The organism is Nostoc sp. (assembly GCF_036917465.1).
Lineage (GTDB): Bacteria > Cyanobacteriota > Cyanobacteriia > Cyanobacteriales > Nostocaceae > Nostoc.
This window is the reverse complement of sequence record NZ_JBALDL010000073.1, coordinates 1-57671: the sequence shown is the minus strand read 5'-3', so window position 1 is coordinate 57671 and position 57671 is coordinate 1. Positions and strand designations below refer to the sequence as shown.

Sequence of the window (57671 nt, the reverse complement as noted above, 5' to 3'; positions counted from 1 at the left end):
CGAGTCCAGCAACGTCTTAATTCTGACTCGTGAATTCTTTTTTAAGTTCGCTTGTTGAGCAAATACTCATAAACAGATTGGTTAGATGCCAGAGCAAAATTCCCAAACGACAAGTGCCAATAAAATCCGCATAATTACGCAGGTACTCACAAAAGCCCTTAAGCTCTGGTTGAGAGCGCAAGTGAGCCAAATATCTAAATTAGAAGTGGAGATTAAAGCCAGCGATCGCCAACTTCTCTCTGGACGTATCCCTTTGGTATCTATTTTTGCTACTCATGCAGTTTATCAAGGTCTCCTGATTACACAACTTCAATTAACGGCAGAAAATATTCAGATAAACATTGGTTCCATACTTAAAGGTAAGACTTTAAAGCTGTTAGAAACAGTACCCGTGGTTGGCGATTTGATCGTAGATGAGAAGGATCTGAATGCTTCTCTCTCATCTGACTTATTATCGACTGCTTTGAGCGATTTGCTGGTTAAGGTTTTACCCACATATTTCCCAAAGTCACAACCAATTAATTGGCAAGAAATTATCCTTGACAACAATCAAATTATACTGCGAGGTACGAAAGTAACCAACAGTGAAATAACACCTTTAGAGATTCGTCTGAGCTTAAATTTACTCAGTGGGCATGAGTTGCAAGTAGCACATATAGAAATTAAACCCGAACAAGGAGATATATTAGAGGGCGATCGCCAGTACAATCTGGATCTTGGCTCAGATGTCGATATCCAAGAACTAACGCTGATCCCAGGTAAGCTAGTGTGTCGGGGGCGGATTAACGTTAATCCTTGATGATGAAAAATAAAAAAATATCCTATCCTAATGTGAGTTCCACAGGATGAATTGACTGTGATAGGTGGTTAAGATGCTACACGTTTCTATAGTAGCGGCAACAGTAGTGTCACAAAATAATAAACCAAAGGTGCTGTGAAAATATAACTATCAGTCCGGTCTAAAATACCACCATGACCGGGAATTAATTGTCCAGAATCTTTGACTCCAGCATCGCGCTTGAGCATAGACTCGGTAAGATCCCCTAAAAGACTAGCAATGCCAATCAGCAAACCCAATGCTAAACCAGTAAACAGGGATCTGGGCAAGTGGAGATAATAGGCTCCTGCTATGGCTACAGCAACACTGGAAGTAATGCCAAAAACAGCACCTTCTACAGTTTTTTTCGGGCTAATCTCAGACAGACGGGTTTTACCAAAGAATTTGCCAATGGTGTAAGCGCCAATATCGGCTGCCCAAATACACAAAAAAGTCAGCATTGTTGCTGTAAAACCTTGTGGTAAGGAAGCAGAACTTGCTTTTTCCCAGAAGTCTACCCAGGTTGTAGGCCAGTAACCTCCTAAAGGGAGATTGCTAAAAACGGCACTATCAATTGCTCGTAATCGCACCCAGTAACTCGGCAAATAACCTACGTAAAATAGCCCCATTATAGAAGCGGAAACATCAGCGATCGTGGCAAATTTGGGCTGAAATAATAGGTAAAAACAGATAAGCGTGCCAGCTAAGGGCATTACAGCGTCAGCTAAACTGCCATCAATGGTAGAAATTACTAGCAAAACTAGGCTGACAGCCATAGTGGTTTTGGCGGCGGGAGCGATACCTCTGGCTCGCACCAAATTAAAATATTCCTGTTGACCCAAAAAGATGATAACCGCAAACATGATGGTAAAATACCAACCACCCAAAAGGCTAACAGATAGAGCAAGAGCGATCGCAACAATTCCACTAATAATCCGAGACCAAGGCATAGAAGTATTGGGTACTGGGGACTGGGTATTGGGGACTGGGTACTGGGTATTGGGCATTGGGTATTGGGTATTGGGTATTGGGTATTAGGTATTGGGTATTGAGTATTTGGAAAACTTTTTCCCAGTCCCTAGTCCCTAGTCCCTAGTCCCTAGTCCCCAGTCCCTAGTCCCCAGTCCCCAGTCCCTACTCCCCAGTTCCTAATCCAGTTTCTCACCACTGAGGATAAAAATTGGATCAACGGCGGTAAAGGTTTGAGAAAAGCCGCGCGTCTCTAAGCGGTTAACCGCAGACTGCACTACTTCGATATTTCTAGCCCTTAACAGAGAAAAGCTCTGAGAAATAGCATACAGACTCTCTAGATTAGCAGCTGTAGCTACAACCCGACCGGATGGTGGCAAATAATGCCATGCTGCTTGTAGAATTTCTTGGATGAGTCTTCCTCCCTCAATACAAACACGGTGAGGAGCAACCTTAAGGTTATGTAGACACTCTGGGGCGCTACCTTCAATTACTTCGACGTTTTTCACTTCAAAGCGATCGCAGTTACGCTTGATCAGATTAGCTACTTCTTCATCCCTTTCTATAGCGATAATCTGACCCTTTGGACACAATAGCCCCACCTCTACAGGAATTGTACCTGTCCCTGCACCAATATCCCACAACACAGAATCAGATTTTAGTCGTAGTTGGGCAATTAACAATAGTCTAACTTCTCGCTGACTCAGGGGAATTCCTGGCAAATGCTCGAATAATTCATCAGGAATACCAGGAGTAATATAAGGCCAAAGTTGGGAGGGCATAGAATTACGCAATTATACTAAAGATATCGATTTGCCGAAATTGAAAAGTCATAAGCTATTAAAACTTTTCAAACGTAGCATTATTAAGAAACCATAATGATTGGCGAAATATTAGCCGAACGCTATGAAGTTCAGCAGCTATTAGGAAAAAAAGCAGGACGGCGGACACTTGTAGCTCGTGATTTGAATACTCAGCAATTAGTCATCATCAAGTTACTCTCTTTTGGTGGTGACTTTGAATGGGATTCGCTCAAGCTGTTTGAGCGAGAAGCTGAAACTCTAAAATCTTTGTCACATCCCTTAATACCTCGCTATTTAGACTATTTTGAGGTAAATTCACCAACCATCAAAGGATTTGCCCTAGTACAAACTTATATCCCAGCTCCAACTCTAGAGCAATACTTAAAAACTGGGCGGACTTTTACGGAAGCCGAAATCAAACAGATAGCCAAGGCTCTTTTAGAGATTCTGATTTACTTACATGGGTTGCATCCACCTGTAATCCATCGTGATATTAAGCCTAGTAATATTTTATTGGGCGATCGCTCTGGTAATCGTGTCGGTGAAGTTTATCTGGTAGATTTTGGTTCGGTGCAAACTGTCCTAGCCACAGAAAGCGGAACTAGGACTGTGGTGGGAAGCTACGGCTATATGCCACAGGAGCAATTTGGCGGACGCACGGTTCCAGCTTCTGATCTTTATAGCTTAGGTGCAACTTTAATTTATTTAGTTACGGGTACTCATCCAGCCGATTTACCCCAAAAGGATTTTCGGATTCAGTTTGAACAAGCGGCTAATGTGAGTCCTGGATTGACTCGCTGGTTGAAGTCAATGACTGAACCGAGTTTAGAACGGCGTTTCAATTCTGCTATCGAAGCAATCGCAGCTTTAGATAAACCAGCAACGACAAACTTACCTGCTTTGGTTGGAAGCAAACCAGACGGCAGTAAGATTCAACTAACCAAAAATGGGGATTCTCTAGAAATTATTGTCCCACCGCCTGGTTTGAATTCATCAATATTATTTACAGGTGTATTTGCGATCGCCTGGAATTCATTTATCCTGGTTTGGACAATTGGCGCTCTTTCGGCCCCTTTTCCTGCCAATATCCCCTTTGCTTTGTTCTCACTTCCTTTTTGGAGTGCTGGCTGTCTGATGGTGTATACATTTATCTTTAGTTTGTTTGGACGCATCTGTTTACGCCTAAATGCAGAACAAATTGCCCTAAGCAGGGAGTTGTTTAGTTGGAAATTTGAGCGTCCCCGCCCATCCCCAAGGAAAAGTGTTAATAAGTTGGTTTACATTCCCAAATACTTTACTAAAGACTCTGAAGGCAATAGAGTTGATGTTTCAGCACAATTATATATTTGCTCAGGAGTACAAAAATATCAGATTAGTGGAAACGATGTCGGTATTAAATCCGAAGTAGAACTTGAATGGTTAGCTCACGAATTAAGTGAGTGGTTAGGTTTGCCAATTACCAATCCAATGGGAAGTTAGTTGAGCTAGCGATCGCTTTCTTTGCTCAACGTGTCCAGTTCTGTATCAATCAGACTCGATATACATCGTATGTAATACTGTGGCTGATACTTGGTAGATTTCTCTATTCATACAGCAAAGTGAGCAAAAAAATAGCTCCAGTTGGAAAACTTATGCTTTTATGGATGATACTGTCTTCATCGACCGTACAATTGTACTAAGCAAGTTTAGATGAAACTTAACTGTAACCCCTACTACGAAACAAAATTTGGTGCTGCTTATTTGGGAAACAGCCTAGATTTAATGAGACATATTCCCGACGAAAGTATCGACCTAATTTGTACTTCTCCACCATTTGCACTGGTTCGTAAAAAAGAATACGGAAATGTTGATGCTGATGAATATGTTGAATGGTTTAAAGATTATGCGGCACATTTTTACCGTATTCTTAAACCAACAGGCTCACTAGTTATTGATATTGGTGGCAGTTGGATTAAAGGAATGCCAGTTCGTTCTCTTTATCATTTTGAACTGGTTATTGCTTTGTGCAAAGCAAAAGAAAAAGGTGGACTGGGATTTTATCTGGCACAAGAATTATATTGGTATAATCCAGCAAAACTACCCACCCCTGCCGAATGGGTAACAGTCCGTAGGGAAAGAGTTAAAGATTCGGTAAATACAATTTGGTGGCTGTCAAAAGAACCGCATCCTAAAGCTAATAATAGAAGAGTTTTAAAGCCTTATAGTGATGCAATGAAAAACCTTTTGAAGAATGGCTATAAACCCAAAATTAGGCCATCAGGTCATGATATTTCTGATAAATTTGGCAAGGACAGAGGGGGAGCTATTCCCCCAAATATTATTGATGGACGTTGTAGTACAGACAAAGAAGAAATAGGGCAACAGACTCTTATAAAAGAAACTTTATTTGAAGATTTAGTCCAGCCCGTAAATTTGATTTCTGCCTCAAATACTGCTTCCAACGATTATTACCAAAGGCGTTGCAAACAAAAAGGTTTTAAGCCACACCCGGCAAGATTCCCTCAAGCTTTACCAGAGTTTGTTATCAATCTTTGTACAGAACCAGGTGATATTATCTTAGAACCTTTTGCTGGTTCTAATATGACAGGTCGAGTTGCAGAAACTTTACAAAGACGCTGGTTAGCTTTTGAGATTGATGAAAACTACATCAAAAGCTCAAAACTGAGATTTGAAGAAAATTCACCTTTGGTTGTTGAACCTCCAGCAGATTTACCAGCAATAGCCATAGAAAATGCTGATAATAACCAGTCAGTACAGTTAGGACTATTTTAAATAAGTCGCTCTAACTAATCATTTTAAGGAAATTGCAAAATGGAGTCTAATAAATTAAAAAGGTTTACTTATGGACATCAGTTTGAACCAGCAAAATTCTCTTTAGTTGAAATTCTGGAATTATGTAAAGAGTGTCAACCAAGTCGGGACACACTAGAAGCCAATATTGCCCTTTCGACAGAAAGGCTAGGCGAGTCTTTGCGAAGAAAGAACTTGATGTGTCTGACGAAGAGTTAAATGAAATTGAACAGCAAGAAGATTTGATGGCTGAAGCTATCGAAGATGAAATAGATGATAAAAGTTGAGATATTTATTTGGCGATATTAGTATTGCTATATGTAAAAATGCGGTACGCATTCATTTTATTTATACCCTGATTATACAAGAGGGTCGAGTGCTTATCAATGGCCAACTCATCGGATTTGAGCCATCAATGTTTATATTTAATTACAGATGCGTTAGAGGAAATGTCTATGTTTGGACTAGGATGGCCAGAAATCGCTGTAATTACCACAGTCGCTATTCTAATTTTTGGCCCTAAAAAAATTCCCGAACTCGGCACTGCACTGGGCAAAACCCTACGAGGTTTTAAGGAGGAAATGAAAACCCCCAGTGATGAAACTAATCCAGAAGACGAAAAACAATAGTCAAGAGTCGTAAGAATTCGTAATTCGTAATTGAGAGCGCACAAGCTCCCACTCATTGCAATTACGAATTAGTGATTATTGGGTTATTTTTATTTTTGACTCTTGACTTTTGACTACAGTAGTGTATTGACTACAGAAGAAGGTGCGATCCCATTTTGGGAATCGATCGCAGTTGTGCCAGTATTTTGTTGATGTGTCTCTTCTTTCGCTAAACCACGCAGCTTAATTAACTTAATAGCCCTAGTCACACTTTCTGGTAAAATAACCACCAGACTGTTATCAGGAGCCATATCTAAGCCTTTATTAATCGCTTGGGTTTCATCCAAAATTGATTCATAGCGGCTATCAGGCTTCACCTGGGTGATGCCTTGAATAATCAACTGGGCGGCTGAACCTCGTAAACGTCCCCGTGTGTCATCATCTTCTTTAACAATGATGTAATCAAAAATTTGTGCTGCTAATTTGCCCAAAGTAACAAAGTCTTCGTCGCGGCGATCGCCAGGGCCACCAATTACACCAATTCGTTGTCCTGTAGTCCAGTTCTGTACAAAGGAACCTACAGCTTCGTAACTGGCTGCGTTGTGGGCATAATCTACTAAAGCGTGGTAGTTGCCTAAATTAAATAAATTCATTCGTCCCGGCGTTTGACTAACTGAAGCCCGGAAAGTCTTCAAACCAGCACGAATCTGCTCAATTGTGACGTTCTGCACGAATGCAGCCAAACTTGCAGCTAAAGCGTTGGCAATCATAAACGGCGCACGTCCGCCCATTGTTAAAGGTATATTTTCCGCTCTTTCTATCCGATGTGTCCAATCACCTTTAACAATTGACAAATAGCCACTTTCATATACTGCGGCCACTCCACCCTTTTGGATATGCTTTCGCACCAATTCCGAGTCGGGGTTCATTGTGAAGTAAGCAATATTAGCCTTAGTTTTTTCTGACATAGCGGCGACGCGGCGATCGTCGGCGTTAAGTACGGCGTAGCCATCAGGGAATACGGCTTCCGCTACTACACTTTTGAGGTTAGCTAACTGGTCAATAGTCTCTATATCGCCTATTCCTAAGTGATCTGCGGCTACATTTAAAACCACTCCGACATTTGCGGCTTCAAAGCCCAATCCAGAGCGGAGAATACCACCGCGAGCCGTTTCTAGTACCGCTACTTCCACTGTGGGATCTTGGAGAATAACATGGGCGCTTTGGGGGCCTGTGTTGTCGCCAGCTTCCACTAAGTACTCACCGATGTATGTTCCATCGGTTGTAGTATATCCAACTACCTTCCCAGTCTGTTTATAAATATGTGCTAGTAGTCGTGTAGTAGTGGTTTTCCCGTTAGTACCAGTAATACTGAGGATGGGAATTTGGTTAGATTGCTCGTTGGGAAACAGCATATCCATCACCGCACCGGCGACGTTGCGGGGAATACCCACGCTTGGGGCGACGTGCATCCGAAAGCCAGGAGCAGCGTTAACTTCGACAATTACGCCATCCACTTCCCGCAGAGGACGACCAATATCTGTGGTAACAATATCTAGTCCGGCGATATCCAAACCGATAATCTTGACTACCCGTTGTGCTAACCACAGATTTTCTGGGTGAATTTCATCAGTACGGTCTACGGCACTACCTCCGGTGCTTAAGTTTGCCGTTGCTCTGAGATAACAAAGGGTTCCTTTGGGTGGCACACTGTTGAGGGTATAACCTTGTCTTTCTAAAAGTTGGTAGCTGGTGCGGTCTAGTTCAATCTTGGTCAGGACGTTATCATGTCCTTCACCGCGATTCGGGTCGAGGTTTGTTTCCTCAATCAGTTCGGAGATGGTGGATCTGCCATTGCCAATGACGTGAGCCGGGACACGTTCAGCTACTGCGACTACTTTGCCATTTACTACCAACACCCTGTGGTCGCGCCCAAGGTAATATCTTTCGACGATAATTGACCGGGAAACCTGTCTAGCAGCTTCATATCCGGCTTCCGCTTCTTCCCAAGTTCTGATGTCAATCGTGATCCCGCGTCCATGATTACCATCGACTGGCTTAAGGACGATGGGATAGCCGCCAACGTATTCAATAGCTTGTTCTAAATCGTCTAAGAAGTTGATTACCGTACCTCTGGGTACTGGCGCACCAGCCGCAGCCAGGATACGTTTCGTGGCTTCTTTGTCGCAAGCTAGTTCTACGCCTAGAATGCTGGTGTTGTCAGTCATTGTGGCTTGCATCCGCTTCTGGTTCACGCCGTAGCCTAGCTGAATCAAAAAGCGGGCTTCCAGAGACATCCAGGGAATACCTCTTTTTTCTGCTTCTTTGATAATTGCTTCAGTGGAAGGGCCTAATGAAGCATCACGGGTGAAGTCTTTCAGGTCTTGGATATCTTGCTCTAATTCTGCCTTGGGATAACGGCCTCGATCGACGATACTCTGGCATAGCCTGACTGCGGCTCGTCCAGCGTAGCGTCCCGCTTCCTCATTCTGGTACTCGATTACTACTTGATAAATTCCGGGTGTGGCAGTTTCGCGGGTGCGACCAAAGCCAACATGCATACCAGCTAATTCCTGGAGTTCTAGGGCTACGTGTTCTACGATGTGGCCAATCATAGTGCCTTCTTTGACTCGCATCAGAAAACCACCACGACAGCCGGGCGAACAATAATGACCCTCCAGACTCGGCAGCGCCTCAACTAGTCCTTCATAAAAGCCAGGGATTTCATTCGAGGGCGACTCGGCAAGGGTTTCTAAATCGAGGCGCATGACGATCAGCTTGTGGCGTCGAATGCTCCAATAGTTTGGGCCGCGTAAGGTCTGGATCTTGAGGATTCTCATGGGAATAGGTAGATGGAGATTCGGAACTAAAATTCTAGTTTCTTACTGAAATTGACCGCTAAACTGTTCGTTGCAAACAGTTTTTTCTTTTTACATAGTATTCTCATCATTTTTCTACAACAAGAAATAAATGTGCGGTCAACCGATTTTAGATTTATGATTTTGGATTAAAAGAGACAATTAGGGTACTTAGCTCTGGTAATTTTAGATTTACGATAGCGTAGCGTCAACGAGTCATCGAGGGTTTTTTAGATTTGTTTCGCCCACTTTCTGGCAGCATCTGCCGAAAATCTCTTCTTTTTCTAAAATCCAAAATCCAAAATCTAAAATTTGTGGTCAACGTCAGTGTAACCTCAGATACTCCATCCCGTCAGCTGGATATCCGGTGTACGGCAGGCAATACGGTGCGCTGGTACAGGTGAAAGCGATCGCCGTAGCTGAGGATATGGAGACGTAAATTATGTACGGTTAATGGTTCATTAGCACCAACATGGGGTTCGTTGGTGTGGGTGGCTTCAGTGGGATCGACAATGGTGACACTGCCTTTACCCATAACTTGTAACCAACCATCCCGTTCAAATACTGCACAAGTATCTTCGTCAATGCCAATACCTAAACGATCGGGGTGAGCTGCGATCGCACTTATCAGCCGCCCCATCCGATTCCGATTGTGAAAATGTTGGTCAACGATTACTTCAGGAATAAATCCCAAACCCGTTGCCATATCGACTAGGGAACGATTTGGCGATTCTCCACTCCCGCCACCAGCAATCATGTGATGCCCCATTACTGCCGCTCCTGCACTTGTGCCTGCTAACGTCAGTTGCCCTGCCCTTACTCTCTGCCGAATAATTTCCATTGCTGGCGTATCTGCTAATACGCCACAGAGACGCAGCTGATCCCCTCCTGTCAAAAATACTCCACTACAGGCTTCTAAGGATGCTTTGATTTGAGAGGCTTCACACTGTTCGCGTTCGCGGATGTCTAAAATCTCTACCTTTTGGGCACCCATTTCTTCAAAAATGCGAATGTACCGACCACCAATGATGGCTGGTTCACGAGAGGCAGATGGAATAATTGTAATATAAGCCTTACTAGCACCGGCACGTCCAAAAAAAGTTCGTAGGATTTCGCGCCCATGAACTTTGTCTTCTGCGCCTCCGATAACCAGAACGGCGGTTTTAGTTGCTTGGGGTGTCCTCATTTCTAGCGATTTAGCTTGTAATTGCGGCATTTTGTTTCTCCTGTCAACAACTTCAGGTGAATTTAACAAGGTTTAGAAGCCTGGTGATTTTTGCGTTTTACTTCTTCGAGAGGACACTTTTTGGAAGTTTTGAAACTGGGCAGCCACTCTCGAAATTCTCGCTTAACGCTCACGTTGCCTCAGTTTAAACGTGTTTGTTCCCATTCCTCAAAGCCAGGTACTTGTTTTTCACCTGTCCACTTGCAGCAGGGCAAAATAGTCTTTTTGGGGCTAGATTCCCCTTCTGGGGCTGGGGGCGAGCAGTTAAGACTACGCTTGTTTCTGAGGCTGGCTCGATGCATCCTGGAAGTTGTTAACTTGATATGATTATTAATTTAAATGTACTTGTGACAACATTTAAACATAAATTAAGTAATTAGAAAAACTTTTGATCCCATCTAAAATCCAAGAGGTCTGGTAGTTTTAGATACTATTGATAAAGTTTAACTGGAGTTTGACTCGACCTTGGCTTGGCGATGTTTGCTAAACATCCAAATTTAAGATTAGTGTCCTTGAATACGAATAACTGTGCGCTTTGATATAGTTACACTTTTTCCTGACTGTTTTAACTCTGTTCTCAATTCGGGATTACTGGGTAAAGCTTTAGCTAAACAGATTGCCGAAGTGCATCTGGTTAATCCACGGGACTTTACCACTGACAAGCACCGGAAGGTCGATGATGAACCCTACGGCGGCGGCGTTGGGATGTTAATGAAGCCAGAGCCGATTTTTAATGCTGTGGAGTCGCTGCCGATTCTGCCCCGAAGAGAAATAATTTTGATGAGTCCACAGGGGCAAACAATTAATCAACCTCTTTTGAAAGAATTGGTGACAAATTATGACCAGTTAGTAGTTATTTGCGGACATTACGAAGGAGTGGATGAGAGGGTGCTGCATTTGGTAACTAGGGAAGTATCTTTAGGCGATTTTATTCTGACTGGTGGGGAAATTCCAGCAATGGCTTTGATTAATGGTGTAGTCCGACTAATACCAGGAACCGTTGCCAAAACAGAGTCTCTCACCGCAGAAAGTTTTGAGGAAGGGTTATTGGATTATCCCCAATATACTCGTCCTGCCAATTTTCGCGGTTTGAAAGTGCCTGATGTTTTGCTCAGTGGCAATCATGCCGCGATCGCCAAGTGGCGTTACGAGCAACAAATTCAAAAAACCCGCGATCGCCGCCCCGATCTCCTAGACGAATGGGAGCAGGGGGCAGGGGGAGCAGGGGAATGAATAATCATTTCTAACTCCTGACAAATGACAAATGACAAATGACAAATGACAAAAATTCGTATTGGTAACGGCTACGATATTCATCAACTGGTGAGCGATCGCGCTTTGATTTTAGGTGGAATTGAAATTCCCCATGAACTGGGTTTATTGGGACATAGTGACGCTGATGTATTAACGCACGCGATTATGGATGCCATGCTTGGGGCATTATCTTTGGGGGATATTGGTCATTATTTTCCGCCTAGCGATGCTAAATGGGCGGGGGCAGATAGTTTAGTACTATTAACTCAAGTACATCAACTAATTCGGGATCAAGGTTGGGAGATAGGAAATATTGACTCGGTGGTAGTAGCAGAACGTCCCAAATTAAAGCCGCATATTAACAACATGCGCGACAAACTAGCCGCAGTTTTAGAATTAGAACCAAATCAAATTGGCATCAAAGCTACTACCAACGAAAAATTAGGCCCCGTTGGACGTGAAGAAGGGATATGTGCTTATGCTGTTGTCTTGCTGGTTGCTTCAGAATGACTTTGGTTTTAGCCTTTGATAAAGATATTCAAGACTGATTAGAATGGAAATAAATTTGAAATTATGAAAATTTTTAGAAAAATATTTCTGGAAATTAAACGTTTTTGGTTGCCAATAATTTTGATTTCAGCAACAGCACTTACACTTACTGCATGTAACCCCACTAACTTCAAAAGTGCATCCGCTAAAGTGCCGCAATTGGTAAACGCCATTCTCAGCGATCCCAAAACTTTTAATTATCCTCTTAGTCAAGAGTCTCCAAATGTTTTTCCTCTAATTTACGAGGGGCTAATTACCCAAAACCCGATAACTGCTAAAGTTGAGCCAGCCTTAGCGGAATCCTGGCAAATTTCCGATGATAAATTAAAGATTGTTTTTACCCTACGCCAAGGGTTGAAATGGTCTGATGGTCAGCCGCTAACAGTAGATGATGTGGTGTTTACCTACAACGATATCTACTTTAACGAAGCCATTCCTACAGATGTGAGAGACGGCTTGAGGGTTGGTGAAAGTCGGAAGCTACCCACTGTGCAAAAAGTGGATGAACGTCGAGTTGAGTTTAGCGTACCAGAACCTTTTAGACCTTTCCTGCTGAGTACAAGTTATCCAATTTTGCCCGCTCATGTGTTGCAAAAATCGGTAAAAACGAAAGACCAAGATGGGAAGCCGATTTTTCTGACACAATGGGGCGTTGATACTCCTCCCGACCAAATTATTGTCAACGGCCCTTACAAAATAGAGCGCTACGACACGAGTCAGCGTGTATCCTTCCGGCGCAACCCTTACTACTGGCGTAAGGATGCTCAAGGCAATTCCCAACCTTATATTGAACGGGTAATTTGGCAAATTGTAGAATCTACAGATACTTCCTTGCTGCAATTTCGTTCTGGTGGATTAGATACTGTGGCAGTATCGCCAGATTACTTTTCTTTGCTCAAGGTGCAAGAAAAGCAGAGTAATTTCACCATTTATAATGGTGGGCCAACATCCGCTACATCATTTGTTTGGTTCAATCTCAACAAAGGTAAAAGGGATGGAAAACCACTAGTCGATCCGGTTAAGTCTCGGTGGTTCAATAACGTGCAATTTCGGCAGGCTGTAGCTTATGGAATTGACCGCCAAACAATGATTAATAACACTTTTCGCGGCTTAGGTGTAGCACAAGATTCACCCATTTCCGTGCAAAGCCCTTATTACCTTTCCCCTAAAGAAGGGTTAAAAGTTTACGATTATAATCAGCAAAAAGCGAAGGAATTACTACTAAAAGCAGGATTTAACTACAACAACAATCAGTTAGTAGATGCTCAGGGAAATCGTGTCCGTTTCTCTTTGCTTACCAATGCTGGAAATAAAATCCGTGAGGCAATGGGATCGCAGATTAAACAAGACTTGAGCAAAATCGGCATTCAAGTTGATTTCACCCCATTGGCATGGAATACTTTTACTGATAAAGTTTCTAACTCCTTAGATTGGGAAGGATCTTTGATGGGTCTTACTGGCGGATTAGAACCGAATGATGGTGCTAATGTATGGGCACCTGAAGGTGGATTACACATGTTTAATCAGAAACCACAAGCAGGACAAAAGCCGATTCAGGGTTGGGAGGTTGCTCCTTGGGAAGCGAAAATTGGAAATCTTTATATTCAAGCTGCGCGAGAATTAGACGAAGCTAAAGTTAAAGCAATTTATGCCGAAACACAGAGAATTACTCAAGAAAATTTACCTTTTATTTTCCTGGTTAATCCTTATGCAATGTCAGCCGTGCGTAATCGTTTTGAAGGCATCAAATTCTCTGCCCTCGGTGGTGCATTCTGGAATATTGAACAAATCAAAGTAACGGATTAGGCATGGGGCGGGGCATGGGGCATAGGGCATAGGGCATTGGTTATTTACACAGGAAGAAAGACAAATGACAAAGGACAAAAACCAATGACCGATGAAAAAACTTTGCGATCGCTACTCGTTGCGGTTGCCAATGGTAAAGTTACGCCAGATACGGCATTAGACTCACTCAAAGACTTAACTTATGAGTCTGTGGGTGAGTTTGCCAAAATTGACCATCATCGCCAGCTAAGAACTGGTTTCCCAGAGGTGATTTGGGGGCCTGGTAAAACTCCCGAACAAATTGCTCAAATTATGGAGGTGATGCGCCTCCGCAATCCGGTGGTAATGGCGACTCGCATTGAACCAGCAGTTTATACCGCACTGGAATTAAAAGTTAGCGGTTTGCGATATTACGAATCGGCGCGAATTTGTGCGATCGCTCCCCCTACCATCGAACCACAATTTCAGGGTGAAATTGCCATTCTTTCTGCTGGTACTGCCGATTTAGCCGTTGCTGAAGAAGCGGCTGTCACTGCTGAACTTTCTGCTTTTCGGGTACAACGCCTCTGGGATGTTGGTGTTGCGGGGATTCACCGTTTACTGAGTAACCGCCACCTGATAGAGTCCGCATCGGTGTTAATTGTCGTAGCGGGGATGGAAGGCGCTTTACCCAGCGTTGTTGCGGGTTTAGCGAGTTGTCCTGTAATTGCCGTACCCACCAGCATCGGTTATGGCGCAAGTTTTGGTGGTTTAGCCCCTTTATTGACAATGCTCAACTCTTGTGCTGCGGGAGTAGGCGTAGTAAATATCGATAATGGTTTTGGTGCCGCAGTGTTGGCGGGGCAAATTTTGCGAACTGCCGAGAAATTGCGGTTGGCATCGGCTGGATCTTGAGTTAAGACATTAAAGTTATACCCAAGATTTCAGGACATTATCAGTAATTTTTCTGAAAAATAAACCGATCCTGAAATTTGCCACCCCAACCTCTTAATCACCAAATATGACCCATTACAGCGATTTTATATCTCAGTTATATTGGCACTTGCCTGTAAATATGACGGCATTAGCACAAACAATTACCGATCCAAACGTCATGGGTCAGATGCAAAAAGCTTGGAGCCATTTTATACAGACAGGTCAAGTGTGGGCATTGTTGATTGGTGTAATCATTGGCTATATGATTCGGAATTTAACTAGCTACGGTTAAAGTAATTTTAGATTTTGGATTTTAGATTGATGATTAATCTAAAATCCAAAATTAATGCCCACTCCCTTGATATTTATGACCAAAGAACAAACTTGGAGCCAGAGGTTTGAATCGGCATTGCATCCAGCGATCGCTCGTTTTAATGCCAGTATAGGTTTTGATATTGAATTAATAGAATACGATCTGACTGGTTCTCAAGCTCATGCCAAAATGCTAGCTCACACCGGCATTATCTCCTCAGAGGAAGGTGAGCAACTGGTTACAGGTTTAGAACAAATTCGCCAAGAGTACCACCAGGGGAAATTTCAGCCTGGTATCGATGCTGAAGATGTGCATTTTGCAGTTGAAAAACGACTGACAGAAATTGTCGGCGATGTGGGTAAAAAACTGCATACGGCGCGATCGCGTAATGACCAAGTTGGTACTGATACTAGACTCTACCTCCGTGACCAAATCCAGCAAATCAAAAGTGAATTGCGAGAATTCCAAGGAGTTTTACTGGATATAGCCGAAAAACACGTTGAAACCCTAATTCCTGGCTATACACACCTACAACGCGCCCAACCAGTGAGTTTAGCTCACCATCTCTTGGCATACTTCCAAATGGCGCAACGTGACTGGGAACGCTTAGGAGATGTTTCTCGCCGCGTCAATATCTCACCTTTGGGGTGCGGTGCTTTGGCAGGAACGACTTTTCCCATCGATCGCCACTACACAGCCAAACTATTGGATTTTGACGATATTTATGCTAACAGCCTCGATGGAGTGAGCGATCGCGATTTTGCGATCGAATTCTTGTGTGCTGCTAGCTTGATTATGGTTCACCTCAGCCGCCTTGCAGAAGAAATCATTCTTTGGTCATCTGAAGAATTCCGCTTTGTCACCCTTAAAGATAGCTGTGCCACAGGTTCCAGTATCATGCCCCAAAAGAAGAACCCGGATGTACCAGAACTCGTGCGAGGTAAAACGGGACGTGTATTTGGTCATCTCCAGGCAATGCTAGTAATTATGAAGGGTCTACCCTTGGCATATAACAAAGACCTGCAAGAAGACAAAGAAGGTCTATTTGATAGCGTTAAGACAGTCAAAGCCTCTCTAGAAGCAATGACGATTTTGCTCAACGAAGGTTTAGAATTTCGTACCCAGCGTTTAGCAGAAGCCGTAACCGAAGATTTTTCCAACGCTACCGATGTAGCAGATTATCTTGCAGCGCGGGGTGTTCCTTTCCGGGAAGCCTACAACCTTGTGGGTAAGGTAGTAAAGACTAGTATTGCCGCAGGTAAACTCCTGAAAGATTTGAAATTAGAAGAATGGCAACAACTACATCCGGCATTTGCAGCAGATATTTACGAGGCAATATCCCCACGTCAAGTTGTTGCAGCCCGCAACAGTCACGGTGGTACTGGCTTTTTACAGGTTAGTAAAGCACTCATCGCCGCCCGCGCTCAAATCGATCGATAGAGGGAGTGGGGATTAGGGGCATGGGGAGGATGAGCGAGAATAACCCAATGCCCAATGCCCAATGCCCAATGCCCAATGCCCAATGCCCAATGCCCAAAAATAAATAAAGGCGTACATTTGTACGCCCTAAAAGATAAATAATCTAAATAAAAAGGATTTAAGCAGTCAGCTTAGTCAGTGTCTGCTGCTGTTGCTGCGCCTTCTTCTTCTTCACTCTTCGGTGGTCTTTGTTGGAACCTTCTCTGCATTCTTCCTGTCGTAGTTCGTTTACGAAACTTTCTGGCATACGCCTGGTTCCGTAGCGCCTTTTCTTTTTTCGGGTTACGGCGCTTGGCCATGTTCACCTCATTAATAAACAACAAAAGAGTAGCAACTAGGCATCACGTAGGCAATATTAGCTACCAATATTATTGATATACTTGTAGCCTAGTGCAGCAATCAATACACTTTAAACAGTGTACTAGTCTACCGCATTTTACCTTACTTTGTCAATAAAAATTTTAAATAGTCCCCACTGGCTAGATGAAAAGTACCTTTTCTGAGATTCAAATACATCAAAGAATTGATGGTTTTAGGAAACTTTTTCAAGCTTCTTCTCAGTTAACTTGGATTGCTTATTACATTTGAGTGCTGAAGGGACACCCAGAGTGGCGAGGGCAAGTAAGCTAAGGATAGATGTGGGTTCAGGGACAGTGATTATGGTTGCAGAAAAACTAATCGGTAACTCACTATCTTCCGTGCCAAAATTTTCAGAACCTGGTGTCAGTGGTGGCGCGGAAAAAACCTCTAAATAACTTGGTATTGACAAGAAACTAGCGAAAAAGGGACTGGAATAGTTTCCCCCCGATGTAGAATAACCAAAACCATCACCTGTTAACTGCTGAGTATTCAGACTAATTAAATTGTCAACATCAAAAGGTTCGTTTCCTGGTATTGGAGTCCCTACAGCTTGCAGACTAGTAATTGTTTCACCATTTCGTGTACCAGTAATTCCCAAAATCTGATAAAAACCCAAATCGTCAGGGGTATTATCAGTGGTAAAAGTACCAATCGCCTCTATACCAGTAGCAGAATAATTCCAATTCCAAGTTAAGGCGGAGGCGGCTTCCATTGTACCAAAAACCAATCCAGATGTGGTAGTAAGGGCTATGGCAGATATTAGAGCTAGATTTTTCATAGGGTTTGTTTGTGCGATCGCGGTTTTTGCCAAGGATTTTTGTATATTAAGCTTAATTATCAAGAATTTGTTGGCAATCTCAAATGCCGCTTAATTACCTCTTCAGAATTCAGAATTTAGACTTAACTTATTCAGGTTAAATTTTTGAAAGTTTCCTGAAAAAATATTAATGATAGCTGGTTTGAGCAAGGCTAATGTTATTTATAAACTGAAAAGTTTTTTGACTTAACAAATATCATGTATATATGAATACAGTGCTTCTGTTGAAACTTGATGTTAAGATTAATAATATTCTACGTAAATCGTCAGAATAAAATCTCAAACCACAAACATTTTTGTATAAAACAAAACTCAACAAAAATTTTATGAGTTGAGTTAATGTAAGTGGTAGAGAAATATAGAATACAACATATAAATTTTGAAGATTGAACGTTATTGCTTTTTTTCCGGCAGCTGTCCAGTCCACACGTAGCTTATGGCGTATTGGACAAACAGTATTGGGTATTATATTTCGTCATCCCATTACTGGCACTAGTATCATCCCAATTTTACCCGATGGTCGAATAGTACTGATCCGACGGCGTGATGATGGTCTTTGGGCATTGCCTGGAGGCATAGTGGATTGGGGAGAAGATATTCCCAACACAGTCCGCCGGGAATTGGTGGAGGAAACCGGGCTAGAATTGCTGAAAATTAACCGTTTGGTAGGAGTTTACTCCGCACCAGACCGCGATCCTAGAATCCACTCAATTTGTATTGTGGTTGAAGCCGACGTAGATGGGACAATGGAAATTCAGGATACTTTAGAAGTCATGGAAATCCAAGCTTTCTGTCCCAATTTGTTACCTTCAGGACAGATGTCTCATGACCATACTCGGCAGTTGCAAGACTACTTGAATGGCTTGACAACATTGGCATAATAATATTTTGTCATTTGTCATTTGTCATTTGTCATTTGCCGCCAAAGTTCCGATCTAAGGAAGCCTCTCTTCTCTACGAGAGGCTGCACCAACGAGATGTTACGCGAATGGCTCAGACTTCTCTGTTTATAATTTGTCCAAAACTAATGACTAATGACCAATAACCAATGACCAATGACTAATCTAAAGTAAAATGAATACACTATTCCGTAACTCCCGGATAAAGCTCTCTCAAGGGCTAATATTCTGGCGTGAAGTCGGTGAAAAAACTCCTATAATTTTTCTACATGGTGCTTGGAATGAGAGCAGTCAATGGTTGTCTGTTATGGAGTCCCTTGCACAAGATTTTCATTGCTTCGCACTTGATTTGTTAGGATTTGGTGAGTCGGAGAATCCAAATATCCATCATTCGATAGATTTACAAGTGGAGTGTTTGGCAGAATTTTTGCAAGCTGTAAAGCTAGAAAAAGTATATTTAGTAGGGCATTCTCTTGGGGGTTGGATTGCTGCTAGCTATGCTTTAAATTATCCAGAGAAAGTTGCTGGTTTGGTGCTGGTTTCACCAGAGGGTGTAGAGATAGCTGGACTTGAAGAGTATTGTCGGAAAATGCGGCGATTATTGAATTATCCACCACTAATAGTTAAATTGTTGCGATCGCTAATTCCCTTAACTAAAATGCTGGGTTGGCATGAAAAAATTGCCCAAGACTTGCAGTTACGTCAGGAATTGTTGCGTTACCCCATAGCTTGCCAGTTACTTTTCAAACGCCGACAAGTAGAAATTGATGCAGAATTAGTGCAAAAGCGGCTTTACATGATAGATGTGCCAGTTTTTATTCTACAAGGTGGCCAAGATACACCAGATGCTTTAGCCAAGAGCCGGGTTTATACTCAACTGATGCCAAAAGTTGAATTGAAAATGATTTCCCATGCCGGAAATGACTTACCAGAATCTTGTGCTGGGGTTGTGGCGCTTGAGATTCGGGACTTTATTAAAGGGAATTGATAATTTTGACTTCCCCTTTATCTGCTGCTACGTATGTATATGGTTGGGGTCTTTTTCCCTTTAATTTACGGCAAAAGATAGAAATTATTCCGTTTGCCAAAAAATTTTAGAGCAAGTAGATTTATTTATGAACAAAGTTAACAAATAAATATTTTTTCTTTTTGTAAAGTAATAAATTAGATGTATTTAAGGCTACCAATGTGTGAAGATTGCTTACAGATGATTTGGTATAAACCCTGATTTTTAATTATGAAATTGGTAGCAATTAGACGGATGATAAAGTAACAAAAAAATTCAACAAGGATATTTTAGTGTGAAATATCATCTGACAAAATACTATAAGCTGTTAGTTCTTTTTGTCTGTACCACTTTGTTAGTCTTTTTCAGTCAGATAGTTATTGCTCAGAGTAACTATCATCTAGGTACTCAAGGCAAACAAAGAGTACAACTTATTGTAGGTGGCGATTTCATCGTAACGATGAACGAAGCACAACCTGTCATTGAAAATGGTGCGATCGCCATTCGGGACGGTAAAATTGTTGCGGTAGACACGCAATACAACATCATGACATCTTACAGAGCCGACAAGACGCTTCCAGGCGACGGTCTGGTGCTTATGCCGGGTCTTGTTAATGGTCACTCTCACTCAGCAATGGTTCTGTTTCGCGGTCTTGCGGATGACTTAGGATTACAGGATTGGCTTCAGAATTATATCTTTCCAGCAGAAGGGAAGTTCGTTGATGAAAATTTTGTCCGCGTTGGCGAACAACTTGCTTGCTGGGAGATGATACGCGGTGGTACAACAACGTTTGTTGATATGTACTTTGAGCCAGATGTCGCTGCCAAAGTGGTTAGTGAATGTGGCTTACGCGCCATTATTGCGCCCTCCTCAATAGATTTTCCCAGCCCTGGCTTCCAAGGATGGGATGATGCCTTTGCCTTATCGATCGATTTTCTGAAACGTTGGAAAGGCAAGAATGAACGTATAATACCAGCTCTTGCTCCGCACGCTCCCTACACTGTCTCGCCAGAGCATCTCAGCCAAGCTATTCAGGCTGCGCGTCATTATGATGTCCCACTGACGATTCACCTAGCAGAGACACAAACTGAAGTTAAAGATGTCCAGCAACACTATAACGCAACTCCAGTAAAACATCTAGAAAATCTCGGCTTTCTTGAGCCGCGTGTATTTGCCGCACACGTTGTCTGGCCTGACGAAAGTGAAATTGCCCTGTTGGCCAAACGCGGTGTTGGTGTTATTCACAATCCTGACTCGAATTTGAAACTAGCTTCTGGCTTTGCGCCGATTCCGGCGATGCTGAAAGCAGGAATTAAAATTGGTCTAGGTACAGATGGAGCGGCATCGAACAACACTCTTGATATGTGGAAGGCAATTCGCCTCACCGCCCTCATCCATAAAGGGACTACTCTAGACCCTACTGCTGTACCGGCTAAGACAGTTTTGCGTATGGCAACACTTGGTGGTGCTGAAGCACTTGGATTATCAGATAAAATTGGTGCGATTAAGGTGGGACTTCAAGCAGACTTAATTCAAGTCCAACTTAAAGAACCACACTTATTGCCGCTTTACGATGTCATCTCGCATCTGGTTTATGCAGCAGATTCCCAAGATGTTGATACTGTAATTGTAAAAGGGCAAGTTCTAATGGAAAAACGTAAGATGCTCACGGTTGACCCTGAGAGGATTCGCCGTGAAGCTACTTCCATTGCACAAAGAATCAAAGCTCAATTCCGACCATCTAATTAATAATAAATCTAAGCTGCTCTGGGTCTAACTTAGAGCAGTTTTACTAATTTACACATTCCCCAGAAAACTAAATTTGCTTCCAAAATTAAATGTGCCGCAATTTCAGGATATAAGGCTTGCAGATAGTTCATTAATAAAGTGCGATCGCCCCCTTTAATCGCAATTTTCCCATTAGTAAATAATTGCAACCACGCTTCAATAAAATCTTTAATCCCAGCTATTAATGTGTAAATAACTCCACTTTGAATAGCTTCTGTAGTATTAAGAGCAAAACGCGGTGGTAGAGACACAAAATCTCGCGTTTCTACTAATGGTAATTGTCCTGTTTGTTGATTGAGAGTTGTAAATTGTAAGCCTAGCCCCGGCAAAATTGCCCCTCCAACTAGAGACTCATTAGCATCCGCAGCTGTAAAAGTTAACGCTGTGCCAGCATCAATTACCAACATGGGAAAACCCCACATTTTCCCCGCACCCCACAAAGCTAAAGCGCGGTCAATTCCTAGTGTGGGATAAACACCTTTTAGTGGTACTTGGTCTAATGTAATAACATGAGTATTTGGGTAAGTTTGCCAAATAGCAGTTTGACTAGGAACTACGGAGGCGACGAAAAGACGGCAAAGGGGCAGAGTGTTTGTGAAAAATTCACCTTGTGGAAAAATTTTCTCTAGTAAATCATTCAGGGTTTGACATTCAGCCAACTGTTGTACAACAGACTCAGGAAGATAGTCAGTATCCCAAGCTAAGTAAAGTGTCTCGCCAACAAACAACGCCCAATGCAGTCGGGAATTACCAATTTCCAACCCTAGCCAAATTTCCTCTCTGTGCCTCTGCGGTTTCACACTTTTAACTTTTTTAAGTTAGTTATATGTTTTTTAATAAAAATTAACATTCATCCCGTGTAACAATAAACCTAGAGGAACAAATACTCATTGTATCAAGGAGGGAGTTATGGTAGCGCTCACCGAAAAAACTGAAAAACGGCTCACCATACAGACTGTGGAAATCGGTCAAGAGACGACGGCTATTCGCTCTTTGGACTGGGATCGCGATCGCTTCGATATTGAGTTTGGGTTGCAAAACGGTACTACTTATAACTCGTTTCTTATTCGTGGGGAGCAGACAGCCTTAGTTGATACCTCTCACGAAAAGTTTCGTCAACTATATTTTGATACGCTCACTGGACTAATCAAGCCAACAGATATTGATTATTTAATTATCAGCCATACCGAGCCAGACCATAGCGGTTTAGTTAAAGATTTGCTGCAAATAGCTCCAGAAATTACTGTTGTCGGTTCTAAGGTGGCGATTCAGTTTCTTGAGGATTTCGTACATCAGCCATTCAAACGGCGGATTGTGAAAAATGGCGATCGCTTAGATTTGGGCAATGGTCATGAATTTGAATTCGTGATTGCCCCAAATTTACATTGGCCGGATACCATTTTCAGCTTCGACCACAAAACCAAAACTCTCTACACCTGCGACGCTTTTGGGTTGCACTATTGCTCAGATAGCACCTTTGATGAAGACTTAGCAGCGATCGAAGAAGATTTTCATTACTACTACGATTGCTTGATGGGGCCGAATGCTCGGTCAGTTTTGTCTGCCCTTAAACGCATGGCGGAACTGAAAACCATCAGTATGATTGCCACAGGACACGGCCCATTATTATCTCACAATGTTCAGGAATTAGTTGGACGTTACCGCGCTTGGAGTCAAGCCCAAGCCAAGCCAGAAACCATAATTGGGATATTTTACGTTTCCGAATACGGATATAGCGATCGCCTCGCCCAAGCAATTGCCAACGGTATCGGTAAAACCGGTGTCGCCGTGGAAATTGTCGATTTGGGATCTGAAGTCGATTTACAAGAACTGCGGGAACTAGTAAGCCGATGTGCTGGACTAATCGTTGGTCTACCTCCGGCTTCTGGGGCTGCGAGTATCCAATCTGCACTCAGCACAGTTTTAGGATCTGCCAAAGAAAAGCAAGCCATCGGCGTGTTTGAAAGTGGCGGTGGCGATGATGAGCCGATAGATCCTTTAGTGAGTAAATTCCGTAATTTGGGTTTGGCAACAGTTTTTCCAGCGATTCGGATTAAAGAAGCGCCTACAGAAAATACCTACAAGTTGTGTGAAGAAGCAGGTACAGACTTAGCTCAATGGGTAACACGCGATCGCAGCATCAAAGCGATGAAATCCCTTGGTGCTGACTTAGATAAAGCCCTTGGTAGACTTAGCGGCGGACTCTATATTATTACTGCCAAAAAAGGTGATGTATCCAGTGCCATGTTAGCCTCCTGGGTTGCTCAATCCAGCTTCAAACCCTTGGGATTTTCCATTGCAGTCGCCAAAGATCGGGCAATTGAATCACTCATGCAAGTAGGCGATCGCTTTGTTCTCAACATCTTAGAAGAAGGCAATTTCCAACCACTTATGAAGCACTTTTTGAAACGATTCGCCCCTGGTGCCGATCGCTTTCAAGGTGTGAGAACCCAGCCAGCCGAAAATGGTGCGCCGATCCTCAACGATGCCCTCGCCTACATGGAGTGCGAAGTCGTCAGTAGAATGGATTGCGGCGATCATTGGGCAGTATACAGCACCGTTTACGCCGGACGAGTTTCTAAACCCGATGCTTTAACTGCTGTACATCATCGCAAAGTTGGAAACCACTATTAGGGACTGGGGGACTAGGAACTAGGGAGGGGACTAGGGACTAGGAACTGAGGACTAGGAACTGGGGAAAAGTTTTCTAAATACCCAATCCCCAGTCCCCAATCACCAGTACCCAATCCCCAATCCCCAATCACCAGTACCCAATCCCCCATAAAGCTATGTCAACAAATAAACCCCGTGATGTTCAAGTTTATCCAATAGCGACAGATACAAGAATACTGCGATCGCGCAGTTGGTCAAGGCTCAGATTTGAAATTGAATATGCTCTTGCTAAGGGTACAACAGCTAACTCTTATTTAATCGAAAGCGATAAAACTGCCATCATTGACCCTCCAGGGGAAACGTTTACGGACATTTATTTAGAAGCCTTACAGCAGCGTTTCCATCTGGAAGACTTAGATTATGTAATTTTGGGACACATAAATCCTAACCGCGCTGCAACTTTAAAAGCTTTATTAGAAATTGCTCCGCAAATTACCTTTGTCTGTTCTAATCCAGGGGCGATAAATTTACGTAGTGCGCTGGAAAATCCAGATTTGCAAATTCTGGTCATGCGGGGCGAAGAAATCCTAGATTTGGGTAACGGGCATAATTTACAATTTATTCCCACCCCTAACCCGCGCTATGCAGATCAACTTTGCACCTACGATCCGCAAACAGAAGTTCTGTACACAGATAAGTTATTTGGGGCGCATGTTTGTGGAGATCAGGTATTTGATGAAGGTTGGGAAGTATATAACGAAGATCGGCGCTATTATTTTGATTGCCTCATGGCTCCCCACGCCCGTCAAGTAGAAACAGCGTTGGATAAACTAGCCGATTTTCCCGTGCGAATGTATGCCACTGGACACGGGCCTTTGGTGCGTTATGGCTTAATTGAATTGACCAAAGCTTACCGAGAATGGAGTCAACAGCAAACATCTGCTGATTTGACAGTGGCGTTAATTTATGCATCAGCTTATGGAAATACAGCCACATTAGCCCAAGCGATCGCTCGTGGCATCACCAAAGCTGGCGTTGCTGTAGAATCGATTAACTGCGAATTTACCGAACCAGAAGAAATCCGGGCGGCTGTGGAAAAAGCCGGTGGTTTCATCATCGGTTCTCCAACTCTCGGCGGTCATGCACCTACACCCGTGCAAACAGCCTTAGGAATTGTGTTATCTACCGCGACTAATAATAAACTTACTGGTGTTTTTGGTTCCTTTGGCTGGAGTGGGGAAGCGGTTGATTTAATTGAAGCTAAATTAAAAGATGCTGGCTATCGGTTTGGTTTTGATACCATCCGCGTAAAATTCAAACCCGACGATGCCACTTTACAATTGTGTGAAGAAGCCGGAACTGACTTTGCCCAAGCATTGAAAAAAGCTAGAAAAGTTCGATTGCCAAGTCAACCTGCTACTACTGTAGAACAAGCAGTTGGTCGGATTGTCGGTTCTTTGTGCGTTATGACAGCAAAAGAAGGCGATCGCTCCAGTGCCATGTTAGCCTCCTGGGTAGCTCAAGCTAGCTTTAATCCCCCTGGTTTAACTATAGCCGTCGCTAAAGAGCGGGCAGTAGAAACACTGACGCACACAGGAAACAAATTTGTCCTCAATATCCTTAAAGAAGGGAATCATTTGGGATTAATGAAGCACTTCCTCAAACCCTTCGGCCCAGGACAAGACCGATTTGCCGATATCGCCGCAGAAGTTGCTGAAAACGGTTCTCCCATACTTACCGATGCCTTAGCATATCTGGAATGTTCCGTACAAAACCGGATGGAATCTGGCGACCATTGGCTAGTTTATGCAACTATCGAGAATGGCAAATTGTTAGATAATGACGGCATTACAGCCGTGCATCATCGCAAGTCAGCAACTCATTATTAATCAGTTAACAATAGCGATCGCCTCTATAACTTTGGGAATACTGAAATTAAGTACCCTAAAGGAGTATTAAAAATGGCAGATAATCGCATCAGTGCCACCTTATCCCCAGCCGATAAAGAAGCAGTCATGCAAGCGATCGCTACAATTAAAGAAAAGTTACCGTTTTTGGTTGATTTGACCCCCGAAGAACGGCGAACAATGTTGAAGATGGGAGATAAAAGTCGGGCTTTCGTCAGCAAAGCCTTAGAAGTGGCGACACAGAATCCTAACTTTTTGCCCCGTTCTTTTGATTTAGAAGAGATGCGCCGAGATTTAGCGCTATTTGAATCGTTGTATCCAGTGTTTTTGTCTCTAACCCAACTGCAAGAACTGGTAGATGATACCTGTATAGCCTCTGCCAGCGAAGCTTATGCAGCAGCATTAGCAGTTTATAGCTATGCCAAAGCTAGCGGTGATGTCACTGGTTTAGATGGAGTCATAGATGAGATGGGACGCAGGTTTAACCGCCGTTCTAAGAAAAAGCAACCCGAAGTCCCAGTTAGCTAAAGTTTAAAACAGGTAATCATACCACTTGTAAACTTACTAAAATACACATAATTTGTAGGGGCATAACAATGTTATGCCCTTTTCGCGTTTTATATCCAAAGATTCTTGAAACCCGCGTAGGCGGGTAAAGTCTAGTGTAGCCGCGATTTCTATAGCGCATCTCGTTTATCTAAAATAGACTTTGACCTCTCTCCAAACCTCTCCCCTACAAGGCGAGAGGCTTTAAATCTTACTCCCCTTCCCTTGTAGGGAAGGGGCTGGGGGTTAGATCCATATTAGACTCCAGCGATAAGCGCTAAGTCGCCAAGGCATTTTTGAGCCTCAGAAGGTCAACGCCGAGCCTCAGAAGGTCAACGTTAAGCCTCAAAAGGTCAACGTCGAGCCTCAGAAGGTCAACATCGAGCCTCAGAAGGTCAACATCGAGCCTCAGAAGGTCAACGTCGACCCTCCGAAGGTCAACATTGAACCTCAGAAGGTCAACGTCGAGCCTCCGAAGGTCAACATTGAGCCTCAAAAGGTCAACATCGAGCCTCATAAGGTCAATTCATAATAAATTACCCCAAAAAATTTCATAAATTTCAAAATACACTTTGTATATTTAGTAGTTATTCTGTAAGCATTAGCATCTTAAAATTGAATCTTGTAATGAACCCACAAAACAAGCCCAAGAACCTACAAGATATTATTAAGCAACGACAGCAATTAGGTTTTGTGGGTCGTGAAGACCAAACCAATCAATTTCGCCAAAATCTGGCATTGCATGTACAAGACACTCGCCGTCGTTTTTTGTATAACGTTTGGGGTCAAGGTGGAGTTGGCAAAAGTACTCTGTTACGACAATTTCGGAAAATTGCTGAAGAAGCAAAAATTATCTCCGCTTACATTGATGAAGCTGAAAAAACTATACCAGAAGTCATGGGTCGTCTAGCTGAAGAGTTAGAACGGCAAGGTCACAAACTAACGCAGTTTACAGAACGCTACAAAGTTTACCGCCAAAAGCGTCAAGAATTAGAAACCGATCCAGATGCTCCCCAAGGTTTTTCCGCTTTCGTAGGCAAAACCGTCTTTAAAACAGGTGTGCGTTTAGCGCGTCGTGTTCCCGTTGGTGGTGCTGTATTTGATTTTGTAGATGAGGATGCTTTTGCTACCCAAGCCGGAGAATGGGCATCTTATGTTGCTAAGAAAATCACAAATAAAGATGAGGTGCGCTTAGTTCAAGAACCACTAGAAGTCCTGACTCCGTTATTTTTGCAAGATATTTTTAAAATTGCCGAAAAAACTGCTGTTGTTTTGTTCTTTGATACTTATGAACGCACTGGAGAATTTCTAGATAACTGGCTGCGAGAGATTCTGGATGGTCGCCACGGTGAAGTATCTCTCAATATATTGATAACTATCGCCGGTCGCCAAGAATTAGATAAAAATCATTGGACACCTTACGAAGGGTTAATAGTTCGTTTTCCTCTGGAACCGTTTACAGAAGAAGAAGCCCAACAATATCTAACTCGCAAAGGCATTACAGACAACCGCATTATTGAAGTGATTTTGCGCCTTTCTGGAAACTTACCCCTGCTAGTGGGAATGCTAGCAGATGCTCATCCCAATGACCCAAACCAAGTATTTGAACCTAGCAGCAGTGCTGTAGAACGCTTTTTAAAATGGATTGATGACCCCAAACGGCGACAAGTTGCTCTTGATGCTGCCATTCCTCGGTGTTTGAATCGGGATGTTATAGCCAAGTTGAGAGGAGAAAAAGAAGCAGATGAGCTATTTAATTGGTTAAAAGAAACATCTTTTGTTAACGAACGTACTGACGGGTGGGCTTATCATGATGTGGTTAAAACGCAAATGTTACGCCACAAGCGTCTTTCATCGCCGCAAGGTTGGGCTGATCTGCATAGCAAATTGGCAGAATATTATGACAGCTTGCGAAATGATCTGCAATTGGATGAAATCAAAGCCTGGGGAGATCAAACTTGGCAAAGTCATAAGCTCAACGTTTTGTATCACCGCTTATGCCAATCACCACAAAAGTACTTACCTATAGCTCTCAATGAATTCCTTGCTGCTCTCAAAAATCAACTAACTTTTGCCCAATTTTGGGCAGCAACAATGCTTCAGGCTGGTAAAGATGTCGATTCTGCTGAAGTTCAACGTTGGGGTGAGCAACTAGCCAATTGGTTAAAAGCCTATGAAGACAAACGTTATGAAGCTGCGGCTGAAATGCTCACAACACTGTTAAGTGATGCTAGTCTTGAGGACAAATGGCGTGCAGTAGCGTTAGATTGGCGTAGTTATATTTACTCTCAATCTAATCAATACTCAAAAGCTTTGGAAGATTTAACCCAGGCGACAAAGTTAGTACCTGAAGAAGTTGAATATTTAACAGTTCGAGGTATTACTTACTGCCAAATGCAGCGCTACCAAGAAGCACTACTAGACTTTAACTGTGTTATTGAGCTTAACCCAAATTATCAATGGGCGATCGCCACTCGGGGTATCGCTTACCGCCTAATGAAACGCTACCAAGAAGCACTGCAAGACTTAAACCGCGCCATTCAACTTGACCCTAATGACCAATGGGCGCTAGCACATAGAGGTGTAACTTACCGCTTTATGCAGCGTTACTCAGAATCACTGCAAGACTTAAACCGCGCCATTAAAATTGACCCGAATTATCAATGGGCGATTGGCAGTAGAGGTGATACTTATCGCTATATGCAACTCTATAATGAGGCATTGGAAGACTTTAACCGTGCCATTGAACTTGACGGTAATTTCCAATGGACACCAGCCACGGGATTTAGGGGTTTTATTTACCAACGAATGCAGCGCTACCATGAAGCACCGCAATATTTAGACCACACTATTGTACTTAGCCGAAATTACCAAGATGATTGGTATTTGTATGAGCGAGCTTTAACTTACCTAGCCCTTAACCAACCAGACAAAGCACGGGCTGACTTGGCGCTTGCTATGAAGCTTGCTAAAGAGTATTACGAAAAAGATTCTAAAAACTGGCGTAATAGCTTTAACTTAGCTCTTTATTATTTGGCTGCTCAATATAATCAACCAGCAGAGCAGTTATATCGGCATACCATATCTCAAGGTGCTTCCTTAGAGCGTATCCGTATAGCAGTCCAAGACCTGAATGACTTTTTAACTGTCTTCCCTGACCATGTGCAAGCTACATCCATGCGACAGTTGTTGCAGTCTTCTCTAACTGAGGTTATGTAATTTCTACTACAAATATTAAGCGATCGCTTTTACAACTTTGCCCTTCTAATGAGAGACTGTAAGCGATCGCTTTGTTATTAAGCTGTAGGTAAGCGATCGTAAGATTCCGATTCAATATCTGGTACTTTCGTTAAAACTTCAGAAGATCAACGTCGAGCCTCGGAAGATCAACGTCGAGCCTCGGAAGATCAACATCGAGCCTCAGAAGGTCAACATCGAGCCTCAGAAGGTCAAAGTCGAGCCTCAGAAGGTCAACATCGAGCTTCAGAAGGTCAACATCGAACCTCGGAAGGTTAACATCGAGCCTCGAAAGGTCAACATTGAGCCTCGGAAGGTCAACATCGAACCTCAGAAGCTCAATGCATAAAAATTACTTAAAAAAAATTTAATAAATTCCGAAATACACCTTGTTTATTTAGTAGTTCTTTTTAGATAAATTAGCGCCTCAAAATTGAATCTTGTTATGAATACACAAAACAAGCCTAAAAGTTTACAAGATATTATTAAGCAACGTCAACAATCAAATTTTGTGGGACGTGAAGACCAAATAAACCGATTTAGCCAAAATTTAGCTTTATCCCTAGAAGACAATCGCCATTGTTTTCTGTTTAATGTTTGTGGTCAAGGCGGAGTTGGTAAAACTACCTTGCTGCGGCAGTTTCGGAAAATTACTGACGAAGCAAAAATGATTTCGGCTTACATTGATGAAGCTGAAAAAACTATACCAGAAGTCATGGGGCGTATAGCTGAGGAGTTAGAACAGCAAGGTTACAGACTAACGCAGTTTAGCGATCGCTACAAAGTTTACTGCCAAAAGTGCCAAGAATTAGAAACAGATCCAGATGCTCCTCAAGGCTTTAGTGCTTTTGTCGGGAAAAGTATCGTAAAAACTGGTGTGCATCTGGCGCGTCTAGCTCCCGTTGGTGGTGCTGTATTTGATGTTATAGATGGGGATGCTTTGGCTAACCAAGCTGGAGAATGGGCATCTTATGTTGCTAAGAAAATAACCAATAAAGATGAGGTACATTTAGTTAAACAACCTAAAGAAGTTCTGACCCCGCTATTTTTGCAAGATATTTCTAAAATTGCTGATAAAATTCCTGTTGTCCTGTTTTTCGATACCTCAGAACGCACCGGAGAATTTCTAGATAACTGGCTGCGAGAGATTCTAGAGGGTCGCCACGGTGAAGTATCTCCCAATATATTGATAACTATTGCCAGTCGGCAAGAATTAGATAAAAATGACTGGGCATCTTACGAAGGATCAATAATTCGTTTGCATCTGGAACCCTTTACAGAAGAAGAAGCCCAACAATATCTAACTCGCAAAGGCATTACAGACAAGCACATTATTGAAGTGATTTTAAATCTTTCTGGAAACTTACCCCTGCTAATAGAAATGCTAGCAGATGCTCATCCCAATGACCCTAACCAAGTAATTGAGCCTAGCAGCAGTGCTGTAAAAAGCTTTTTAAGATGGATTGACGATCCCAAACGGCGACAAGTGGTGCTTGATGCTGCCATTCCTCGGTGCTTGAACCGGGATATTATAGCCCAGTTAAGAACAGAAGAAGAAGCTGATGAGCTATTTACTTGGCTCAAAGAAACATCCTTTGTCAACGAACATAGCAACGGCTGGGTTTATCATGATGTCGTCAAAACCCAAATGTTATGCCACAAGCGCCTTTCATCCCCGCAAGGTTGGGCTGATATACATAATAAGTTGGCAAAATATTATGACAACTTACGGAATGATTTGCAATTAGAGGAAGATAACAAACAGCGCGATCCTAGCTGGCAAAGTCACACATTAAACGTGTTGTACCATAAGTTATGTCAGTCACCGCAAAGGAATTTACTTGTAGCTCTTAAGGAATTTCTGGTTCTACTCAAAAATCAACCCATTTTTGCCCAACAATATGCAAAAACAATGCTTCAAGCTGGTAAAGATGGGGATTCTGCTGAAGTTAAGTATTGGGGTAAGCAATTAGCAAATGGGTTAAAAGCTGATGAGGAAAAACGTTATGAAGATGCTATGTATAATCACGCTTTAGTATACTTAGCTGTTAACCAACCAGACAAAGCACGAACTGTACTAGTGCCTGCCATCAAGCTTACTACAGAGCATTGCAAAAAAAATGTTAAAGACTGGCGTAATGCCTTTAATTTAGCCCTTTACTGTTTGGCTGCTCAATACACTCAACAAGCAGACCACTTATATCGCTATGCCTTATCAAAGGGTGCTTCTTCAGAATCTATTGGTGAAGCTATCCAAGACCTAAATGAATTTTTAACTGTCTCGCCTGACCATAAGGAAGCTACATCCATCCGCCAGTTGTTGCAGTCTTCTCTAACTAAATCATGTAATTCTCAACCTACCCTCCAGAAAACCCAAGAATCTCAACAACAAACTGCTAATCAATTTCCTCTCTCATAATGCAAGTCCACTCAAATGGACTTGCATTATGAGCCTGAGATTTCAACCTCTGGCACAGATATGCATTTAAATGAGACACTACACATAGCTTGCTTCATCTCTAGGATGTACACAATCAAAAATGGCATTTGCCAGGTAAAAAAGGGAATTATCTAAATCCACTCAAACCCCTGTGTGGCTAAAAATTCTTTCCCTGATTCCAAAATATCTTTGCTTAAAATCAAAGTGACTTTTGGCGAACTATAGGAGTCTGATTTGATTCTTGAAAAAATCTAAGTACCTGTAGGGTGCATTAGGACGGAGTGCGTAACGTACCAAAGCCTTCAGATGGTGCGTTACGCTTCGCTAACACACCCTACGTATATTTCAAAAATCAAATATGAGTCCTATAAGATACAAACGAAAACGCTCAAAAAATAGTTGGTTAGCAGGCTCAATTTTCCTGATGGCACTCCAGGGAATCAACAATGGCGTAAGTCCGAAGCGAAACAAGAAGAAAATACTTAGATAAATCCCTTCAGAAGTTATACCAATATTTAAAGTCCCTTTATAGTGAACCAAACCCACAGAACCGCTTTGCATCCGGTAAAAGTTTTGTGGTGGCGCTTCTTTGGTGCAGTAGAGTTTAGCGAGGCGATTCCAGTCATGACGGAATAGAAAAATCATGACTATGTTAATAAGTGTAAAAAAAACGATGTATACCCAATTAGGGATATGTGGCATTTATTTTTAAGTGATTGATGATGAACGCTTTAACTGTAAGCGATGTCTAACTACAAGTCTCTTTACATCTACGTACTCACCAATCAACCACATTCCCTTGACTTTTTGCAAATTACCGGAGCATCCCGGTTAAAAATTGCTTAACAAAAATCCTATTCAATCAAAAAACTGGCCTTAATGAAAGCCAGTTTTTTGATTTTATTGCAAACTTCTAGTAGATTTTACAGCCGAGTCTTAACAGAACACACTTGAGAAGATATTGTGAAGCTTTTTCATCGAAATGTCAAGATTTTATGAATTATTTCCCCAAAGCTTGCCATTAGATATCGTCACTTCCCTTAAATTCTCTGGCTGTGCTGATAAATTCTTGTCACCAAAATGGTTATCCATCAATGCGGGAACAAGTCCTGCTTGAATTCGGCTATGGCGAGTTTTATCTGGCATAACTAGATTTGGCCCAGCTTTGCAATTTTTCATACAACCAGTGCCTTTGATTGTAACTTGGTCTTCTAAACCGCGATCGCTTAAAGCTGCCTCCAACGCCTGACAAAGTTCTTTACCACCGCGTTTCATACAATCAGACTTTTGACACACCAAAATCGTGGCTTTAGCCTTAGCTGGCTTTACCTTCACATTATCAATAGATGGGGGTTCTTGTACTGGTGCGATCGTTCCAACTTTCCCCATCTCAGAACGCGCCGCCATCACCCGTTCAGCTTTCAGAGTAACTGTGCCATCCTTCAAATCATGCTTTCTGTAACCAGCAACTTGTAGCCAAGTCCCTGGTGGTAAGCGCAAGTCAAAAGCAGCCCGTAAATGTTTAGCTAATTTAATGTAAGACTCACCCTCATGAGTCGCCAGCATTAAGCCTTTAAGCTTATAGCCATCTTTAATAACAAAATTTATAAATCTACCCTCAAGACAAAATTCTGATTCCATAGTGTGAGATGCACCCATTTTTTTTAACTCCTCTTAACTAACTACAAGCTATCAAGCGAGATATTCTCAGCAGCTAAAAATTAGAACTGTTGTTAGCGATTTTCCAGCAGCACTCAAGAGTCCAAATCTGGTCTTGACGGGAGGCTGTTAATCGCCGGATCACACTCCAAAGTTGAACAGCTGTCCTCGGAGAGCCAATTTCAACTTTCAATGGCTGGTTAGCCGTACAACTACAGGGAATGTCTAACTCCTTTAGGCGTTGATAGACTTGCCAGCGATCTGCCCAATTCACCTCTACAAGGTGGTTGCTTTCTATTTCTGAACTAAACGATTTCAAGAGAATTGCCCTCAAAGTGCAACAAACTTGCAGTAACTACCGCGAATTAACTCTCTGTTTTTTGAAAGTTTTAGGAGTGTAACCTCTTAAAACCAGCATACCTTAAGTGCAAAGAATTCTCATTAATTTTGGAAAAAAAATCAAAGTTTTACAGCCATTCCATATTGAGAGCGGAATGAGAGAGACAAAAAGGATAAGGTAAAATTTTCTTTCCCTGCTCATCTTGCAAAATATGCATATTTAAGCTGCAATGTCAATACTAATGAGAGATTTATGCAACTTAATAAGCGTGCCATCATTCAGCAAACAATAAACTTGGGATTTTTAGTAAGCAAAAATACAAAATATTGTGATGGCGAATTGGCTTGCTCTTATTATTAAAATGTTAATATGTTGAGAATAAGCAGTTAAAATCTATAACTGTTAAAAAGAGAGGAACACAATGTCAGAAACGCAAACTTTGTTACGGAATTTTGGTCATATATATGACAATCCTGTTTTGCTGGATCACAGTGTAACTGCTCCAGTCACAGAAGGATTTAACGTTGTATTAGCTAGTTTCCAGGCACTGTACTTGCAGTACCAAAAGCATCATTTTGTAGTTGAAGGCTCAGAATTTTACTCTCTGCACGAGTTTTTTAACGAAAGCTACAACCAAGTACAAGACCACGTTCATGAAATTGGAGAACGTTTGGATGGACTAGGTGGTGTACCAGTAGCTACCTTTAGCAAATTAGCAGAATTAACCTGTTTTGAGCAAGAATCTGAAGGCGTATATTCCTCTCGCCAAATGGTGGAAAATGACCTAGCTGCCGAACAAGCAATTATTGGCGTAATTCGTCGTCAAGCGGCTCAGGCAGAGAGTTTAGGCGATCGGGGTACACGCTATCTGTACGAAAAGATTTTGTTGAAAACTGAGGAACGTGCTTATCATTTGTCTCACTTCCTCGCTAAAGACAGCTTAACTTTAGGGTTTGTCCAAGCAGCTTAAAGCTAAAACTCTCATAATCTAGATTTGTCTACCTAGACTGAAAGAAAAAGTTGTCAGCACGAACTCTGAAAATATTATAAAGAATGGCAGAGAATGGTATCCTTATTTCTCTGCCATTTTTAATCTAAGTAAATATATTCTCATAATATTTAACGTTGATAATATTTAGCAATTAGCTAGTTAGTAAATATTTATATCTAAGGAATTTATTTTTGTCGAATAAGCAGACAGATATATGGCACAATAAATAACCAGTTATTGCAAAATCTTATTTAATTAAATAGTAAAAATTTGCAAAAGATTTAAAGATTTTATCATCACAATTAAATAGTAAGTAGGTAGGTAGGCGTAATAAAATATAAGATCAAACCTCACCCTCAATCCCTCTCCAAAGTATCCGAGAGGGAAACCGGAGGCAAGGGTGAGGTTTTATATTTAATTTGACCCACTTACTTATTAGGAATACAAAATAATTATTGGGAATTGGGTACAAGAGGCGGAGGCGTAGACACGTACTCCTACGGAGAAGCAAGCTACGCGGAGCGTCTCCAAGAGTTGTGGCTTGTCAACAGACATGGCAAATTCTCCAGAATCAGCAGAGTGTTTAATGGGAATCACCACTTTTAACTACATCCTCTCCAGGGTATATTGGAATCTCAATCACAAACTTTGCACCATCTGGTGTAGATTTGTACCAAATATTGCCACCGTGTTTTTCTACAACAATTTTATAACTAATAAATAATCCCAGTCCCGTCCCTTTGCCTACAGGCTTGGTGGTAAAAAATGGGTCAAACAACTTCAAGCGAATTTCTTCGGGAATACCCCCGCCATTATCGGCAATTGAGATAGACACTAGATTGTCTGATTTTAACTGAGTTTGAATCCAGATGCTGGGTGTTTTCTGTTGTCCGTTAATTTTTTCGATCGACTCTTCTAAAACATCTATCGCATTCGTTAAGATATTCATAAACACCTGATTCAGTTCTCGTGCATGACACTGAACCAAAGGCAATTGACCATATTCTTTGATAATTTTAATTTCAGTAGCATCTGCTTTTGTCTGAAGGCGGTGATGCAAAATTATCAAGGTATTATCGATACCAGAATGAATATCTGCTTTCTTAAAAGAAGCTTCATCCAAGCGGGAGAAATTTCGTAGTGACACAATAATATCCCGAATGCGTTCTGTACCGACTTGCATCGATTGAAGGATATTGCTCATGTCTTGTACAATAAAGTCGATTTCTATAGAGTTAAGTAGTTTTTGAAGTGATGGTGGTGGGTTGGGATAATGCTGCTGATAAGCTATCACTAATTCCGCTAAGTTTTGAGTATATTGATCTATATAGTTAAGGTTGCCGTAGATAAAGTTGACAGGGTTGTTAATTTCGTGGGCTATTCCTGCTACCAGTTGCCCTAAGCTAGACATTTTTGCTGTTTGAATGATTTGTGCTTGGGTTTGTTGCAGTTGTGAAAGTGTATGTTGAGCAAGTTGAGCCTTTTCACAAGCTTCTGTATAAAGTTGTGCTTGTTTGAGAGCGATTAGCAGTTGACGATGAGCGTAGATGTAATCCAGAATTAGTCCAGCCAAGGGTACTAAATAGGCAACAATTTTCAAAAAGTGAGCAATGTTAAAATGATTATCGAACAGAGCCGTTGAACCAAAAACCATGTGAAATTGGGTAGCGACATTGGGAATAGTACTAACTATCAGAGCGTGAGAGAATAAACTAGGATAGTTGCGCCAAAAGCTTGGATAAATCAGAATACCAGCTACTAAAAAAAGGATCAAAGGTATGATATCCCAAGGTCGAGTAATAATTGAGTTAGGGAAGATAGTTTGTGGCAAGGTTTGACTAGTAGCGCAAACAGCAATTATGCCGTAACAAACTACCCCAAAAGCTAAAGTCACTGCAACTATAAACTTGATGCTGCCTTGCCACCTTTTCGGTTTGCTAATCAGAAAAATGCTGACACCAATTATCGTCACTAACGCATTGCAAAGTCGGCAAAGTGCCCAAGTAAAAGGGATGAGCTTACTGTTATCAGCAACAGCTTCAATTAACCTATCGGCAGCTAGGGTGTGGAAAGCATCTATTAGCCCAGCACACAACAAAGTTACCCCAATAATTGGTGTAATAATATCGCTTTTTATATAGAAGTGAGCAAAAGCTAGAATAATAGTGAAAATGGCAGTACAGACAGCACTCCATTCTAAAATTGTATGGACGAAGCTTCCTGCCAATGTTTGGTAAATAACTTCTTGACAAGAACCCGAATTAGCCGGATTACAAACAACCTCTAAATTCCGGTATACCTGACTAGAAGCAAAACTAACTCCCAAAAAATTTAATGCTGATGGCAATAAGCAAATTAGCCATATTGTCCAAATTAACTGAACAGGAAGTTTTAGTGTTTGCTCTGTTGCTATCGTAACCACAACCACCTCTGGAGTAGAAACTAATGGGTAGGAAAATAGAACAAAGTGCGTTTGACTGTATTGTGAACAGAAACTTCACTTTTTCTTTCTCTTAGAATTCCCAAAAACCATTCGTCTCTAACTACCTTAGTGTTCTAGTGGTAATGTTACAAGCAGTAATGCCTGATTTTGGCATCTTGTCCAAACTGCAAGCGAAAAATTCAGTTATTGAAACTATTAATTAAAAAACTTTTCAATCGACTTAAGTGGATTTGCACTATTAGCCAGAGATTTAAATCTCTGGCTGATGAATAAGTAAATACAAAGTTCTGAGTAAAAGGCTCATTTAAACGAGCCTTTTACGCAGATAAATGGGATATTAACCCAAATCGAAAAGCAAGATTTCGCCGCCAATGTTGGTGCTAATTTCTAGCTGTTCTTCGCCGTTGATTTGCACTCCATCGCCTGCTCTGAGTTCCTCACCATTTAAATTGACTATACCTTGGGCTACTTGTAACCAGGCATAGCGATCGCTTTTGACTTGATAATTAACAACATCACCATCTTCTAAAACAGATGTGTATAAATCAACATCTTGGTGAATTGTTACAGCACCATCGCGCCCATCTTTAGAAGCAATTAAGCAGAGTTTGCCGCGCTTTTCTTCTAGAGGAAAAGCTTTTTGTTCATATCTTGGCGTTATTCCTTCTCGATCGGGAAGAATCCAGATTTGTAGTAAGTGTAGTGGTTCGGTTGGCGAGGGATTAAATTCACTGTGGCTGATTCCAGTTCCAGCGCTCATAACCTGTGCATCACCAGGGCGAATTACCGAACCAGTACCCAAGCTGTCTTTATGCTCTACAGCACCTTCTAAGACATAAGTGAGGATTTCCATGTCACGATGACTATGGGTAGGGAATCCAGCACCTGGGGCGATGCGATCGTCGTTAATCACGCGCAGAGAGCGAAATCCCATCCGGTTGGGATCGTAAAAACTCCCGAAGGAAAATGTGTGATAACTATCGAGCCAGCCTATTTTAGCGTGACCACGGGCGTTGCGATCGTGAATTAAGTGGGTAATTGTATTTTGAGACATAAATTTACCTCTTTGTTAATGAGTGTCTAGTTAAGAAGTTAGGAGTTAAACATCAGAATGGAAGCAGCATCTTTTTTCATTCACACTAATAAATAACTTCTTAAACTTGAAGTATTAATCTTGATGGATCGCTTGTCGAAGATATTTTTGAATTTCTTGACTTAGTTTTGAACTATTTCAATAGTAAAGTATATACATATAAATGAAAAGTACGCACTTAAAAGTGACGTACTTACCAAAAAGATACTATTAGATTTAAGAAAAACTACTTTTCTCAGAAGTGCTTATTTTACACCAGCAGGGATCTTTTGAGTTGTAGTAGTCACCGCTTTGCTATTGCCATTCTCTGCCTTAATTTCTGCTACTTGCAGATGAGCTTCTAAGAACCAGAGTCGCTTGTCAATGGTGCGCGAAATTTCGGTGTAAAGATCGGCGGTATCGAGATCGTCTAATTCATCGGTTTTAGCGATCGCTTCCCGCAGATGTTTAGCATAGAGTGCATAACGATCTGATAAGGCTGTTACGTGGTCTTTACCATCCAAAATATCTAAAGCATATTCTGGCAGAATTGAATTACTAGCTGCGGCGCGGGCTGTTCCAAAAGCGTATCCGCCTAAAGCTGTAACACGTTCAGCTACCAAATCGATGAACTCTTCTAATTCCCCAGCAAGTTCATCAAATAATAAGTGTAGTTGGTAGAAGTCAGTTCCTTTAACATTCCAGTGGGCTTGCTTTGCTTGGGTTTTTAGATCCGAAGTAGCCGCTAAGGTTTGGTTGAGAAGTACCACTATTTGTACTCGCGCTTCGGCGGGAATGTCAATGCGGGTAGGGTACAGACGTGATGTAATGCTGCTATCGCTCATGAGTCTAAGTTGTTTACGTTGTTAATGCCTTTTAAATCCAACTTTACAGATGTTAGTTAGTTGTGCGAAACTCTCTGACGATGGATTGTATTAACGGCTGAATGTGTTACTGCCTATGGTTTATACAATTTGGAATTTTAGATTTGGGATTGAGACTTTTTTCTTTGAAAGGGTTAAATGACAAATAATATTAAATACGATGGTTTTCTATAGTATTAAATGTACCACCGAAAAGCCGATCGCGAATTAGATCATTGTGCAAAAAGTCATGGGGAAAACCCAATTCAATTTTACTAACTTCATCTAAGCGTTGCAGATGTTCTGGGGATAAGCTGACTTCTATTGAAGCTAAGTTATCTTGAAACTGCGTTAATTTACGTGCGCCAATGATGGGAATTATCACACCACTTTGAGCTAGCAACCAAGCTAATGCTACCTGTGAAGGTGTGTGTCCAATTTCGGCTGCAACTTCACTGACAACTTTAGCGATCGCTAAACTCTTTTCTGAAATAGTTCCTAACGCTGCATTTGCTAATCGTCCTTGTTCATCGCCTGCTTGAGGAGGCTGATTATACTTACCTGTCAGCACACCACCACCCAAGGGCGACCACGGTGTTACTGCTAAATCAAAGGCTTTTGCCATTGGTAGCAAATCACGTTCTGGTGTTCGCTGAATTAAACTATACTCAACTTGCAGGGCAACAAACTGCGTCCATCCTTGAAACTGGGCAATTGTATTTGCTTGAGAAACGATCCATGCGGGTGTGTCAGAAATGCCGATGTAAAGAACTTTACCTTGACGGACTAGATCATCAAGCGATCGCAATACTTCTTCAATCGGTGTTGTGAAATCCCAAGCGTGCAACCAAAATAAATCAATGTAATCGGTATTCAGCCGTTTCAGGCTACCTTCTAAAGACTGGATTAAATTCTTGCGATGGTTTCCACTGGCGTTAGGGTCGCCCTTCTTTTCATTCATCTGTAAGGGAAAGGAATATTTTGTCGCAACTACAAAGCGTTCCCGTTCTTTAGCGATTAACTCACCGACAATTTTTTCACTGCTACCATCGGTATAACCGTTGGCGGTGTCAATGAAATTTCCCCCTGCTTCTACATAGCTATCAAAGATTTTACGACTTTCGTCAACAGATGCACCCCAACCCCAATCTTCACCAAAGGTCATGGTTCCCAAGGAGAGTTCAGAAACTCTTAACCCGCTTTTGCCCAAGAGTTTGTATCTCATGAATATTTTCTCTTTAACGAAAAAACTACAGCGTTTACCATTCCAAAGGCATGATACTTCAGATTGCCGACTTCTTAAAGAAGTCGGCAATCTGGCTTCGCTACAATAAGTCTACGTCAAGTCAAAATAAGACATAATGACCTACACCTCACCCAAACTAATTACCTTTGAAGAGTTTATAACTCAATATGGTGATAATACACGCTACGAACTAATCGACGGACAACTAAGAGACATGGAACCTACAGGGCCACACGAAGCTGTTGCAGGTAGTATTGCTGGTAGAATCTATGTCGAAATTTTGAGTTATAAATTCAACTGGCTAATCCCAAAAACTTGTCTGATTAAACCACCTGCTGCTGAAGCTACAGCGCTGCGTCCTGATGTAATTGTTTTAGATAAAGCCGAACTTAGAAAAGAACCGCTTTGGCAAAAAGAACCGATTATTTGTAATAGAAGTACTATTAAACTTGTTGCTGAAGTTGTGAGTACAAATTGGCAAGATGATTATGCCAGAAAAGTTGAAGAATACGCGTTTCTTAACATCCCAGAATATTGGATTGTGGACTTTCGCGGCTTGGGTGGCTTGCAATTTATCGGCAATCCCAAACAACCCACCTTTACCGTTTGTCACTTAGTCAACGGTGTCTACCAGCAGCAACAATATCGCTTAGGAGATACTATTTATTCAGAACTATTGCCAAATCTACAACTTAAACTAGATGACATTATGCATATTTAATAAAAAAAATGTTGTTTTGGCTGAGAGGATGAATGAACAAGTCCTCTTGTGGGTATCAAAAGTTTTAGATCCCCCTAAATCCACGCCACTTGCTTCACTTGGGGAGACCCCAAGACCGCAGTGGCTCCCCTTAAAAAGGGGGACTTTGATTCCGGTTCCTCCCTTAAAAAGGGGGGTTAGGGGGGATCTAAAAGTGCCTAAAATCACAGTGAAATACTTGTTCATTCAACCTCTGATCTGAGACAAGAGCGATCGCTACAGTTTTCTAAGCTAGAATAATTATTTCTATGAACTACTACGTAATCTACGACGGAAATTGTAATCTCTGCGTTACCCTAGTGCGATCGCTAGAAACCCTAGACAAGGGACAGTTATTTCGTTACGCTCCCATGCAAGATGAGCAGACACTTTTAGGGTGGGGAATTACAGCCCAAGACTGCGAACAGGGGGTGATTTTAATTGATGGCAATGAACCCCAGAGACGTTGGCAAGGTAGTAATGCAGCTGAAGAAATTGGGCGCTTATTACCAGCAGGAAACATATTTGTAGATGCTTATCGAGCCTTACCGGGGATGAAATGGGCAGGCGATCGCTTTTACGAACAAATCCGCGATAACCGCTACACCATATTTGGTAAGCGTTCTAATACTTATCAATCGTCTTACTGTGTTGATGGTAGCTGCAAACCAATTTAAACTGCGGCAAGCAGAAGACGCGATAAATCGCCGTCTCTACAAAAGGCTGATTATTGTAGAGACGGCGATTTATTGCGTCTTTGTGATGATTTATCGTTAGACAGAATTTGTTCTGGTAAAAAATCCGCCTCCAGGTGCTAGCAAAAAGTCTCGTAGAGGAACCATTATGCTATCTGGTGTGTTTGTAAACATTGTGCAATCAATGACATTGCGATCGCCTACGGCGGGCGGTTACGCCATCGCACCATAATTCGGCACAACATACTGGCGGGAGGGATACTGCGTGAGAATTGGTGCTAACTACTTGGGTAATGGAGAATGTGAATTTACAGTTTGGTCGCCGCTACAAGATAGCGTCACTGTAAAAACTTTAACACCGCATGAGCAGGTTATTCCCCTCAAGCCTCAGTCTGAGGGATACTGGCACGCGAAAGTGAATGATATGTATCCAGGTACGCTTTATCGGTATGTCTTGAATGGCCAAGACGCTTTTGCCGATCCCGCGTCACAGTATCAACCTGAAGGAGTGCATGGCCCGTCTCAAATTGTCGATCAACATTTTGAGTGGACAGATGAAGGGTGGGCTGGCATTCCTTTGGAGTCGATGATTTTTTACGAACTCCATGTTGGTACTTTCACTCCTGAAGGAACTTTCACCGCCATTATTTCTCGTCTACCGGAACTCAGTGAACTGGGAATTAATGCGATTGAAATCATGCCTATCTCCCAGTTTCCGGGAGACACTCATATTGAAGCTTCCCTAACATACCGCAACTGGGGCTATGATGGCGTTTATCCTTATGCTGTTCAAAATTCCTACGGTAGTCCAGCAGAACTAAAGCAACTGGTGAATGCTTGCCATCAACACAATATAGCTGTGGTGTTGGATGTGGTGTATAACCACTTTGGGCCAGAAGGCAATTATATGGGGCAGTTCGCGCCCTACTTTACTAAAACCTATAAAACACCGTGGGGCGAAGCGCTGAATTTTGACGATGCCCACAGTCAGGGTGTGCGAAATTATTTTATTGAAAATGCGCTTTACTGGTTGCGCGAGTTCCACATTGATGCATTGCGGCTTGATGCTATTCAAGCAATTTACGACTTGGGAGCAAAGCATTTTTTATGGGAACTGGCGGAAGCAGTTCATCATTTTTCACAACAAGGGCAAAAATGGAAGCGCCATTTAATTGCCGAAAGTGACTTGAATAATCCGCAAATCATTCGTCCGGCAGAATTGGGTGGATATGGTCTTGATGCTCAGTGGAGTGATGATTTTCACCATGCATTATACGCACTTTTAACAGGCGATCGCCAAGGATATTATCAAGACTTTGGACAATGTGCGGATCTGGCAAAAGCTTACAATGATAGTTTTGTCTATGATTGGAAGTACGCACCACACCGGAAGCGATTTCATGGCATAAGTTGCCGCGATCGCAATTTCTCACAGTTTACAGTCTGCATTCAGAATCACGATCAAATCGGCAATCAAATGAAAGGAGAACGCCTCACTCAGAGGATCTCTTTTGAAGGATTAAAGTTAGCTGCTGGGGCTGTGCTGCTATCGCCCAATTTACCCCTGTTATTTATGGGAGAGGAATACGGCGAAACTGCACCCTTCATTTACTTTGTCAGTCACTCCGATCCAGATTTGATTCAAGCAGTTCGAGCCGGACGCAAACAAGAATTTGAAGCATTTCACTTCGCCGATGATCCCCCAGATCCTGAATCCGCAGAAACTTTCCTAAAGTCTAAACTCAATTGGCAATTACGCCATGAAGGTAAGCACAAAGTTCTGTGGGATTGGTATCGTCAGTTAATTAATTTACGCAAGACGCATCCAGCCCTTTTGAATCAAGACCGCAATTTCATCGAAGCGACTAGCGATAAAGAAAAGGATTTGGTCATCGTGCGTCGTTGGTGCGAATCGAGTGAACTAATATTTGTGATGAATTTCAATTCGTCTCCAGTGACAGTGACTTTGCCATTTGAACAAAATGCTAAGAAATTGTTAGACTCTGCTGATACCTCATGGTCTGGGTCTGGTTCAGAAGCTGTTGAACATCTGTCTGCCGGAAAAGAAGTGAAATTGCAACCTACTAGTTTAGTACTCTATGAAAAAGGATGAGGGGGAGAGTTAAAACTTAAAGTTTCAGCCTCATAACGAGACTTCCAAATAAAAAACATCAAAAAATTTCTTGTGGTGCGGGCATCTTGCCCGCTAATCACCAAGGACGGGCAAGATGCCATTGGTGTCAACTTAAGCTCGAAGCTTTGTTCCACAGCCTACCCCCCTTAATCCCCCCTTATAAAGGGGGGAAAGAGTAAATCCGGTTCCCTCCCCTTTATAAGGGGAGGGTTAGGGTGGGGTAATGCAGATCGTAGTGAGTGGTGAGTGAACTCAATATTCAGTTTTTACAAGGCTTTCACGTTAAGTTGACACCAATGGCAAGATGCCCATCCCACAAGATGAAATAATTTATTTTTTGGTGTTCACTAACATCGAGTTTCGAGTAAAAAGGCTCAACGTTCGAGTAAAAAGGCTCAACGTTCGAGTAAAAAGGCTCAACGTTCGAGTAAAAAGGCTCAACGTTTGAGCTAAAAGGCTCAACGTTCGAGTAAAAAGGCTCAACGTTCGAGCTAAAAGGCTCAACGTTCGAGTAAAAAAGCTCAACGTTCAGGCTCAAAGGCTCAACGTCAGAGTAAAAAGGCTCAACGTTCAGGCTCAAAGGCTCAAATTCCCCCACATCTAAATAGGTTTCAGATAAGATCCCCCCGCCTGCGGCGACCACCTTAAAAAGGGGGTAAAGATCGGGAAAAGCCCCCCTTTTTAAGGGGGGTTGGGGGGATCTCCGAGAGACAAACTTGTTTTCCGAACGATACGCCCCATCTCTCATAACAACAAACTCATGCGAATTCCTACCGCAACTTATCGAATTCAGTTTACACCCCAGTTTGGCTTTGATAACGCTAAAGCGATCGCAGCTTATCTAGCAGATTTAGGTGTTTCCGATTTGTATGCTTCCCCTATTTTCAAAGCTCGATCTGGCAGTACCCACGGCTACGATATAGTAGATGCCACTCAACTTAACCCAGAACTAGGAACTACTGAATCCTTTGAGGCATTAGTTAGTGAAGTCCAATCCCTTGGTATGGGCTGGTTACAAGATATAGTGCCAAACCACATGGCCTATAGCAGCGAAAACGATTACTTGATGGACATATTGGAACACGGGCCAGATTCCAGTTATACTGACTACTTCGACCTTTCTTGGAATGCTCCCTTTGGCGATCGCCAAGAGCGAATTCTCGCTCCTCTCTTGGGAGATTTCTATGGTGCATCCTTAGAAAACGGACACATTCAAGTCCAATACGAACAAAACGGTTTAACCGTAAACTATTACAGCTTAAAACTGCCGCTACGATTAGAATCTTATACAAAATTTATTACCCATAACTTGGGCAGACTCACCCGCACACTCGGACGCAATCATCCCGATTTTATTAAGCTATTGGGTATTTTGTATATTCTCAAAAGTGTGCCTTCAGAAGTTGCGGGAAAACAGCGACAAGACCAAATCGCATTTATTAAAGGATTGGTTTGGGAACTCTACACCACAAACGATGCCATCCACGAGTTCATTGACGAAAATATCCAAACCTTCAACGGAGAACCAGGTAATTCAGAAAGCTTTAACTTGCTAGATGAATTACTAAACGATCAATTTTACCGTCTCGCCTTCTGGAAAGTTGGGGCGGAAGAAATGAACTACCGCCGCTTCTTTACCGTTAACGAACTTATTTCCGTTAAAGTTGAAGAAATGCGAGTTTTTAATAATACCCACAGCCTGATTCATAAGCTAGTTGAAGAAGGCAAATTTACAGGCTTACGCATCGATCATATTGATGGACTTTATAACCCAATCCAGTATCTCCAAAGACTGCGAGAAAAGACGGGAGATATTTATATTACAGTCGAGAAGATTTTAGAAATCACCGAAGAACTGCCGGAAAACTGGGAAATTGAAGGGACATCAGGATATGACTTTCTTAACTATGTAAATGGTGTGTTTTGTCAAACTGAAAATGAATCATCTTTCGATAAAATTTACCATAACTTTATTGGTTCAAGAGTAGATTATTCATCAGTAGTGAAGGATAAAAAGCATTTGATCCTAGAAAAGAATTTAGCCGGTGATATTGACAATTTGGCTCTTTTGTTAAAGAACATTTCCAGCAAATATCGCTATGGCAATGATTTTACCCTCAATGGCTTGAAAAGAGCGATCGCCGAAGTTTTAACTCTGTTCCCGATTTACCGTACCTACATTACCCCCGATGGAATTGGGGAGAGCGATCGCGCTACCATCCAAGAAGTAATTAACCAAGCCAAAGAACAAACGCCCCTGTTGCAGCACGAACTGACCTTTATTGAGAAGTTAATGGTGCTAGATTTTGATAATTCTTTGACTCAAACAGAACGCGAACAGTGGATATATTTTGTCTTGCGGATGCAGCAATATAGTGGCCCGCTAATGGCCAAAGGCGTAGAAGACACCACCTTATATGTTTACAATCGCTTGCTGTCGCTGAATGAAGTCGGAGGAAATCCGGGTCATTTTGGGATTGATTTAGCCAAATTTCATAGCTTTAACAAACAACACCAAGCTACTTGGCCTCATACAATGAACACCACAGCTACCCACGACACCAAACGCGGCGAAGATGTGCGGGCTAGGTTAAATGTGTTGTCAGAAATCCCCGAAGAATGGGATCAGCAGGTAAATACCTGGAGTGCCATTAATCGAGGAAGTCGCATTCATCGCCACGGCTTTGCTATACCCGATGGTAACGATGAGTATTTTATCTATCAAACCCTAGTCGGGGCGTTTCCCTTTGCCGAACAAGAACACGCATCCTTCGTGGAACGGGTGAAAGATTATATAATAAAAGCAATCCGAGAAGCGAAAGTGCATACAGCCTGGTTGCGCCCTGATAGCGAGTATGAAGAAGCCTGTACTTCGTTTATTGAGAAGATACTCGATCCTTCCATCTCTGGGGAATTTCTAAAAGCCTTTCGTCCTTTTCAGCAGCGAATTGCAGAGTATGGGATTTTCAATTCCCTTTCTCAAACTCTCCTGAAGATTACTGCACCCGGCGTACCCGATTTATACCAAGGAACAGAACTTTGGGAACTAAGTCTAGTCGATCCAGATAATCGCCGTCCCGTGGATTTTGAACAGCGACGTAGTTACTTAAGCGCCATCCGCGAAGAGGTGAAAACAGATATTCTCAGACTAATTCAGGAGTTACTAAACGACAAAACAGACGGTAGAATCAAACTGTTTTTAACGGCTCAATTACTCCAAGCCAGAACAAACTATGTTTCATTATTTCAGGATGGCGACTATCTGCCGTTAGAAGTTGAGGGAACCTACGCCAATCACATTATCGCCTTTGCGCGTCGGGAAGGGAATCAAACAGCGATCGCGATCGCCCCACGCTTTTTAACCAGCCTCATCCAACCCGGAGACAACCCCTTGGGTGAGTCAGTTTGGCAAGATACGCACCTGCAATTACCCTCTGGAACTCCCCTCACCTGGACAAACCTCCTGACTCACCAACCTTTACAGACTACAGAAATCCTATCTATCGGATCTGCCCTTGCCCATTTTCCAGTCGCCCTATTAGTTAGTACTGCCGAGTAAATAATTCGTAATGGGCTACGCCCGCTACGCTAACGTAATTCGTAATTACACTCCTGCGAGTCTGTGGGCGTGATTAGTAATTACGAATTACGATGTATCTAGAGTTATGCAGAGAAATCTGGGATAAAGCCTCTGCGTATCTCTGCACTCTTTCTGCGTTCAAAAATTCTTTTCTTGACTCCTCAACACCCCGCCAAATTGAAATTATGACCACTCCCCCAGAACTGACTACCGCGCAGATTGACACCGTGCAAGCCCATATCAAAAAAACATGGAAAACCTTAACGCGATCGCACGAACACTTATTACAATCCGCCAAAGATACCAAACTAGACCACAAAACCGATACTCCCTGGATCGTCTACATTTCCCCCTTAGAAGATTGTCCCAATATTCAGGCCGTGTTGGAGCGATCGCTATCTTCCAAGGATATGCAAGGAATTGAAATTCGCACTTTGCCCTCAGAAGTCGAAGCTATTAAACAGCATGGCTTACTATACCTACCAGGCCCTTATGTCGTACCAGGTGGTCGATTTAACGAAATGTATGGCTGGGACAGCTACTTTATATTACTAGGACTTCTGCACGATGAAGAATGGGAGCTAGCGCAAAGTCAGGTTGACCAATTATTGTACCAGGTGAAGCATTACGGTACTATCCTCAATGCCAACCGGACTTATATGCTGTCGCGATCGCAACCCCCCGTCCTCAGCATGATGGTTTTGGCATTATTCCAGCACACCCAGGATGAAGAGTGGTTGAGATCAACCGTACCACTGCTAGAACAATTTTACTATTACTGGGTAGTACCGCCCCATTTGAATCCCGGAACCGGCTTATCCAGATTTTATGCCTTTGGCGAAGGCCCCGCGCCAGAAGTTGTGTTCTCCGAGCGAGATGAGGAGGGAAAAAGCCACTACGATCGCGTCAAGGAATATTACCAAACCAATGAGGTTGAAGATTACGACGTTAATCTTTACTACGATCGGGAAAATGACAAACTGACATACCTATTTTACAAGGCCGATCGCACCATGCGCGAGTCCGGTTTTGATATCACCAACCGATTTGGCCCCTTCAGTGCTGATATCCTCCACTACGCTCCTGTGTGCCTCAACAGTTTGCTATATCAGGTAGAACAAGATATGGCGCAAATTAACAATATTTTGGGCAACGAACAACTAGAAAAACAATGGCGCGATCGCGGTGAATATCGGCGCGATCGGATCGATCAATTTCTCTGGAATGAAGAACGAGGACTCTATTGCGACTATCACTTCCAGAGTGGAAAACGCCGTTGCTACGAATTTGCTACCACATTTTATCCCCTGTGGCTAGGAATTTCTTCTCAAGCCCAAGCCCAGCGCATCGTGGAAAATCTCTCTTTGTTTGAAGCCCCAGGCGGGATTTTTACCAGTACTCGTGTCACCGGAAACCAATGGGATGCTCCCTTCGGTTGGGCTCCATTGACATTAATTGCTGTGCAAGGACTTCACCGTTACGGGTTTCATACAGAAGGCGATCGCATTGCCAACAAATTTTTAGCGATGGTAGTTAAAGAATTCGAGCGTCATAACACCCTAGTTGAAAAATATGATGTTGAACGCTGTTCTGCAAACGTCTCCGACGACATCTCCTTTGGATATAGTTCTAACGAAGTTGGCTTCGGCTGGACAAATGGAGTCATTCTAGAACTCCTAGCAGCCTCTGGGAAAAAAGTTTAAATCAAAAGGCGTGAGTTTTTTTCACGCCTTAAATCTTTACTGCTGGGCGATCTGAAATGGAATAAGATGCGATCGCTTTAAGTAGTTTGTCAAGTTAAAATTGCTCTGACTTTTCACAGTATCTGGAAAATCCCTCTCTTACAAAGCTATGGTGTCACACAAGTCGAATTACCCCCCTTAGAAAGGGGGGAAAGGATGTCTGAAAAGTAAAAAATGCATTCTACCAAACTACGAAACTAGCCTGAGAGAGTTGCTAAAACCTTTACTTTTTCAGATTAAAATCCCGATAAAACACAAGTAAATATTATCAGAGAATATTTTAAAAGTATTGGGCGAATATGATTCGTGAAAAACGAGATCCCCGACTTCTCTAAGAAGTCGGGGATCTGAGGATTGCTATATAACGCTATCTTATTACTCTGCCTAGAGAATATTAAATACTTCTTTCTCTATGCTTGGTTTTAAACAAGAATTTTTGAGCTTTGCTGATCAAGCGAGGCTTTGAAAAAGATTCAAGGTGGATTTTTATCAATATGGTTCGGTTAAGATCCCCCCGCCTGCGGCGATCCCCTTAAAAAGGGGGTAAAAGAGAGTTAGAAGCCCCCCTTTTTAAGGGGGGTTGGGGGGATCTTCAAAATATTAAAACGTTAACCGAGCTGTATTGGAATTCCTATATTCAGCACCTAATTATTATCATCTTTACGCTTATCATAAGGCTCACCTGTAAAAGGTTGTACGCCTGTAGCAGGATAAGCATCATCATTAGGCCCAAAAATCCGCATTGCAGCTTCAGAAATATACTTGGTTATGTTCGCAATGATGTTGGAAATAGCCATAATATTGGACTCCTTTTTTCGAGCCGCTTTAATTGTGCTATCTATACTCTAATACTGACATTCAAGGCTGGCTCTTATTCTCAATATATTGAGACTATATGCAATGTTTATTCAGATAACTTCGCAATACTTTAGCTTGTTAAAAACTCAAAGCTTTCTCTTTGATTCTAATTGTAACATAGTTGTTTCTTCAACCCCAGTTGGGAAAAGAGCAAAGCAAAACAAACTTTCTCTGACAGGATATTGTTTCCCTTCATTAGCCGCCTCATTTGATTAACATTATTGCTAGCTATTACTATTAAGCAAAGTTAAGTATTTTATGAAGTTAGTATTAATTTGCCTATTAATCTACTGTTATGCGGCAATCTCAGAAAATATACTTGCCGATAGTTGACATTATTTATGGTAAATATTACCATAAATAAAAGAAGCAGCTTGTAAGGAATCTCTTGCATGACAACTTTGCCAGATTTGGACTATGTATATAAACAACAAAGTCAGCAGAACGAGGAATTAAACCTCTCGGCTGATGACTACAGCTTGCTGACGGATCTTTACCAATTGACAATGGTAGCTTGTTACACAGGCGAAGGTATTGAACAACGACGGGCCAGCTTTGAATTGTCTGTCAGACGATTGCCAGAGGGTTTTGGTTATTTAATTGCAATGGGGCTAACACAGGCATTGGAATATTTAGCCAAAATCCGTTTTAGTGCCGCACAAATTGCGGCATTACAGGCAACGGGAATTTTCGCTCATGCAGGCGAACGCTTTTGGTCACTTTTAGCTGAGGGAAAGTTTACGGGTGATGTTTGGGCAGTACCAGAAGGGACAGCCGTATTTGCCAATCAGCCACTTTTGCGAATAGAAGCACCACTTTGGCAAGCACAATTAGTAGAAACTTACCTGCTGAATACGATTAATTACCAGACTTTGATTGCCACAAAAGCAGCAAGGTTGCGGGATGTAGCGGGGGAAGAAGCAACACTTTTAGAATTTGGCACAAGACGAGCATTTAGTCCCCAAGGGTCTTTGTGGGCAGCGCGGGCGGCCTTGGCGGGTGGGTTAGATTCCACCTCCAATGTGTTAGCAGCGCTACAACTGGGACAACAGCCGAGTGGTACGATGGCGCACGCCCTGGTGATGGCGTTATCAGCAATAGAAGGCACTGAAGAACAAGCTTTTAGTGCATTTCATCGATATTTTCCGGGTGCGCCGTTGCTGATTGATACTTACGATACCGTTGCTGCTGCCCAGCGCTTGGCCGAAAAAGTAAATTCCGGGGAAATGCAATTGACAGGAGTGCGATTAGACTCAGGAGATTTAGTTACCTTATCAAAACAGGTGCGATCGCTCCTTCCCGGTGTACCAATTTTTGCCAGTGGCGATTTGGATGAGTGGGAAATTGCCAGATTAAAAGCTGCTGGGGCGCAAATTGATGGTTACGGACTAGGAACCCGATTAGTTACAGGTTCGCCTGTAAATGGAGTCTATAAACTTGTAGACATTGATGGTATCCCGGTGATGAAGCAGTCAAGTGGTAAGGTTACTTATCCAGGGCGCAAACAGATTTTTCGTTCGTTTACGGGAGGTAAGGTAAAAGCAGACAGATTGGGACTCTTAGGTGAAAGTTTTCTGGATGAAGAACCTTTGTTGCAATTGGTAGTGCAGGAGGGTCAACGGGTGCAACCGTTAGAGTCGTTGGCAACAATTCGTCAACGTACCGCCGCCTCAGTTGCGAGTTTGTCAGAAGAGACACGGCGTTTGGATCTTCCTGTAGCTGTAGAGGTGGAAATTTCTGAAGGGTTACGGGTGTTGACTGAAGAAACCAAAAAACGAACCGCCAAGGACGCAAAGGACGCAAAGTAAGATGATGAGAGTTGCTTTGTTTGGAACGAGTGCCGATCCGCCAACTGCGGGACATCAAGAAATTCTGAGTTGGTTGTCTGCACGCTATGATTGGGTAGCGGTTTGGGCGGCGGATAATCCATTTAAGTCCCATCAAACACTCCTAGAACATCGGGCGGCAATGTTACGATTGCTGATTGCGGATATAGACGCGCCACGGCACAATATTGCTTTGGAACAAAAATTGAGTAGCTTCAGAACACTGGAAACAGTTGAAAAAGCGAAGATTACTTGGGGTGAAGACGCTGAATTAACGATAATTATTGGTTCAGATTTACTGAGTCAACTACCACGTTGGTATCGCATTGAAGATTTGTTACAGCAAGTGCAACTACTGATTGTACCGCGACCCGGATATGCAATAGATGAGTCTAGTTCAGAGGTAGTGCAGAAGCTGGGAGGGAAAATTGCGATCGCTAGTCTGACCGGTCTAAATGTTTCCTCAACAGCATACCGCGAACATGGAGATTCTGAAGCCCTTACTGCCCCTGTAGTTGCCTATATTAATCGAGAGCATTTGTACGAATGCCAGGACGTTCCCAAAAAAAGATATCAACTCCGTTAAACCAACAACCTTTGGCCGATTTCAAGGTTGGTGTGGATAATGTAATTTTTTCTGTAGATACTGTACAAAATCGGCTGTTAGTTCTACTAGTAATGCGACAGCAAGAACCATTTTTAAATCATTGGAGTCTTCCCGGTACTTTAGTACGTCCCGGAGAGTCTTTAGAAGATGCCGCCTATCGCATTATGGCGGAGAAAATTAAGGTCAACAATCTCTATTTAGAACAACTCTATACATTTGGCGGGCCAAATCGCGATCCACGGGAAGCAACTGATAGTTATGGTGTGCGTTATCTATCAGTTAGTTACTTTGCCCTAGTGCGATTTGAGGAAGCCGAATTGATTGCCGATCGCATGACTGGTATAGCTTGGTATCCGGTAAAACAAGTGCCGCAACTAGCTTTTGACCATAATGAAATTCTGGCTTATGGCCACAGGCGGTTGCGTAATAAATTAGAGTATAGCCCGGTGGCTTTTGAAGTCTTACCAGAAATGTTTACCTTAAACGATTTATATCAGTTATACGCCACAGTTTTAGGTGATAACTTTTCCGACTATTCTAATTTTCGGGCGCGTCTACTCAAGTTAGGTTTTTTATGCGATACCGGAATTAAGGTATCACGAGGTGCTGGCCGTCCAGCTAGTTTGTATAAGTTTGACGCAGAAGCATTTGCTCCCTTAAAAGATAAACCCTTGGTATTTATTTAACCAATCACTTTACAGAGTCCAAATTCCTGCAATACCTTTCGGTTAAGATCCCCCCGCCTGCGGCGACCCCCTTAAAAAGGGGGTAGAAGAGGGTTATAAGCCTCTCTTTTTAAGGGGGTTGGGGGGATCTTCAAAATATTAAAACGTTAACCGAACCGTATTGCAAAGTCAAAAGTCATAAGTGACTCTTGACAAATGACAAATGACCAATGACTAATGACAAATAATATGAAAATAGCGATCGCTCAAATTAATCCGACAATTGGTGATTTGCTTTTAAATGCCCAAAAAATCCTGGAGGCGGCACAACGCGCAGCATCTAGCGGTGCGCGTTTGGTGCTAACACCAGAACTTTCATTGTGTGGCTATCCACCTAGAGATTTATTACTAAATCCTAGTTTTGTGGAAGCGATGGGCATCACTTTACAAAACTTGGCTCAAGATTTACCGCCAAATCTGGCCGTGTTGGTAGGAACTGTTGAACAAAATCTCGAAGCCTCTATTACTGGCGGGAAAACATTATTTAACAGCATGGCTTTGTTAGAGAATGGCAAGGTAAAGCAAGTTTTTCACAAGCGCCTTTTGCCTACTTACGATGTCTTTGACGAACGTCGCTATTTTGAAGCAGGGTTACAAGCTAATTATTTCACTTTAGATGATATCCATATTGGCGTAACTATTTGCGAAGATTTATGGAATGATGAGGAATTTTGGGGCAAGCGCACTTATGCAGTAAATCCGATTGCTGATTTAGCAATTTTGGGTGTAGATTTGATTGTCAATTTGTCTGCTTCGCCTTACACGGTCGGCAAGCAGCAACTTCGAGAAACAATGCTCAAGCATAGTGCAGTGCGTTTTCAACAACCTATTATTTATGTTAATCAGGTTGGCGGAAATGACGATCTAATTTTTGATGGGCGTAGTTTTGCCTTGAATCGCCAAGGTGAAATTATGTGTCGCGCCCGTGGCTTTGACACCGATTTAGTAGTAGTTGAATTTGATGAGGAACAACGGGATTTACAGTTGGGTTCTGTAGAACCTATCTATGAGTCAGAAGATCAAGAAATTTGGCAAGCTTTGGTTTTGGGAGTGCGAGATTATGCTCGTAAGTGTCGTTTTTCTAAAGTAGTCTTGGGTTTAAGTGGTGGGATTGACTCGGCAATCGTAGCTGCGATCGCAGCTGCTGCACTTGGTAAAGAAAATGTCCTCGGTGTTCTCATGCCTTCCCCTTACAGTTCGGAGCATTCCATCAGTGATGCTGTAGCATTAGCCGACAATTTGGGGATTAAGACTAATCTTTTACCAATTGGTGAGTTAATGCAAGGCTTCGATCAAACATTAGGTGATTTGTTTGCAGGTACTGAATTTGGACTAGCTGAAGAGAATATCCAGTCTCGGATTCGGGGTAATTTATTAATGGCGATCGCTAATAAATTTGGCTATCTCCTTTTATCTACAGGTAACAAGTCAGAAATGGCAGTTGGTTACTGTACCCTCTACGGCGATATGAATGGCGGATTAGCAGTAATTGCAGATGTTCCGAAAACCCGTGTGTATTCACTTTGCCAATGGTTAAATCGTAATAAAGAAATCATCCCGCAAAACGTCTTGACTAAAGCACCAAGCGCCGAACTCAAACCAGGACAAGTGGATCAAGACTCTCTACCGCCTTACGAAATTTTGGACGATATTTTGCAACGCCTAGTTCACAACCACCAATCAGCAGCGCAAATTGTTGCAGCCGGTCACGATTCGGTAATTGTAGACAGAGTAATTCAAATGGTAGCGCGGGCTGAATTTAAACGGCGACAAGCACCCCCCGGTTTAAAAATCACCGATCGCGCCTTCGGAACTGGTTGGCGAATGCCAATTGCTAGTAACTGGGTTGGTGTCAAAAAGGCTTACCAGACTAAAACTACAGCTACACCTAACCTGAGTTTGTTGTGATGGACAAAATGCTTATCCGCAAATTAAGTAATTAGTTATCAAACCTGTCCCTACCTTGAACTTTTATTAAAGTCTGTCCTTCTCCGACGCAAAGAGGGACAGATTTTGCGTAGTAAAATCTTTTTTATTAGGCTGATTAGACTGACACTATATAACCCGTTGAACTCACATTAAATAAATATTCTTCATTTGGGCTTTTATTCTGGGAAAATTAACTTGATATAGTCCTATACAGCTATTCAGTCAAGTAGATTTAAGAATATGTCTAATGCGGTTAAAGTATTTTTTTCCTACTCCCACAAAGATGAAGTGTTGCGAGACGAACTGGCAACTCATCTTAGCATGATGAAACGTCAAGGAGTTATTGAAGCTTGGCATGACCGTGAAATCAGTGCTGGGAGTGAATGGGCAAATGCGATCGATGACAATCTTGAAGTTGCAGATATCATTCTGCTGCTCGTAAGTGCTAACTTTCTGGCTTCAGATTACTGCTATGACAAAGAAATGATACGAGCAATGGAGCGACACGAAACGCGGGAAGCTCGTGTAATTCCCATTATTCTGAAGCCGACGGACTGGAATGGTGCGCCTTTTGGTAAATTGCAAGCACTCCCTAAAAATGCTAAACCTGTCACCACCTGGCCAGACCAAGATGAGGCTTTTTTAAATGTCGCTCAAGGGATTCGCAGAGTAGTTGAAGATATTGCTAGATCAAAACCCTCCTCCTCAACTGCTTCTGCAACTACTACACCTGCTACTTCCAGCCCTCCTTCAACGAGTGGGGGTTTAACTGAGCGCCAGCGTCGCCGATTAGAGCAAGAACGGGATTCACTGCAACAACAGTATGACCTGGCTAGCACAAAATTAGGTCGGCTGCGTCAAGCATACGGCATTGAAACAGATGTATCTACAAAGCTGAAGCTAGAGGTGCAAATTCAGGATACCGAAACAGAACAAAATAGATTAGATCGGCAGCTTGAGGAAATCGAGCAAAAGCTTTTGTAGTTTTCTTTTAAACCAGCTAGCGTCTTGCCATATCTCCTATGAAGTCTATTGAAGTTTTTATTTCCTATCACCAAAAAGATGAAGAACTGCGCGAAGAGTTAGAGAAGCATCTAGCGACTTTGCTGCGGGAACAAACTATTACCAGTTGGCACAAGCGCGAAATTATCGCTGGGCAAGAGTTTCAAGATGAAATTAATAAGCACCTCAAACAAGCTGGGCTAATTTTACTGTTGGTGAGTCCAGATTTTATTAATTCAGACTATCACTGGACTGTTGAAGTTACACGAGCCTTAGAACAAAATGCCGCAGGTAAGGCTCGTGTGATTCCGGTATTGCTACGCCATGCAGATTGGGACAATCCTCCCATTGATAAATTGTCACCCCTGCCTAGTAATCGCAAACCGATAAAAAGCTGGGATGATCAAGATGAAGCATTCTTAGAAGTTGTCAAGGGAATTCGGCAAGAGGTGAAGCGATTAGTTGATAGCTCGAATTACTCACCTCCCAAAGACAGTTCTGCAAACCAAAAGCCTCTTGCTCTCAAACCCGCAACAGATAATGCTCCATCTCAACCTAATAATCAAATTCAAACTGACCTAACGCTAGAACTCCCTCTGAGTATTGCTGAATTGACCTACGGTACAGAAAAGAAGATTGCGCTGGAGGATGGCTCAATTACTGTGACTGTTCCATCTGGTTTTAGTCCTGGTAAGAAACTGCGGGTTCGAGGTAAAGGTAAACTTAACTCGATAACCAATAAATGGGGAGATTTGTATCTCAAGGTTATCAGTGTTCAAAAGGTAGAGGTATCACTGGAGGACTATCAGCAAAAGTTGCGACGATACGAACAAGAATTAATCGAAGTCCTTCAATTGGAATATCCACTCAGTGACTACAGCCGTGAAGGACTAAAGAATTATCAGCAGATGCTAAAACTCAGAAATGAGGATGTAACCCTGCTTGAGGAGCAAGTCACTGCACAAGAGCAAGAAAAGCGCGAAGATAAAGTCACATGCCTGATAAACGAAGCAGATCGTTTGCGCGAAGCTAAAAAGTTCGAGGAAGCAGCCGTCAAGTACAAAGCAGCCCTCCGTCTTGACCCGAACTCTATAATCGCTCACAATAACTTAGGGTTTGTTCTGGATGAGCTAGGTAGGCTAGAAGAAGCGATCGCCGCCTACCAAAGAGCTTTGCAAATCGACCCAAACTATGCAAACGCTCACTATAACCTTGGGATTGCACTGTACGCTCAAGGGAAG

49 protein-coding genes are annotated in these 57671 nt (G+C 42.4%); 31 read left to right on the top strand and 18 right to left on the bottom strand.

Going from position 1 to position 57671, the window contains the following annotated elements; genetic code table 11:
* Window positions 1-85: 85 nt before the first annotated feature.
* Entirely contained in the window at window positions 86-799 is a 714-nt protein-coding gene (locus V7K38_RS17590) for an LmeA family phospholipid-binding protein (protein WP_334859662.1), read from the top strand.
* A gap of 86 nt (window positions 800-885) precedes the next feature.
* Here the strand turns inward: V7K38_RS17590 and V7K38_RS17585 are convergent, their stop codons facing one another.
* Both V7K38_RS17585 and cbiT read right to left on the bottom strand, forming a co-directional pair.
* Window positions 886-1767: a phosphatidate cytidylyltransferase gene (locus tag V7K38_RS17585; RefSeq protein ID WP_334859683.1), complete on the bottom strand. Its 882-nt coding sequence runs from the start codon at window positions 1765-1767 to the stop codon at window positions 886-888.
* A 198-nt stretch (window positions 1768-1965) separates the two neighbouring features.
* A complete protein-coding gene (cbiT, locus tag V7K38_RS17580; RefSeq protein ID WP_334859661.1) occupies window positions 1966-2568 on the bottom strand; it encodes a precorrin-6Y C5,15-methyltransferase subunit CbiT in 603 nt (200 codons plus the stop codon).
* Between the two features lie 96 nt (window positions 2569-2664).
* Between cbiT and V7K38_RS17575 the strand changes: the two genes are divergently transcribed.
* The 4 genes from V7K38_RS17575 (at window position 2665) to tatA (ending at window position 6008) form a co-directional block, all read left to right on the top strand.
* The gene (locus tag V7K38_RS17575; RefSeq protein ID WP_334859660.1) at window positions 2665-4068 is read left to right on the top strand and encodes a serine/threonine protein kinase; all 1404 of its coding nucleotides are present in this window, start codon (window positions 2665-2667) and stop codon (window positions 4066-4068) included.
* A 210-nt stretch (window positions 4069-4278) separates the two neighbouring features.
* Entirely contained in the window at window positions 4279-5361 is a 1083-nt protein-coding gene (locus V7K38_RS17570; RefSeq protein WP_334859657.1) for a DNA-methyltransferase, read from the top strand.
* Between the two features lie 131 nt (window positions 5362-5492).
* On the top strand, window positions 5493-5666 hold the full coding sequence (locus V7K38_RS17565) for a hypothetical protein (RefSeq protein ID WP_334859656.1): 174 nt from the start codon (window positions 5493-5495) through the stop codon (window positions 5664-5666).
* A 168-nt stretch (window positions 5667-5834) separates the two neighbouring features.
* Window positions 5835-6008, top strand: a complete 174-nt coding sequence (tatA, locus tag V7K38_RS17560) for a twin-arginine translocase TatA/TatE family subunit (RefSeq protein WP_334859681.1) — start codon at window positions 5835-5837, stop codon at window positions 6006-6008.
* A 113-nt stretch (window positions 6009-6121) separates the two neighbouring features.
* Here tatA and cphA read toward each other — a convergent pair whose 3' ends face one another.
* Both cphA and V7K38_RS17550 read right to left on the bottom strand, forming a co-directional pair.
* Entirely contained in the window at window positions 6122-8827 is a 2706-nt protein-coding gene (gene cphA, locus V7K38_RS17555) for a cyanophycin synthetase (RefSeq protein ID WP_334859654.1), read from the bottom strand.
* A 370-nt stretch (window positions 8828-9197) separates the two neighbouring features.
* Window positions 9198-10061 carry a cyanophycinase gene (locus V7K38_RS17550; RefSeq protein WP_012412065.1) on the bottom strand — a complete coding sequence of 288 codons (864 nt, stop codon included), beginning with the start codon at window positions 10059-10061 and terminating at the stop codon, window positions 9198-9200.
* 537 nt (window positions 10062-10598) lie between these two features.
* Between V7K38_RS17550 and trmD the strand changes: the two genes are divergently transcribed.
* The 6 genes from trmD to argH all read left to right on the top strand — a co-directional run bounded on the left by trmD (window position 10599) and on the right by argH (window position 16326).
* The gene (gene trmD / locus V7K38_RS17545; protein ID WP_334859652.1) at window positions 10599-11303 is read left to right on the top strand and encodes a tRNA (guanosine(37)-N1)-methyltransferase TrmD; all 705 of its coding nucleotides are present in this window, start codon (window positions 10599-10601) and stop codon (window positions 11301-11303) included.
* A gap of 45 nt (window positions 11304-11348) precedes the next feature.
* Window positions 11349-11834, top strand: coding sequence for a 2-C-methyl-D-erythritol 2,4-cyclodiphosphate synthase (gene ispF, locus V7K38_RS17540; RefSeq protein ID WP_334859650.1), 486 nt, complete (start codon window positions 11349-11351; stop codon window positions 11832-11834).
* A gap of 63 nt (window positions 11835-11897) precedes the next feature.
* Entirely contained in the window at window positions 11898-13679 is a 1782-nt protein-coding gene (locus V7K38_RS17535) for an ABC transporter substrate-binding protein (RefSeq protein ID WP_334859649.1), read from the top strand.
* Window positions 13680-13763: 84 nt separating this feature from the next.
* Window positions 13764-14552 (top strand): nickel pincer cofactor biosynthesis protein LarB, encoded by a 789-nt coding sequence (gene larB, locus V7K38_RS17530; RefSeq protein WP_334859648.1) that lies wholly within the window; start codon window positions 13764-13766, stop codon window positions 14550-14552.
* Window positions 14553-14658: 106 nt separating this feature from the next.
* Entirely contained in the window at window positions 14659-14865 is a 207-nt protein-coding gene (locus V7K38_RS17525; RefSeq protein WP_334859646.1) for a hypothetical protein, read from the top strand.
* A gap of 75 nt (window positions 14866-14940) precedes the next feature.
* Complete coding sequence (gene argH, locus V7K38_RS17520; protein WP_334859644.1) at window positions 14941-16326, top strand: argininosuccinate lyase; 1386 nt, start codon at window positions 14941-14943, stop codon at window positions 16324-16326.
* A gap of 157 nt (window positions 16327-16483) precedes the next feature.
* Here argH and V7K38_RS17515 read toward each other — a convergent pair whose 3' ends face one another.
* Together V7K38_RS17515 and V7K38_RS17510 are read right to left on the bottom strand one after the other, a co-directional pair.
* The gene (locus V7K38_RS17515; protein ID WP_334859684.1) at window positions 16484-16612 is read right to left on the bottom strand and encodes a hypothetical protein; all 129 of its coding nucleotides are present in this window, start codon (window positions 16610-16612) and stop codon (window positions 16484-16486) included.
* A gap of 285 nt (window positions 16613-16897) precedes the next feature.
* A complete protein-coding gene (locus tag V7K38_RS17510; RefSeq protein WP_334859642.1) occupies window positions 16898-17503 on the bottom strand; it encodes a PEP-CTERM sorting domain-containing protein in 606 nt (201 codons plus the stop codon).
* Window positions 17504-17928: 425 nt separating this feature from the next.
* Here V7K38_RS17510 and V7K38_RS17505 point away from each other — a divergent pair, with 425 nt between their 5' ends.
* From V7K38_RS17505 to V7K38_RS17495, 3 genes are all read left to right on the top strand, one after another.
* Window positions 17929-18423 carry an NUDIX hydrolase gene (locus V7K38_RS17505; protein WP_334859641.1) on the top strand — a complete coding sequence of 165 codons (495 nt, stop codon included), beginning with the start codon at window positions 17929-17931 and terminating at the stop codon, window positions 18421-18423.
* A 193-nt stretch (window positions 18424-18616) separates the two neighbouring features.
* The gene (locus V7K38_RS17500; RefSeq protein ID WP_334859639.1) at window positions 18617-19429 is read left to right on the top strand and encodes an alpha/beta fold hydrolase; all 813 of its coding nucleotides are present in this window, start codon (window positions 18617-18619) and stop codon (window positions 19427-19429) included.
* 313 nt (window positions 19430-19742) lie between these two features.
* Complete coding sequence (locus V7K38_RS17495) at window positions 19743-21197, top strand: amidohydrolase (RefSeq protein WP_334859637.1); 1455 nt, start codon at window positions 19743-19745, stop codon at window positions 21195-21197.
* Between the two features lie 29 nt (window positions 21198-21226).
* On the opposite strand, the gene V7K38_RS17490 is transcribed toward V7K38_RS17495, so the two are convergent.
* Window positions 21227-22036, bottom strand: coding sequence for a pantothenate kinase (locus V7K38_RS17490; protein WP_334859636.1), 810 nt, complete (start codon window positions 22034-22036; stop codon window positions 21227-21229).
* Window positions 22037-22145: 109 nt separating this feature from the next.
* Between V7K38_RS17490 and V7K38_RS17485 the strand changes: the two genes are divergently transcribed.
* The 3 genes from V7K38_RS17485 (at window position 22146) to V7K38_RS17475 (ending at window position 26284) form a co-directional block, all read left to right on the top strand.
* Window positions 22146-23870 (top strand): diflavin flavoprotein, encoded by a 1725-nt coding sequence (locus V7K38_RS17485; RefSeq protein ID WP_334859634.1) that lies wholly within the window; start codon window positions 22146-22148, stop codon window positions 23868-23870.
* Between the two features lie 155 nt (window positions 23871-24025).
* Window positions 24026-25738, top strand: coding sequence for a diflavin flavoprotein (locus tag V7K38_RS17480; protein ID WP_334859633.1), 1713 nt, complete (start codon window positions 24026-24028; stop codon window positions 25736-25738).
* A 72-nt stretch (window positions 25739-25810) separates the two neighbouring features.
* A complete protein-coding gene (locus tag V7K38_RS17475; RefSeq protein WP_334859631.1) occupies window positions 25811-26284 on the top strand; it encodes a hypothetical protein in 474 nt (157 codons plus the stop codon).
* A 295-nt stretch (window positions 26285-26579) separates the two neighbouring features.
* On the opposite strand, the gene V7K38_RS17470 is transcribed toward V7K38_RS17475, so the two are convergent.
* Window positions 26580-26819: a hypothetical protein gene (locus V7K38_RS17470; RefSeq protein ID WP_334859629.1), complete on the bottom strand. Its 240-nt coding sequence runs from the start codon at window positions 26817-26819 to the stop codon at window positions 26580-26582.
* 110 nt (window positions 26820-26929) lie between these two features.
* Here V7K38_RS17470 and V7K38_RS17465 point away from each other — a divergent pair, with 110 nt between their 5' ends.
* Window positions 26930-29521, top strand: coding sequence for a tetratricopeptide repeat protein (locus V7K38_RS17465; protein WP_334859628.1), 2592 nt, complete (start codon window positions 26930-26932; stop codon window positions 29519-29521).
* Here V7K38_RS17465 and V7K38_RS17460 read toward each other — a convergent pair.
* The gene (locus V7K38_RS17460; protein WP_334859626.1) at window positions 29514-29636 is read right to left on the bottom strand and encodes a hypothetical protein; all 123 of its coding nucleotides are present in this window, start codon (window positions 29634-29636) and stop codon (window positions 29514-29516) included. The genes V7K38_RS17465 and V7K38_RS17460 overlap by 8 nt on opposite strands.
* 348 nt (window positions 29637-29984) lie before the next feature.
* Here V7K38_RS17460 and V7K38_RS17455 point away from each other — a divergent pair, with 348 nt between their 5' ends.
* Window positions 29985-31958: an ATP-binding protein gene (locus tag V7K38_RS17455; protein WP_334859624.1), complete on the top strand. Its 1974-nt coding sequence runs from the start codon at window positions 29985-29987 to the stop codon at window positions 31956-31958.
* A gap of 366 nt (window positions 31959-32324) precedes the next feature.
* On the opposite strand, the gene V7K38_RS17450 is transcribed toward V7K38_RS17455, so the two are convergent.
* From V7K38_RS17450 to V7K38_RS17440, 3 genes are all read right to left on the bottom strand, one after another.
* Window positions 32325-32624 carry a hypothetical protein gene (locus tag V7K38_RS17450; protein WP_334859622.1) on the bottom strand — a complete coding sequence of 100 codons (300 nt, stop codon included), beginning with the start codon at window positions 32622-32624 and terminating at the stop codon, window positions 32325-32327.
* 348 nt (window positions 32625-32972) lie between these two features.
* Entirely contained in the window at window positions 32973-33638 is a 666-nt protein-coding gene (locus V7K38_RS17445) for a (2Fe-2S) ferredoxin domain-containing protein (protein WP_334859621.1), read from the bottom strand.
* A 55-nt stretch (window positions 33639-33693) separates the two neighbouring features.
* Window positions 33694-33957, bottom strand: a complete 264-nt coding sequence (locus tag V7K38_RS17440) for an Asr1405/Asl0597 family protein (protein WP_334859619.1) — start codon at window positions 33955-33957, stop codon at window positions 33694-33696.
* Between the two features lie 442 nt (window positions 33958-34399).
* Between V7K38_RS17440 and V7K38_RS17435 the strand changes: the two genes are divergently transcribed.
* On the top strand, window positions 34400-34948 hold the full coding sequence (locus tag V7K38_RS17435) for a Dps family protein (RefSeq protein ID WP_334859617.1): 549 nt from the start codon (window positions 34400-34402) through the stop codon (window positions 34946-34948).
* 604 nt (window positions 34949-35552) lie between these two features.
* Here the strand turns inward: V7K38_RS17435 and V7K38_RS17430 are convergent.
* The 4 genes from V7K38_RS17430 to V7K38_RS17415 all read right to left on the bottom strand — a co-directional run bounded on the left by V7K38_RS17430 (window position 35553) and on the right by V7K38_RS17415 (window position 40572).
* Entirely contained in the window at window positions 35553-37391 is a 1839-nt protein-coding gene (locus V7K38_RS17430) for an ATP-binding protein (RefSeq protein ID WP_334859616.1), read from the bottom strand.
* A gap of 358 nt (window positions 37392-37749) precedes the next feature.
* Window positions 37750-38466 carry a pirin family protein gene (locus tag V7K38_RS17425; RefSeq protein WP_334859615.1) on the bottom strand — a complete coding sequence of 239 codons (717 nt, stop codon included), beginning with the start codon at window positions 38464-38466 and terminating at the stop codon, window positions 37750-37752.
* 284 nt (window positions 38467-38750) lie between these two features.
* A complete protein-coding gene (gene dps / locus V7K38_RS17420; protein ID WP_334859613.1) occupies window positions 38751-39329 on the bottom strand; it encodes a DNA starvation/stationary phase protection protein Dps in 579 nt (192 codons plus the stop codon).
* Between the two features lie 190 nt (window positions 39330-39519).
* Window positions 39520-40572, bottom strand: a complete 1053-nt coding sequence (locus V7K38_RS17415) for an aldo/keto reductase (protein ID WP_334859611.1) — start codon at window positions 40570-40572, stop codon at window positions 39520-39522.
* Between the two features lie 136 nt (window positions 40573-40708).
* Between V7K38_RS17415 and V7K38_RS17410 the strand changes: the two genes are divergently transcribed.
* From V7K38_RS17410 to treZ, 3 genes are all read left to right on the top strand, one after another.
* Window positions 40709-41314: a Uma2 family endonuclease gene (locus tag V7K38_RS17410; protein ID WP_334859609.1), complete on the top strand. Its 606-nt coding sequence runs from the start codon at window positions 40709-40711 to the stop codon at window positions 41312-41314.
* Window positions 41315-41601: 287 nt separating this feature from the next.
* The gene (locus tag V7K38_RS17405) at window positions 41602-42009 is read left to right on the top strand and encodes a thiol-disulfide oxidoreductase DCC family protein (RefSeq protein WP_334859607.1); all 408 of its coding nucleotides are present in this window, start codon (window positions 41602-41604) and stop codon (window positions 42007-42009) included.
* Between the two features lie 283 nt (window positions 42010-42292).
* Window positions 42293-44140, top strand: coding sequence for a malto-oligosyltrehalose trehalohydrolase (gene treZ / locus V7K38_RS17400; RefSeq protein ID WP_334859605.1), 1848 nt, complete (start codon window positions 42293-42295; stop codon window positions 44138-44140).
* Window positions 44141-44438: 298 nt separating this feature from the next.
* On the opposite strand, the gene V7K38_RS17395 is transcribed toward treZ, so the two are convergent.
* Window positions 44439-44909: a hypothetical protein gene (locus V7K38_RS17395; RefSeq protein ID WP_334859604.1), complete on the bottom strand. Its 471-nt coding sequence runs from the start codon at window positions 44907-44909 to the stop codon at window positions 44439-44441.
* A 12-nt stretch (window positions 44910-44921) separates the two neighbouring features.
* Here V7K38_RS17395 and treY point away from each other — a divergent pair, with 12 nt between their 5' ends.
* On the top strand, window positions 44922-47720 hold the full coding sequence (gene treY / locus V7K38_RS17390; protein ID WP_334859603.1) for a malto-oligosyltrehalose synthase: 2799 nt from the start codon (window positions 44922-44924) through the stop codon (window positions 47718-47720).
* Between the two features lie 206 nt (window positions 47721-47926).
* Window positions 47927-49444, top strand: a complete 1518-nt coding sequence (locus V7K38_RS17385; RefSeq protein ID WP_334859601.1) for a trehalase family glycosidase — start codon at window positions 47927-47929, stop codon at window positions 49442-49444.
* A gap of 683 nt (window positions 49445-50127) precedes the next feature.
* Here V7K38_RS17385 and V7K38_RS17380 read toward each other — a convergent pair.
* The gene (locus V7K38_RS17380; RefSeq protein WP_167306193.1) at window positions 50128-50280 is read right to left on the bottom strand and encodes a hypothetical protein; all 153 of its coding nucleotides are present in this window, start codon (window positions 50278-50280) and stop codon (window positions 50128-50130) included.
* A gap of 453 nt (window positions 50281-50733) precedes the next feature.
* On the opposite strand from V7K38_RS17380, the gene V7K38_RS17375 reads away from it, so the two are divergent.
* The 6 genes from V7K38_RS17375 to V7K38_RS17350 all read left to right on the top strand — a co-directional run.
* Window positions 50734-52149 carry a nicotinate phosphoribosyltransferase gene (locus tag V7K38_RS17375; protein WP_334859599.1) on the top strand — a complete coding sequence of 472 codons (1416 nt, stop codon included), beginning with the start codon at window positions 50734-50736 and terminating at the stop codon, window positions 52147-52149.
* Between the two features lie 4 nt (window positions 52150-52153).
* Window positions 52154-52753, top strand: a complete 600-nt coding sequence (locus tag V7K38_RS17370; RefSeq protein ID WP_334859679.1) for a nicotinate-nucleotide adenylyltransferase — start codon at window positions 52154-52156, stop codon at window positions 52751-52753.
* On the top strand, window positions 52714-53460 hold the full coding sequence (locus V7K38_RS17365) for an NUDIX hydrolase (protein WP_322643679.1): 747 nt from the start codon (window positions 52714-52716) through the stop codon (window positions 53458-53460). The genes V7K38_RS17370 and V7K38_RS17365 overlap by 40 nt, the downstream gene beginning before the upstream one ends.
* A gap of 228 nt (window positions 53461-53688) precedes the next feature.
* Window positions 53689-55407 carry an NAD+ synthase gene (locus V7K38_RS17360; RefSeq protein WP_334859677.1) on the top strand — a complete coding sequence of 573 codons (1719 nt, stop codon included), beginning with the start codon at window positions 53689-53691 and terminating at the stop codon, window positions 55405-55407.
* Between the two features lie 261 nt (window positions 55408-55668).
* Window positions 55669-56412, top strand: coding sequence for a toll/interleukin-1 receptor domain-containing protein (locus V7K38_RS17355; RefSeq protein ID WP_334859598.1), 744 nt, complete (start codon window positions 55669-55671; stop codon window positions 56410-56412).
* Between the two features lie 38 nt (window positions 56413-56450).
* The coding region (locus tag V7K38_RS17350; RefSeq protein WP_334859596.1) for a tetratricopeptide repeat protein at window positions 56451-57671 on the top strand (1221 nt) is incomplete at its 3' end.

Coding starts and splice junctions, on each gene's coding strand:
- V7K38_RS17590 (WP_334859662.1), top strand. CDS start 86: ATGCCAGAGCAAAATTCCCAAACGACAAGTGCCAATAAAATCCGCATA.
- V7K38_RS17585 (WP_334859683.1), bottom strand. CDS start 1,767: ATGCCTTGGTCTCGGATTATTAGTGGAATTGTTGCGATCGCTCTTGCT.
- cbiT (WP_334859661.1), bottom strand. CDS start 2,568: ATGCCCTCCCAACTTTGGCCTTATATTACTCCTGGTATTCCTGATGAA.
- V7K38_RS17575 (WP_334859660.1), top strand. CDS start 2,665: ATGATTGGCGAAATATTAGCCGAACGCTATGAAGTTCAGCAGCTATTA.
- V7K38_RS17570 (WP_334859657.1), top strand. CDS start 4,279: ATGAAACTTAACTGTAACCCCTACTACGAAACAAAATTTGGTGCTGCT.
- tatA (WP_334859681.1), top strand. CDS start 5,835: ATGTTTGGACTAGGATGGCCAGAAATCGCTGTAATTACCACAGTCGCT.
- cphA (WP_334859654.1), bottom strand. CDS start 8,827: ATGAGAATCCTCAAGATCCAGACCTTACGCGGCCCAAACTATTGGAGC.
- V7K38_RS17550 (WP_012412065.1), bottom strand. CDS start 10,061: ATGCCGCAATTACAAGCTAAATCGCTAGAAATGAGGACACCCCAAGCA.
- ispF (WP_334859650.1), top strand. CDS start 11,349: ATGACAAAAATTCGTATTGGTAACGGCTACGATATTCATCAACTGGTG.
- V7K38_RS17535 (WP_334859649.1), top strand. CDS start 11,898: ATGAAAATTTTTAGAAAAATATTTCTGGAAATTAAACGTTTTTGGTTG.
- larB (WP_334859648.1), top strand. CDS start 13,764: ATGACCGATGAAAAAACTTTGCGATCGCTACTCGTTGCGGTTGCCAAT.
- V7K38_RS17525 (WP_334859646.1), top strand. CDS start 14,659: ATGACCCATTACAGCGATTTTATATCTCAGTTATATTGGCACTTGCCT.
- argH (WP_334859644.1), top strand. CDS start 14,941: ATGACCAAAGAACAAACTTGGAGCCAGAGGTTTGAATCGGCATTGCAT.
- V7K38_RS17515 (WP_334859684.1), bottom strand. CDS start 16,612: ATGCCAGAAAGTTTCGTAAACGAACTACGACAGGAAGAATGCAGAGAA.
- V7K38_RS17510 (WP_334859642.1), bottom strand. CDS start 17,503: ATGAAAAATCTAGCTCTAATATCTGCCATAGCCCTTACTACCACATCT.
- V7K38_RS17500 (WP_334859639.1), top strand. CDS start 18,617: ATGAATACACTATTCCGTAACTCCCGGATAAAGCTCTCTCAAGGGCTA.
- V7K38_RS17485 (WP_334859634.1), top strand. CDS start 22,146: ATGGTAGCGCTCACCGAAAAAACTGAAAAACGGCTCACCATACAGACT.
- V7K38_RS17480 (WP_334859633.1), top strand. CDS start 24,026: ATGTCAACAAATAAACCCCGTGATGTTCAAGTTTATCCAATAGCGACA.
- V7K38_RS17475 (WP_334859631.1), top strand. CDS start 25,811: ATGGCAGATAATCGCATCAGTGCCACCTTATCCCCAGCCGATAAAGAA.
- V7K38_RS17470 (WP_334859629.1), bottom strand. CDS start 26,819: ATGAGGCTCGATGTTGACCTTTTGAGGCTCAATGTTGACCTTCGGAGG.
- V7K38_RS17465 (WP_334859628.1), top strand. CDS start 26,930: ATGAACCCACAAAACAAGCCCAAGAACCTACAAGATATTATTAAGCAA.
- V7K38_RS17455 (WP_334859624.1), top strand. CDS start 29,985: ATGAATACACAAAACAAGCCTAAAAGTTTACAAGATATTATTAAGCAA.
- V7K38_RS17450 (WP_334859622.1), bottom strand. CDS start 32,624: ATGATTTTTCTATTCCGTCATGACTGGAATCGCCTCGCTAAACTCTAC.
- V7K38_RS17445 (WP_334859621.1), bottom strand. CDS start 33,638: ATGGGTGCATCTCACACTATGGAATCAGAATTTTGTCTTGAGGGTAGA.
- V7K38_RS17435 (WP_334859617.1), top strand. CDS start 34,400: ATGTCAGAAACGCAAACTTTGTTACGGAATTTTGGTCATATATATGAC.
- V7K38_RS17425 (WP_334859615.1), bottom strand. CDS start 38,466: ATGTCTCAAAATACAATTACCCACTTAATTCACGATCGCAACGCCCGT.
- dps (WP_334859613.1), bottom strand. CDS start 39,329: ATGAGCGATAGCAGCATTACATCACGTCTGTACCCTACCCGCATTGAC.
- V7K38_RS17415 (WP_334859611.1), bottom strand. CDS start 40,572: ATGAGATACAAACTCTTGGGCAAAAGCGGGTTAAGAGTTTCTGAACTC.
- V7K38_RS17410 (WP_334859609.1), top strand. CDS start 40,709: ATGACCTACACCTCACCCAAACTAATTACCTTTGAAGAGTTTATAACT.
- V7K38_RS17405 (WP_334859607.1), top strand. CDS start 41,602: ATGAACTACTACGTAATCTACGACGGAAATTGTAATCTCTGCGTTACC.
- V7K38_RS17395 (WP_334859604.1), bottom strand. CDS start 44,909: ATGAGAGATGGGGCGTATCGTTCGGAAAACAAGTTTGTCTCTCGGAGA.
- treY (WP_334859603.1), top strand. CDS start 44,922: ATGCGAATTCCTACCGCAACTTATCGAATTCAGTTTACACCCCAGTTT.
- V7K38_RS17385 (WP_334859601.1), top strand. CDS start 47,927: ATGACCACTCCCCCAGAACTGACTACCGCGCAGATTGACACCGTGCAA.
- V7K38_RS17380 (WP_167306193.1), bottom strand. CDS start 50,280: ATGGCTATTTCCAACATCATTGCGAACATAACCAAGTATATTTCTGAA.
- V7K38_RS17375 (WP_334859599.1), top strand. CDS start 50,734: ATGACAACTTTGCCAGATTTGGACTATGTATATAAACAACAAAGTCAG.
- V7K38_RS17370 (WP_334859679.1), top strand. CDS start 52,154: ATGAGAGTTGCTTTGTTTGGAACGAGTGCCGATCCGCCAACTGCGGGA.
- V7K38_RS17365 (WP_322643679.1), top strand. CDS start 52,714: ATGCCAGGACGTTCCCAAAAAAAGATATCAACTCCGTTAAACCAACAA.
- V7K38_RS17360 (WP_334859677.1), top strand. CDS start 53,689: ATGAAAATAGCGATCGCTCAAATTAATCCGACAATTGGTGATTTGCTT.
- V7K38_RS17355 (WP_334859598.1), top strand. CDS start 55,669: ATGTCTAATGCGGTTAAAGTATTTTTTTCCTACTCCCACAAAGATGAA.